We start from the raw sequence: 57,671 nt of genomic DNA, 5'->3' as shown, positions 1-57,671 counted from the left end.
ATTCAACATCGATGCTGATTGGACGCGCATTCTATCTGCGTGCAGGGGGCTGCAGCAAGGCGTTGGTGTCGCCTGATCAGATGTTGTTCTTGCGTTTGTTTCGAACCGGGGCCGGTGTGCATTTAAAAGGTGCGGTTGGCTTGTTACCGGACGCGGCACCGGGACGGTTATCTTCGCAAAAGGGGCGGTCGCGTTATGAGTCGGTTCTTGCCCTTTACACTCTGATGACGGAAGCACCGGGAATTTCCAAACGTCATCAGGCAGAGGCATATCGACGGGCGACAGCGCGGGCCTATCGGTTTGATCGTCGTAATCATGGCAAGGCCGTTTCAGGTCATCTTTGGCGCTATCTTGAAAGCAAGGTTATGGTTCCAGCCAAACCGGAAACACGCGTGTATGCCGCACTTGGTGCCTTTACCGAGGATGGCAGTACCGAGCGTCCAGAGAACTGGAAACCTGCGGCCATTCGCAAAATGTCGTAACACTAAATAGTTTGTCTCAAACACAATAAAAAACGCAGCATTGGTTGGAGCCGATGCTGCGTTTTTTGCAAATAAGGTGCCTTAGATTAATCGTTGTTTTTACTGCTGAGCTGTTTGGTGGTTTGGTCGAGACGGTCAGCCAGAACACGGATCAACTGGATGGCAACCGCCTGATCCTGTCTGACCAGGCCAAGGAATTCAGCCTTGTCGAGTTTCAGAACGGTCATGTCCTCGACCGCACGAATGGTTGCGGACCGGGGGGCATCGACCAGAAGGGCGATTTCGCCGATCACTTCCTTGGGGTTCACATCGCGCAGTTTTACGGTCTGCATTTCGTCGGTGGTCAGCCAGATTTCACCACGGCCGGAAATGACGATATAGGCGGCATCACCGGGATCACCCTGTTTGACCAGAACCTCACCATGTTTGAAGGTCAGGCGCGGGCTGGTAAAGGCGAGGAGTTTGACCACGCTTGCATCAAGCCCGGCAAACAGCGGAATGGTGCGAAGCAGGCGGACTTCCTGATCAATGTCACCATCGGCGACAGTCGTTTCTTCGTCGGATTCGGTGATGTCAGGCGTTTGATCGTCTGAGGACTGACCCCGGCGCTTAACCAGTTTTCCGTTCGACATATGCAGTAAAGCATCGAACTTTTCATTGTCGTTATCATCGCCATCCACCCACAGAAGACTGGTGTTGTCATTCTGTCCGGTGAGATAGGCGATGACGTTTTCGCGGGTTTCACGGTCGAGCGCAGACAGGCCTTCGTCAACCACCAGCAGATCAGGATTTTTGATCAGGGCGCGGACAAGGGCGATTTTCTGACGCAGGGTTTGTGAGACGCGGCTGCCGCCAACGCCGACCTGACTTTCAAGGCCAAGAGCAACAAGTTCTTCGTAAAGACCGCCTTCATGGGCGATTTCAAACAGGACTTCGCCAACGCGTTCTTCGGAATTTGCACGGCCATAGGCAAAGCGACCAAACAGCAAGTTATCGAGGATCGGGGCGGCCGGGGTGTAGCCATCACCATCGAAGAAATCGATGAATTTCGCCAGTGAATCTGGCAGGTTTTCGTGGAATTTCGGACGTGCAGATAGCACCAGTTGACGGAAATCGTCATCAATCACCCGAAGACGGTGACGGGCCGGTGTCAACTGCATGGCGACATCGAGAAGATGCAATTGATCTTCTTTGCGGATGTCGTCAAAGGCAACGCCTTCGGTCCGTTTGAGGATGTTTTTAACTTCGGGAATTTCATCGGCCGAAACGAAACTGTAGCGGTCAAAGAACTCATGTCCTGCGGGCAGGCCGGTAAACAGTTCGATCATCAGATCAAGTGTTTCGCGGCCCATTCTGACCATGCGTTCATAAAGACCGGTGTCGCGCAGGGTTTGCTGCATGAACGGATGAGACAGGAACTCAAACCGTTCAAAGTGGGTTTGCGACGGTGTGCCAAACACAAGGTTCACGCCCACCGGTGCGTTGTCGTTGTATTTTTCAATGTCATAGGGTTCGACAAGATCGGACAATTGCCGTTGATCAAGAATTTCCTTTAGGCGTGGTCGGACAGTCAGGACCGATGCAACCAGTTCCGGATGTTCGGCCGGATCAACGCGGCGTTGCAAACCAATGCGATAGATGTCGCGGTCCAGACCGACAACCTCAAGCAGACGCATCAGTTCACCGTGCAGTTCTTCGCGCGATGAGAAGCCCGGTCCGACATAGTCAATCCAGTTCGCCGACGGGTCATAGGGAATGTTGCCCGAACGCTGGACCTCGTCATACATCTCGCGGGTGAATTGCCATGGCAGGGCTGCCGGGTCTGAAATGTCAATCTGATCGACAAAGTTCGGCAACGGGAACTCAACCAGGTCATTGTATGCTTTGGACTTGCTGGCAACGGTTTTGTCTTTTTCGTCAGCACGTGTAACAGCATTATCATTGTCACCCGTTTTGGGGGCTTCTTCGCTGGTGGCGGCTGTCTGATCAACAATGATCGGGCGATGTTTCAGGCCATACAGCAGGTTATCTGAAATGCTGCCGTTAAACAGATAAGCATCACTCCCGATATAGGCCAGACGTTGGCCGATGATGGCGGCCGGAAGATTGGTGGCATCTATATCGTTGAACTGGATACGACCACTTGTAGGGTCGAGAATCCGTGCCAGCAATCGGGCGACCTGTGATTTGCCGCTGTCGGCAGAGCCGGTCAGAAGGGCAGTACCCGGAAGGGGCATGTTAAACGACACATTTTCAACAACGCGGGTTCCGTCATCGTCAATCCATGACAGCGCCGTCACATCAAGCGGGCCATTCAGGCGCGGTGACAGCGGCACGGTCAGTTGATGTTCAGATGACAGATCGGGCAGTTCGAACTGTTCGTGGAGCTGGTCATATTTAATCCGCGCGTCGGCAAGGCGCTGATAATAGGCCAGAAGTTCCTTCCAGGGGGCGGACATATCCTTGTAGGCGGCAAGGGCTGCGACCAGTGCGCCGAAACTCAGGTCGCCGATAATCACCAGATAGCCGCCAATCGAATAGAAGAAGAACGGGGTGATCTGGGCGATGAAGTTATTGAGAAATTTGATAAAGAATTTACGGAAATAGATTTCCTTGCGGATTTCAAAAATCCGGCCCAAACGCTGGGTAAAGTGGGTGAGTTCAAACCCGTGGGTTTCGTTGGCACGAATGTCGGTGGCACCGCCAACGGCCTCGCCAATATGTTCGGACATCCGGCGGACATTCTGTACCCGCTGCTTACCCAGCAGATTGACGCGTTTTTGCAATTTCGGGATCAAATATCCCTGCAATGGATAAAACGCGATGGACGCCAGACCCATCAACGGGTCCTGAATAAAGATAAAGGCCGAAATCGTGACCAGAATACCGCCCTGATACAGGGGGAGCGAAAATGCCTCGCCAAAGAAACCGCCAAGCGGTTCGGCCTCGGCCGTAATCATCGAGACGATTTCGCCCTGACTGGTTTTGCGAAAATGCGGCAACGGGAACCGCAACACCCGTTCAAACAGGTTATAACGCAACCGGCGCAACAGTCTTTCGGACATCACGCCGACATAGACGTTGATGAAATATTTGAACCCGCCATTGACGAAAACAAGGGCGAGGAAAATTCCCGACAGGGCAAACAGATATTCGATCTGATCGAGTTCGACCCCGAGAACGTCATAGGGCGATCCCGCGCCGCCGATCGCTTCGTTGACGATCAGTTTGGGCAGGTCGAGGGAATAATACAGAAACGGAAATGAAAACAGCGTCACCAAAGTCAGGATGATCTGTTGCAGGCGGCTATATCGCCAGATATAGGCAAAAACCGATTTTGGCATTCGCGCGTCCCGTTTTGTTGGTCAGGAACAAATTGTTCCGATTGCTCGCTGTTTATTGTTATCGCGCAGATTACCAACCAGACGTGGAATTAGCCAAGGTCGAAACTTTGTTCCGGGCTGATAAATCCGCAAAAACCGTCTGCTTTGGCATCGGGCTTATCATATGCCTGATAATGATACAGCCACATCTTTGCCTTTACATCGGCAGGGAGCGTGACAAGTTGATCATAATGGGCGTGTACACCTGAACGACGTGGGCCTAATTCGCAATCCTGAAAAATGATATCTGCCTTTTTGTAGAAGGGCATATGTGCATCAGGATCGAATATCGCATCTGTTGTCAGGAAAAAGCTTTTGTCTTTTGCGTGCCCGAACAGCGCGAAGGAAAACATGGTTTTTTCCTCGGTCACGACATGGGCCACCGGGATGACATCAAACTTCAGACCCTGCCATTCAAACCCGTCTTCGGGTTCAAGAGCGATAACATCGAAATAGGAGGACAGCGTGCTGTTGCCGTGGTCGCTGGTTTCCAGACCACCGCGAAGCGAATGTTCCCATAGCGGTTCGATAAGCTCGCGTGCGGTGATCAGACCGACACGGTGCCCGTCAAAGATGAAATAGTTGGCAAGCGCCATCCATTCCAGACCACCAATGTGATCTGAATGCAGGTGGCTGATATAGACGGCCTCAAAGTCATTTGGCATACAGCCAAGTTTACGCAGCGAATGACGTGCATCTGAACCGCAGTCAATCAGCAGGCGTTTTGGCTGTTCGTCACCCGACGGGGTGGTTTCCAGAACCATGTTGCTCTGAAAGTTGTCGGCTGCCATACAAAATGCCGACCCTGTCCCCGCAAAAGTAAGCTTCATTTTCCCCATTCTCCCGACCTTTTGACGAAAGACTAGAGCAACATTCCAGAAAGATGAATTAATTTGTTTGGAAAATGCCATGGCGTCGCACAAAGCAGCCAGTATCAGACGCGCAATCGCCCGTGATCACGTGATGCAAAAAATCAGATATCTGGCACCATCACCGACCGGACCGGGGGCTGCATGGCAGAAATTTTCAAGTTCAGTGCAATGACCAAAACCGCAGGATAGCTGAAACACGCGCTTTATCAGAAAAGCCTGAAGTTTTTCGGCAGCGGAAAGGCTGACCCGATGTCGGTTAAGGTGGGGGCCGGGACCGTTATTTTATCTCGGGTGCCTTTTCGTCACGTTCCACGCGGGCGTTGAGTTTGGCGAGTTCCTGACGCAGTTCGCGAAGTTCATTCATGATTTCACCGTGATCACTTTCGATCTCGTCGCGAGTCTGGGACCCTTCAACATCGACATGGGTCGACATGGCATCAACCACAATCGCGATAAACAGGTTCAAAACCGCAAACGTTGTCACCAGAATGAATGGCACAAAGAACATCCATGCATGCGGATAGGATTCCATCACCGGACGGACAATGCCCATCGACCAGCTTTCAAGGGTCATGATCTGGAACAGGGAATACAGCGACGCCCCGATGGACCCGAACCATTCAGGGAAGCCTGCGCCAAACAGTTTGGTCGCCATGACGGCAGAAACATAAAACACCAGCGACAATAGGGTCAGAACCGAAATCATGCCGGGAATGGCCCGCATCAGGGCTTCGACCACTTTGCGCATGGAGGGAACCGTCGATATCAGGCGGAATGCGCGCAAAATACGCAAGGCGCGTAGTACCGAAAGCCCCTGTCCGGCGGGCAGGAGCGTAATGGCAACGATGGTGAAATCGAAAACATTCCAGGACCGCTTAAAGAACGAAAGGCGGTAAACAAAAAGCTTCATCGCCAATTCGACGACAAAAATTGCGACCGCGATCTGATCAAGTGCATGCAGGAACGGCCCCGCCACATCCATGATTGTTGAGGATGTCTCAAGCCCGAGAATGATGGCGTTAAGGGCAATAACAGCCGTAATGAAGTTCTGAAAACGGCTGGATTCAATAAACCGGCGCAACATGGTCTGGTGCCTCCCGACAGGGTCGGAAATTGGCGCGGGCTTGCCGGATATCACCGACGGCAGACAACGCCGGATGAAATGACAACAGGACGCAGTCACCTGATGGTGGTCTGCGTCCTGAATGAAAAAATCAGTTCAGGCCTTTACGGCCCATTTCAAGAAACTTGTCGCGACGGCGGGCTTTAAGAACGCCGCCTTCGACGTCATCCATGCTTTCAAGGGCCTTGATGATGGCAGCACCAACACGTTTGCATGCCTCGGCCGGTGAACGCTGTGCGCCGCCAAGCGGTTCCGGGATGATGTCATCAATCACGCCAAGCTGAAGCAAATCCTGTGCGGTAAGGCGCAGGGCCTCGGCAGCGGTTTTGGCCTCGTCGCCTGAACGCCACAGGATCGATGCACAGCCTTCTGGTGAGATCACCGAATAGATCGAGTTTTCAAGCATCAAAACGGTGTTTGCGACAGCAAGTGCAATGGCACCACCCGATCCACCTTCGCCGATGACGATCGAAATCAATGGCACCTTGATATCAAGGCAGGTTTCGATGGACCGTGCGATGGCTTCTGACTGACCGCGTGCTTCGGCATCCGCACCGGGGAAGGCGCCGGCGGTATCGACCAGTGTGACCACCGGGATGTTAAACCGTTCTGCCATGCGCATCAGGCGAACCGCCTTGCGGTAGCCTTCCGGGCGGGCCGAGCCGAAATTGTGTTTTACACGGGTTTCGGTGTCGTGACCTTTTTCGTGGCCAATCACCATCACGCTGCGGCCCTGAAGACGGGCAAGACCACCGATGATGGCCTCGTCTTCACCAAACAGGCGGTCACCGGAAAGCGGGGTGAAATCTTCGAAAAGATGACCAATATAGTCGGTGAAATGCGGCCGATCAGGATGGCGTGCAACTTGCGTCTTTTGCCACGGGGTCAGCTTTCCATAGGTGCCTTGCAGCAGTTTGGTCAGCTTATCCTGCAGGCGTGCGACCTCATCTGCGATATTGACTTCGTCATTACCGGTAAGATGACGGAGTTCTTCGATCTTGCCTTCAAGTTCGGCGATCGGTTTTTCAAAATCGAGGAAGTTATGCATCAGGGCATCATATCCGACTGGGAAACAATGGGCCGGAACATAGTGTATCGGCCCGCTACGTCAAGCGTTGAGGGAGCCGTTACACATATTTTCCGTTTACGTAAGAATTATGGCGTATGTTCCACAAAACATAATGACAGTTTGCACACGGTTGCCCCATGACGTCCAGTATTCAGATTATTCATTCCATAAAGCGCTAAGAAGTCGCGTTTTTGCGACGGTCAGGCATGGGCGGTTTGGGGCTGCTCTTTTTTGTCGTGCGCGTAATAGGGCACATGGGTTTCGCCCCATGCCTTAAGGGCGAGAATGATCTGGCGGAGGGTGTCGCCCTTTGCCGTCAGGCTGTATTCAACCCGGGGCGGAACTTCGGCATAGACTTCGCGATGTACCAGTCCGTCTGCCTCAAGCTCACGCAGCTGACGGGTGAGCATCCGCTGGGTGACACCCGGCATCATACGGTGCAGTTCGTTAAAGCGTTTGGTGCCATCAAGCAGATGGTACATCACAACGCCTTTCCACTTGCCGCCAATGACATCAAGTGCGCCTTCCACCGGGCAGCCGGGGCTGCGATTGGGTGCGCAACGGTCCATATTTAATCTCCTGATGCTCTGAAATCCGCAGTAAAGTCCATTAGTATACAAAATGACACTATTGGTCGAAATTGTGCGTACTTCTTATTGAGGGCATTGTGAGGTATCGTCGGCGCATTCACAAATCAAACGTGCGTTACAAGGAATACAAATATGAAATCCATTGGTATTAACAAACCTGCCCCGGTCGAGACGCCGGGCCTTTTTACCCAGATTGAAACCGACACGCCGACCGCCGAAGGTCGCGATATTCTGGTGCGGGTAAAGGGTGTCGCGGTGAACCCGGTTGATTTTAAAGTACGTAAGGGTCGGGCCAAGGAAGGTGAATTTACCGTGCTTGGCTGGGATGCGGCCGGCGTGGTTGAGGCCGTTGGCGAAGACGTCACCCTGTTTCGTCCGGGCGATGAGGTTTGGTATGCGGGCGATGTAACCCGTTCCGGGTCAAACAGCGAATTTCAGCTTGTCGATGAACGCATTGTTGCGCCAAAGCCCAAATCGCTTGATTTCGCAGCGGCGGCGGCCTTGCCGTTGACGACGATCACCGCCTGGGAGGCGATGTTTGACCGACTGTTGATTGATCGTACTGCAACCGATGCCAATGCAGGCAAAACCATCCTGATCATTGGTGGTGCGGGGGGCGTTGGCTCCATCGCGATCCAGCTTGCCAAGCTGGCCGGGTTGAACGTGATTGCCACCGCATCGCGCGATGAGACCACCAACTGGGTCAAAAAACTGGGTGCGGATCAGGTGATCAATCATCGCCGTCCGCTTAAGGATGAATTGGTCGCCCTTGATGTTGCTGCGGTTGATTACATTTTCTGCACATCTGAAACCGATCAGTATTTTGACGTGATGACCGAAATCATTGCCCCGCAGGGACGGATCGTGACGATTACCGAAGCATCGAAAGAGCATAATGTGGATTTGCTCAAGGCGAAATCCGCCAGCTTTTCCTATGAATTCATGTTTACCCGGTCGATGTTTGAAACGCCCGATATGATCGAACAACATAAATTGTTGGCCACCGTCGCCCAACTGGTTGACGACGGTGTGATCAAAAATACGGCCTCTGAAAACTTTGGTCCGCTGACGCCGGAAAGCCTGAGAAAGGCGCATGCGCTGCTTGAAAGCGGCAAGGCGATTGGCAAGATCACCTTTGAGGCCATTCCGGAGTAGTCGGAAACTTCGCGGTGTGACAGCCGGACCTGATGCAAGACATCACAAAGGGGCGCCAGACAATGGCGCCCCTTTGAGTTTAACGGGCGTTATGGCGGGCGATTTGGTCGTCAGCTTTCGTTAAGTGCCGCAATGACGTCTGCTTGCCTGACCATGACTTCGGCCTGTTTGATGGATGCGATATCAATCAGGCGACCATCGAGTGCAACGGCACCGGCGCCTTCGACCTGAGCCTTTGCCATGGCTTCAAGAATGCGTTTGGCCTTGGTGACTTCGGCGTCTGACGGGGAGTAGACTTCGTTGGCAAGCGTGATCTGGCTGGGGTGGATGGCCCATTTGCCTTCGCAGCCCAGCACCATGGCGCGCGCGGCCTGTGCGCGGTACCCATCCGGATCGGAAAAGTCCCCAAACGGGCCATCAATCGGGCGCAGGCCATTGGCACGGGCGGCAACCACCATCCGGGCAATGGCGTAATGCCACATGTCACCCCAATGGTAATCGCGTGGTTTGTCGCCGTCCTTATCGGTCAAAACGCCATAATGCGGGTTCGGGCCTCCAATGCCGGTTGTCATGGCCTTGGTCGAGGCGGCGTAATCAGCCACCCCGAAATGCAGGCTTTCATTGCGCGGTGAGGCGGCGGCGACTTCGTGGATGTTTTGCATGCCAAGGGCGGTTTCAATGATCAGTTCAAACCCGATGCGTTTTTTGCGCCCTTTTGCGGTTTCGATCTGGGTCGCCATCATATCAAGGGCATAGACATCCGCGGCCGTTCCAACCTTGGGGATCATGATCAGATCAAGCCGGTCGCCTGCCTGTTCAAGAACGTCGACAACATCGCGGTACATATAATGTGTATCAAGCCCGTTGATGCGCACCGACAGCACCTTGTTGCCCCAATCAATGTCATTGATCGCAGCGATGATGTTTTTGCGCGCCTGTTCCTTGTCACTGGGCGCAACCGCGTCTTCGAGATCAAGGAAAATGGCGTCGGCTTTTGATTTGGCGGCCTTTTCAAACAGTTCGATGCGGCTGCCGGGAACGGCAAGCTCGGACCGGTTCAGGCGCGCGGGGGCCGGGGTCGGTGTTGTGAAGCTCATGATAACGTTTCTCCAAAACCTGTCATTTCAAGACGGCAACGCGTCGGCAAGATTGCCGTGCGATGCCTTTGTCGTATTCTTGTGGCGTGTTATTGCGTCCCGTTTTCGGGATCGTACCGTGGCCGCCGTGACAGTCTGCTTTTCTGCGATCATTGTGCGTCGCAGTAGGCTGGGTTTCAATTTATGGTGCAGATGCGAATGCTGGCAAGCTTAAAAACACCGGGTCGTATTGTGCTTTGGGTGCAGACCGATGCTGAATAAGAAAAACTGCAACTACGAAGGACAAAGCAATAGCCCCTTAACCCAACAGCCGTTAGATTACCGCCGATATCATGGTTCGGGATCGTTTCCCAACACGCGTTGCCCCATCTGCAGGTAGTATCAAACGACCCATGCGTCGCGCTTATTCCACCCTTGTTTCCGTCGGACTGGCCCCATTGTTGATCATGGGGGCCTGTTTGGTGCTGGCGATATCACCGAGCCTTGTGCCGGCTGAACTTTCCGGGCTGGTGCGGTATGGCCCGTTTCTTCTGGCTGGGCTGGGCGGGGCCATCGCATGGTGGTTCAACCGTGGGCGCGCGGTTTTTGTCATGCTGCTTTTGTTGGTGTGTTACTGGCTTTTGGTGGGTAATGGGGCGGGTTTTTCGCCCGATGGGATGGCCTTTTTACGCATTGCGACCCTGTATGTGATCCCGGCCAACTTGTTGATCCTTGGTTTTACGGCGGAGCGTGGTGTTTTAAACCCGCGTGGCATTGCACGGATGCTGGTGCTGGGGTTGCAGATTTTTGTCATGTTGATGCTGGCAGGGCAGCCTGATGTTGGCTTGGCACTTTATCGCATACTCGATACCCGGTTCATAAATGATGGCGGGTTTCTGTCGGTCATGCCGCATCCGGCCATGATCCTTTCCGTGGTTGCGGTGGTCTTGTTGTTGATCCGTCATAAGCCGCTTGAGACAAGCTTTGCTGCGGCAATCATTGCCATCACGGTGGCAACGGTGATGGGACCGGGGGCGATACAATATGGCTATCTGGCGGCGACTGCCGTGGTACTGGCCGGATTGGCGCAGGAAGTGTGGCGGATGGCGTTTGTTGATGATTTGACCGGACTTTCCGGACGGCGTGCCCTTGGCCATGCCATGGCGGAACTTGGTAGCCAGTATGCGATCGCCATGCTTGATGTTGATCATTTCAAAAAGTTCAATGACACCTATGGGCATGACGTTGGCGATATTGTCCTGAAAAAGGTCGCGCGTGAGTTGGCCCGTGTTGGCGGGGGCGGCAAGGCGTTCCGATACGGCGGGGAAGAATTCACGGTTGTCTTTGCCGGGCGCACGGCAGAAAAAGTCCATGAACCGCTTGAGGCTCTGCGCAAACGGATTGCCGAGAATAAAATCACCGTGCCCGAGAAGAACAAAACCGTATCGGTGACGATTTCAGTCGGTCTTTCGGAAATTGACGAGGATGTAAAAGACCCTTGGGCGGTTTTGAAGCGCGCCGATCAGAAGCTTTACGAGGCCAAGCAAGCTGGACGCAATCGAATTTCCATCTGAATATAAGAAAATGTTCAGTATTTGAATGATATTTAGAAGAATATTAATTCAAATTTGAAGTAAAAATACACAATTATTGGTTCAATATATTTATTGTTATTATCGTTTTACGATTAGTTTTGTGGTGTTAGTCTTTTGGAGTCTTTTCATTATTTATGGAGGATTCCAATGGCGCGCATCATCGGTACAAATCAAGACGACGTGATTCGGAACGAATGGACCAGTGACACTGTTTACGGACTAGAAGGCGATGACACCATCTATGTCGGCGGTGGAGACACGGTTATCGGTGGTGCCGGGGCGGATACGTTTATTACCCTGCATAATGAGGATTATACGCTTTCCTATGAGCTATCAGACGACCCCGTTCATATCGAGTTTTATAATAACTATAATGATGATCGCGAGACCCGCGATATCGAGCTTACCGGACATGGCGGGGATGCCGAGGGCGATACGTTAGAGCTTTACAACGACAATTATTACTCCCAGCAAGAGTTCAACATCACCGGTTCCGATCATGATGACCATATTCAAGGCGAACTTTATTCCGTTGATGGCGGGGGTGGTGCCGACACGATCGTTTTTGATTATCGCGACATCAAACAGTTCTATCCTTATGAGCCAACAGTCACATATGTCAGGTCACCAGAAGGTGTCATTTTCGATCAGGACAGTATGACCGGTGTTGGTGGCGATGCGAACGGCGATCAGATTTCGATTCTTGATGAGACTGAAGAAACCCCCGATCTTAATGTGCGTGGATCCAATCATGACGACACCTTGATTGCCGGTGAGGTGCGCGGCGGGATCCTCAAAGGTGCTGGTGGGGACGATTTCCTTGTCGGGAGCGGGCGTTCCAATGAACTTTGGGGTGAGTGGGGCAATGATACACTGCTGGGCCATGGCGGTGATGACACATTGAATGGCGGGTCGGGGGCCGATTTCATCAATGGCGGTGCCGGTCAGGATGAGGTCACATTCATTCATTCCAACGAAGGTGTTCATGTCGAGTTGACGGATGGTGCGGCGATTGTCAGTGGCGGCCATGCCGAAGGTGACGTTATTACCGATGTCGAAAACATTTTTGGGTCGCGCCATTCGGACGTTTTGATCGGCAATGACGGCGACAACGTCATCGACGGCTTTTACGGATATGATTCGATCTATGGCGGGGAGGGCAACGACACCCTTTCGGGCACATTTGTCTATGGCGAGGCGGGGGATGACATCTTGCATGGCCAGCAGCACGGCATGGGTGGCCGCGATACGCTTGATGGTGGGGATGGCGACGATACCCTGTATGGCAATGATGGTGGGGACCACCTTTATGGTGGGGAAGGCAATGATACGCTGATCGCCAATAACATTTATTACGATGATTTCTTTGAGCCGGACCCGACCTCTATCTGGGGTGGGAATGGTGATGACGTGATCAAGGGCGATGTCGCCGATGACGCTCTGTTTGGCGGTAACGGTGATGACGTTATGAACGGCGGGTTCGGCGATGATTACATCTCGGGCGGTGCTGGCCGGGATGTGATCAATGGCGGCACGGGCGATGACCATGTTTTTGGCGGTGACGGGCATGACGTTCTTAATGGTGGGCATGGTCAAGACGAATGGGTCGAAGGGGGCGATGGCAATGACCTTCTAACCGGCGGGACGTTCGTTTGGCGTGTGTTTGAAGGCGGGGCTGAACGCGACCGCATCACCGATTTCAATCCCGATGCCGGGGAATACAGCAATCATTTGATGTTTGGGAAAACGTTTCAGGAAAAAAGCGGCATCGAGGACTTCGATGATTTCCTTGAACACGCCAGCGATAATGAAGACGGCGTCTATATCGATTTTGCCAATGGGCGGCATTACGACTATGGGGTGCAAATCGATGACATGACAGTCGACGAATTGACGCCCGACAATGTCATTTTCGCCGATTATCTTGGATAGCTGCGCGTAAGACGACGGCATTGATTCAGATCGAAATTCCAATCCAATCCCTGTTTGCGAACCTTTGACGGAGGACATGATGGTGCCGCTTATTGGAACAGATGGTGACGACGTTCTGTATGAAACCACGGCAAACAGTACGCTGTATGGCATGGATGGCGATGACACGCTGATTGGCAATGATGGCATCAGTTCCCTGTTTGGTGGAAACGGGGACGATACACTGGTTGGCGGGGGCGGAAATGACCGGCTGACCGGCGGGGCCGGGGCGGATGTGTTGGACGGTGGCTCGGGCATCCGGGATGCCGTCTTTTATGAGGGTGAAAATGCCGCGGATGCGGTCCACGTCAATCTTGCAACCGGCACAGGTGTTGGCGGTGAGGCCGAGGGGGATGTGCTGCGCAACATTGAAGTCGTCTATGGCACCGAATTTGACGACACCCTGATTGGCAGTGATCAAAGCGATGTTCTTTGGGGGCGGGGCGGTAGTGACCTTCTGATCGGGGGGGACGGTGACGATTTTCTATATGGTGATTATCTTGGCGATACGTCCGGTGACGACATCGTCCTTGGCGGAGATGGCAATGACACCCTGACCGGGCGGGACGGCAATGACATTCTGATTGGCGGCGATGGGAATGATCGCCTTAGCGGTGGCGATGACGAGGACATCCTGTCGGGTGGGGCCGGGGTGGATACCCTTGATTACAATGATAACGGTACCGAAGGGGTGACGATTAACCTTGCGACCGGGACCGCATCGGGTGGCACCGCCGATGGGGATGTGTTTGACGGGTTTGAAAATGTGCGTGGTTCGGGTGTCGCCGATGTGATTGTCGGCGATGACGGGCGCAACCATCTGGACGGATTTTACGGTGACGATCATGTGCGCGGTGGTGATTTCCACGATGTCCTGACGGGCGGTGGCGGCAATGACACCCTTGAAGGCGGGGATGGCAATGATCTTCTGACCGGTGATGGTCGGGATGCCTATGGCGCGCCCGGATCAGATACATTTTTATGGACGGTTTTTGAAGGTGGTGCTGAACGCGACCGCATTACCGATTTTGACACCGGTGAACAGGGCGACAGTTTTGTTTTTGGCAAAACGTTTCAGGAAAAAAGCGGGATTGAGAGTTTCGATGATTTTCTGGACCACGCCAGCGAAAATGAAACAGGTGTGTATGTCGATTTTGCCGATGGCCGTCACTATGGCTATGGCCTTCAGATTGACGGGGTCACGCTTGATGAACTGACATCCGGGCATGTCGTTTTTGATGATGACGATGATGGCCTGCTGCCGATTGACGATCTGTAATCGGTGCGGTGTTAAGCCCGATCAACCCAGAGGAGGACACCTTGGCCAAGATCATCGGAACGAATGCGAATGACAGCCTGACCGGGACTGCCGACGTTGACCAGATATACGGGCTTGGGGGCGATGATCGCCTTGAGGCGGTTGGTGTTGGCGATACCCTGATCGGTGGGCCGGGATCGGATACGTTTGTTCTGACCGAAGACTGGCAGGATGTGACGCTTGATTACGCTGCTTCTGATGTGGCGATTGAACGCGCATATCTGTATCGGGATGGCACAACCTATGTTCGTGACGGTGCGGGTGATATTGATCGGAGCGATGTTCAGGCCGATTTTGCCAACATCAGCATCACGGGAACCAAATATGACGACGCGTTTAGTGGTCATTGGAAACTGGTGGAAGGCGGGGCTGGTGCAGATCAGTTTGATCTGACGTCGGGGGCGGTGACATATGCGCATTCGCCCCAAGCTGTCCATCTTGATTTCGATGCCGGCCATTTTGACGGCGGGGATGCCGACGGCGACGTATTTTTAAGTGTGCGTGGCCTTACCGTTCATGGTTCGAGTTATGACGATCATTTGGTGGGGGCAAGTGGCCTTTATAATGACGTTTACCTGCATGGCGGGGGCGGGGATGACCTGCTTGAGGCGCGCGGTGACGGTGGTGCGCTATATGGGGATGCCGGGAATGACACGATGCTGGGCACCAGCGGGAATGATTATTTCAATGGCGGGCCGGGCCGGGACGTTATGGTCGGCGGTGACGGGCAGGACCGGATCGACTATCGTGACGCGTCTTCGGGGGTTTACCTCAATCTTGCGACATCGCAAGTCAGTGGTGCTGAGGCGGACGGGGATGTATTTTCAAGCATTGAAGATGTCTATGGATCGTCGTTCAAAGACGTTTTGATTGGCAGCGACACGAACAACGATATTGATGGCTATGCCGGTGATGATTTGATCATTGGTGGCGATGGTAATGATCAACTGGCCGGTGACGGCTACTACGGACCTGCCCCGGTAAGTGTCACCATCAGTGACGATACCATCCTTGGCGGTGACGGAAAGGATGTGCTTAACGGCGGTGCCGGAAATGACATTTTGCTTGGCGGGGCGGATGACGACTGGATCGAAGGTGGTGTCGGTGCGGATGTTCTTGATGGTGGAGATGGCGAAAACTGGCTGGTGTATCAAAAGACCCTGAGCACGGGTTCAGAGGGCGTCTATGCCAATATCGAAACCGATGTTGTTTATGGCGGGGATGCGCAAGGGGATGTCATTTCCAATTTCACCCACATCATCGGATCCGCAGAAGACGATTTCCTGATTGGAAATCAGGACCGCAACGAAATATATGGCGGGTTTGGCGACGATGTCATTTCTGGCGGTGGCGGACATGACTTTCTGATCGGGGCTTATGGCGCGGATACCATCGAAGGTGGTGACGGGAATGACTATCTTCTGGGCGGAACCGAAGGACGTCACGATGGCGGCGGAGCCAATACATTCGTTTGGAATGAGTACGAAGACGGGCCTGAGCGCGACCGGATAGGTGATTTTCAGGTTGGGCGCTATGGGGACCGTATCGCACTTGGTTCTGAGTTTCAGGACAAAAGCGGCATTCACGATATTAGTGACGTGCTGGCGCATGCCGAGCAGACCGAGGATGGGGTCTATATCGATTTTAGCAATGGTCGCGGACACACTTATGGTGTGGTGCTTGACGGCGTTGAAAAATCAGATTTGGACAGCAGCAATTTCTATTTTGCAGATGACGATGTTCTTGGCTGAGCCGGGGCGTGCCCCTTAAAGCTCGTCAAACTTAAATACCAACCGCATCGATCCGGCTGTATTGGCCAGCGTTGCCAGACAGTTGCTGGCCCGTTCCGGGGCGATGGCAACGGCAAAGCGGGTGGTGTAGATGCGTGCGTCCTTTTCATCGGTGCTTGAGGCGGCAAGGCGCACGATGTTGGCGTTATATTCAATAAATATTTCCGAAAGCCGGGCGATTAGGCCGGGTTGGTCAATGCCGGAACATTCGATCATGTGGGTTGCGCCAGGGGCGGTGGTGAGTTCCGGGATGGCAACGATTTCTTCCACCTTGATATCCGCATTTTCCAGTGACAGCGCGTTCAGTGCGGTTGCGCATTCGCTCACCGGGCAGCTGTCTGGCAACTCACAGCTGGTTTCGAATTTTGCCATGCCATCCTCAAGGGCAAAATATGTCGGTCCCAGATTGGCGCCGATGTCAAAAATACGGCCAGAGATGTCGGACACAAGACCGACCCGGTCATTGCAGGAAATGGTGATCCGCGCATTGGCATTCATTTGAGAATCTCCGTCATATTCAAGGTCGCTTGAGGCGATGGCGAAGCTTGAGCATATCATCGCAGTCGCCCGACATGCAGTGATAATTATACCCGCGATCGCAAGGCCGCAGATACGGTCCGATGGCACAAACGGATTACCGGCAGATGATCACAATCATATGAATGAACTGATCGTCATGACGGCGCCGTAAGCATCCCGACAGCGTAATTTCGAACAGCAATGTTCAACATAACAAACTTACAGGAGTTTGAGAGATGCGTGCGTTCAAAAAAAACGTTCTTGCAGTTGTTGCCGGTGCGACTTTGACCTTTGGCGCAATGTCGGCCAAGGCCGCAGACATTGTCGATACGGCGGTATCTGCCGGATCGTTCACGACACTGGTTGCCGCAGTGAAGGCCGCAGGTTTGGTCGATACCTTAAAGGGTGAAGGTCCGTTCACGGTATTTGCACCAACCGATGAGGCCTTTGCCAAATTGCCCGCCGGTACGGTCGAGGATCTGCTCAAGCCGGAGAACAAAGACAAGCTTGTGGCCGTTCTGACTTATCACGTTGTGCCGGGCAAAGTGATGTCAGGGGATATCGCAGGCAAGGAAATGATGGTCAAAAGCGTTCAGGGCGACACCATTGATGTGAATGCCATGAACGGCGTGATGGTTGACGGTGCAACCGTTACCTCGGCCGATATCGAGGCCGATAACGGTGTGATCCACGTCATTGATGCCGTGATCATGCCGGGCATGTAAGTCGCAGGCCATTTAAGCAAAGCAGCCCCGCACGTGTTCGTGCGGGGCTGCTTTTTTTCAAATGATGCACGTAATCGGTTTGAGTGCCTTGGGCATGTCAGAAAAGGTTCAAAGCGTTGGAATGCTTCCGGATTGGGCCATTACGGGTTGGGCTGCTTTAAAGCAAAAGGGCTTAGCTGGCCGGTGTGGTTTCAAGCATATTTTGACGGACGCTGATGGCCTGATGATCAAGGTGCCGGCGTAAATCCATTGCAAGGTCGAGGCAGTCACCAAGGCGTTCAAGGTAGCGTTCTTCCTCTGGATCATCCGGGTCGATTGCCAGACAGGACGCAAGATAGATTTCTGCGGCCTGTTCCTGAGTACGTGCCAGCTTGGCGGTCTGCATCGGGTCGGAATCAGCGGAAAAAGCATCAAACAGGAATGCCTTTTCGTTTGGGCCGAGGTTAAGGGCCTCAATCTGTTTGGCGATGCGTTTATGTTCCGTCTGATCAATATGTCCGTCGGATTTGGCTGCTGCGATCATTGCGCGGATCAAGGTCAGGCGAAAATCGGCGTTGTCGCGGCTGCGTTCGAGTTCGGGGGAAAAGCCGCTGTCGGCAGGGACGTGGTCAAGATCGCTGTCCTGGCTGTGATCCTTGGGCGATGCGTTGTTTTTGTAATCGCGCCATGCCTTGTAAGCCAGACCGGCAACAAGGGCTGTGCCGCCATAGGCCAGCACTTTACCGCCCATTTTGCGGCCTTTTTTGGAGCCCAGGACGGCCGACATCAAGCCGCCGCTGATCGCACCACCCACCAATCCGCGACCAACACCATTGCCCAGGCTATTCCCAACCATGTTGGCCAAGCCGCCAGATTTGCCGCCAGTGTCGCCACTGGTGTTGCCGCCTTTGTTGGCGAGGCTGTCTGCGATGCCGCCCAGTTTTCCGGACATTGTCGAACGCCCGCCACCCGCATTTCCCAAAACATCGCTTAGAAGTTTTCCGATATCCATGAACATCTCCTGCATTTTTTTGCTTTGCCCAATGCTCGATATGTTTAGGGGGTGGCAAACGGCAAGACCGATATGGGCAAAGTCGTGCTTTGAGGCCCTTTTTGCGGGCAACGCAGTGAAATGGGTCACATTCTTACAGGGAAAGTCAGGGCGTTTGGGGAGAGTGGTGCGCAAGACTGTCAGGGCAAATGACAAAGGCCCGACGCGGGAACGTCGAGCCTTTCAATGGTGCGCCCGGAAGGATTCGAACCTCCGGCCCTCTGATTCGTAGTCAGATACTCTATCCAGCTGAGCTACGGGCGCATTTTATGTTCTACGCTAAATGGCGAAGGCTCGACGCGTGAACGTCGAGCCTTCCGATGGTGCGCCCGGAAGGATTCGAACCTCCGGCCCTCTGATTCGTAGTCAGATACTCTATCCAGCTGAGCTACGGGCGCTTTGTCTAGCGTTTCCGCCGGTTTGCTCTGTACGAACTCCCCGTCGGCGGAGCGGAACTTATGCAAACGAGCGGGTCATTGCAAGCAGTAAATTTCAAAAAACCGTATTTTTCCCGTGAGGGCCATTTTCCGCCTTGCTAGGGCGTTGTTTTGCCCGGCTTTGTCCCGTTTGTCGGCATTATGGAGAGGACTCGGCAAAAAAGGGGCAAATGCGTCTTGTTCCACAAGTGGTCGTAGACTAAGATGCATTCAATCCCGGGGGAACAGGGGCTTGTTTCTTCTCATAAAAAGCGGGCCCAGGGAGATTCGCATATTTCTACTTAGGTAATAGATCGAAATGGCCGTTCGTAAAACCTACCTTGCCTTGATTGGCGCCGCCCTGATGCTGGGGGGATGTTCTTTTTCTTCTGAGGCCCTTTGGCCGACACTTGCCGGATCAGACTCCGATACGGAAAATTCCGCTGTCGCTGCTTCTGAACCGATGGGGAGTGATGCCGCAACCAGTTACGATGCGGCGCAAAGCACGCAGCCGTTGACCGGTGTGTCACAGACCGGAACCTTTGTTGGTTCGCGGGTTGAAAACATGCAGCAGGAGCTGAACCGTCTTAAGTCGGCTCTGAACCAACACAATAATGAATTACAGCAGTTGCGCGGACAGACCGTATCGCATTCGCAGGCCTATCATGGCACTGTGGCGGCGATCAGTGCGCGCCTGCAGGTTGGCACCACGCCGGGTAACCCGGTTCTGGTCCAGCAGTGGAACACCGCACAGTCTGAACTTGACCGTGTGAACGACGATATCGCCGCGTTGAACTCATTGGCCAACAAGGTTGCAGCAGATTCGACCCTGTCGACCTTCTTGCTTGAGTCCGTTCGTTCGGCCTATCAGGTTTCCGGTGCTGTTGACGAAGACCATCGTCAGTTGGCACTGCTTGAAGACGAAACCAACCGCACCACGGTGCTGATTGATCGTCTTCTGAACGAAATCAGCGAAAGCCTTTCGCGCCAGACGTCTTATGTCAGTACCGAGCGTGCGAACCTTAATGCGCTTGCACTGGCTGTTAAGAATGGCGAGATTTTCGGAGACTCACTTTCCAAGCGTGTCTTCCAGTCGCAGGCCGCACCAGCGCCCAGCAGCCAGCGCATGGCATCAACCAGTGATCGTCCGCTTGTGGTGATCCGGTTTGATAGTGCCAGCGTGAAATACGAGCAGGCCCTTTATAACGCGGTTAACCGCGTTCTGGAGCGTCGCCCGCAGGCAAGCTTTGATGTTGTTGCGGTGACACCGAACCGGGGCACCCCGGCACAGGTTGCGCTGAATTCCAATAAATCCAAGCGCAACGCGCAGGCAGTTCTTCGGTCGTTGGCCGATATGGGCATGCCAGGTTCGCGCGTGCGTGCTTCTGATGCGACCAGCGCATCTGTTTCTGCCAATGAGGTCCACGTCTTCGTGCGCTAAGTCGGCAGACAGAACGGATTTTAAGAACGGCTATGGCGGGTGCCTCGATATTTCGGGGTGCCCGCTTGTTTTTTGGGGCTTGTGCAAACACATTATAGTCTGATCATGCCAACTGTTGGTGTGACCGAATGATGTGTGACGGACAAGAAGCAAGGTGCTATGGGCGACCTCGTTAATCTGCGGCAGGAACGTAAGCGCAAGCAACGCGATCAGAAGGCCAAAAAGGCCGATGCCAATCGTGCCTTGCATGGACGGTCACGCCAAGAACGCCGATTGACGGATGCAGAACATCAAAAGGCAGACAAGCATCTTGATGGGCATCGTTTGATGGCGGATGCGTCTGAGCCGGTTTCCGATGCTGGCGCACATGCCGATCAGATCAATTCCGGACTGAATTGCGGACCGGTGGTTTCGGATGGTCCTGAAACCAAGGACGGCGATGCCGCCCCTGTCAAAGATGACCAAACCAACGTCATTTCAATGTTCTCACCCAATATCCCCGACCGCCAATAGGGGCGCCGAATATGATGCCGTTTCTCAAAGCGCTATGACGAACGTGTTCTGTCGTCGGGTTTTGAGGAGGCTGTCGCTGTGCGTAAGGGGAAGGGTATCTTTGCCCGGATCTGATGCGCTGTGACAGGTATTTGATGCCAGCAGCGAGATCACGCGGACAGGAAGCAGGCCGATCAAAAGCAGATGCTTGGCGGCCATACCGGCGGGTGTTGCCGGGAATTCAAATCACACTACCGATGATGCGATGCGGGATTAATGTAGCTGAACGCAGCACACATATTCCCACGCAAGTCGGTAGTGGTCACATATCTTCTTTTTACATTCCAAGATCAAAACGCGGCGCTAGTTCAGAAGCGTTTCTGCTTCGCGTTTGCTTTGATCAAGTGCCTCATCCCAGCCCATAAGCCAGTCTTCATGGTCGCGAGAGTCTGATGGATAAGGGTTTTCAGTCAGTCTATGTGCATCGAGCCCAGCGGAAAATCCAGAGCCAAGGGCCGAATTTGGCAGATAGCGCTGGCGGACCACCGGTGCGTTGGTTTCATACATCTGGTTGCGGAAAGCAGGAAGAGAGCACAAAACGCCGTCATCAATACCAAGCGGGTAAGCCATCATCATGGCCGTGCCAAGTGAGGTGATGGAAAGTTCCGCCCCGGCTGTCTGGCAAATCAGACCCGCCATTTCAAGATGGGTAACCGCATTTTCGATGCGACGCTGCAGGTCAGCGTTGTCTTCAATGGCAACCTGATTGCCATCATCGTCAGTACAGAAAAGGGACAACACACGCCCCAAAAGCATACTGCGATCAAGGTTTTCACCGGCACTGCGCAGAACCGTCAGCATCAAGGCAGGGTCGCCAGGCGCAAAATTCATAGAACTTGTCATTCATGGGCCTCCGTTCAGATCGAAACGAATTCCCTCCCAAGCGTGCAGCTATTCTGTGGTGGGCAAAGCCCTGCTGCTTTTTATTATTATAGTTTGCAGATATGTTTCTAACTTGTGAAGACAAGATTGCGCTTTGGTTGAAATTTTTATCTTGCTGTGTGGTTTTGGCCCATCAAACGGCTAATAAACTGAAAAAGCGTGTGGTTTTGCGTTGCCCGCGTGCCGAAAGATTTTTGATATTTTTGATCAATTTATCGGCATCAACCTGACGACGCCGGTTTGATCAGAATGTGACGCATCCCATCAAGCGTTGTTTTGCCGGTTGAAGTTTAGGGTGCATATCGTTGCGGCTTTGTCGGGAAGGTGCGAGCAGATGCGCTATTTTTTGTGCTTTTCAGCGGGCTTTTTATCGTCCGGATTACGCCAGACACGGACCCGGTTGCGCCCGCCTTGCTTAGCGGCATATAGCGCCTGATCGGCCTTTTCGATGATTTGTTCGACGCTGCGTCCCTTGGTCATCGGGGCCGCACCAATCGATGCGGTTACCGGCAAGGTGGTTGTCTCGGTGATGGGGACGGGGGATGCTTCGACCACGCGGCGTAACCGTTCAAGCACACGGGCGCATTGTGTCATGTCGGCGTTGGGCAAGCAGATCAGGAATTCTTCGCCGCCATAGCGATACACCTTATCAAACGGGCGTACATGCGATTGCAGGATGCCGGCAATCGATTGCAGCACAAGGTCTCCGGCCTGATGGCCATGGGTGTCATTGACGGCCTTGAAGTGATCAAGGTCGACCAGAGCAACGGCGGTTGGGACTTCGGTCCGGATTGCGCGTTCGCGTTCGGCGTTCAGGTCGCCCAGCATGGTTTGCCGGTTATAGGTGCCCGTGAGCGGATCGACATCGGATCGGGCAGTCCTAAAGGCGCGTTCAAGGCGGCGCAGTTGGGAAAAAAAGGATTCGGCCCGTAAGGCCATCATGTCGAATTCAGCCGGATCGACTTCGCCGTCAAGCTCACGTCCTTCGATAAGGCGTTTGGCCGACTCGTGAAGTTGCTGATGCGTTGTTGCCAGTGCATGCATTGCAGGTTGGTCAATCAACCGGTTATGGCGATTGATCGCGTACCATGCCCCGAAATCGCAATCATGGTGATGGGTCGCGTCATGGTCATGGTCGTTGCCATCGACGTCCGATGGCAACGGAGAATCGGGCAGCACCAGTATCCTGTTCCAGCGCAGCAGCAAGGCAACATGTTCGCCAAGGGCCTTGTCGAGCTCGGCCAGAATGTCGCGTTCGGCATCCGCCATTCCGCCGTCAGCAACACTTCCAGGCATTTTATGGCCTTTGGCGGGGCTTTTGGCAGCGGCTTTATCTGGGGCCGATTGCGACCTGTCACTCATGCAGATGTTCCGGGAAAGATTTCCGTAAAGGTTTGTTTTAACAGGCGGTCGAGTTCTTCCATAGAAATATCGACGCCAAGGTCAGCCAAACTTGTGACGCCGTGCTCGGCAATGCCACAGGGAACAATGCCGCCAAAATGCGACAGGTCGGGCGATACGTTGATCGCGATGCCATGAAAGGTCACCCAACGACGCACCCGCACCCCGATGGCGGAAATCTTGTCTTCGCGGCCGTCATCGCGCACCACCCAGATGCCAACACGTCCATCGCGGCGTTCGCCGGTCACACCGAGCAGGGAGAGGGTGCGAATCACCCATTCTTCAAGGTTATGAACATAGGCGCGCACGTCACGGCCGCGTGTTTTAAGGTCCAGCATCAGGTACGCGATGCGTTGGCCCGGTCCATGATAGGTATATTGTCCGCCGCGTCCGGCGTTATAAACAGGAAAGCGATCCGGATCGACAAGGTCCTCGATATGCGCACTGGTTCCCGATGTATAAAGCGGGGGATGTTCCAAAAACCATATGAGTTCCCTTGCTTTTCCCGCATGTATGGCGTCAGCGCGGGCTTCCATTTCGGCCAGTGCTTCGGGGTATGAAACCAACCCGGAGGCGGTGCGCCAGTCGGGGATTTGCGCGGTTGGGGCGATGCTTTGCATTTTTCCTGTCAAATAAGTGAAATGAGCCCTTGATCAGGGGTAATCAATTTGCTATCTCCCTTTTCGCAGCAAGGCAAGCCTACAAACTTACCTCAGTAGCCTTGTTGTTACGACATATGCGGTCGTGGCGGAATTGGTAGACGCGCAGCGTTGAGGTCGCTGTGGGCTAACCCCCGTGGAAGTTCGAGTCTTCTCGACCGCACCAAAAACGCCTCCTCTTTTTAAGAGGGGGCTTTTTTGATTCTGGCCCTTGGCTCAGACCATAAGATATCATGAAAAAGACCCCGCCAGAAATGGCGGGTTTTTTCGTTTTTGGTTTGCTGATATATGCCCTACAATGCGTTTGGAACTGCAAGGATCAGACAGGATGCTTGGCAAAGGGCCGTGCCGGTGCAAGTGATTGATTTATTGTGCAGTGCCGCGTTGAAAATTACGCAATGCAGCCCTTTGGCAGAACGACACACTGAATGCTTCAAACGTATGGGAAACTGCTTTAGTCTGTATGTCCCACTAAAATGAATTATCAGGATTTAACCACTTGATGGTTAATTAATGTAAATACCTGAGATTAAAAGGTATTATGATGGCAAATCGAAATGACAAGCTGCGCGAAGCAGCTTTGGACTATCACCGGTATCCCACCCCGGGGAAATTGTCCGTAACGGCAACCACGACCCTTGCGAACCAGCGCGATCTTGCGCTGGCCTATTCGCCGGGGGTGGCATTCGCCTGTGAGGAAATCGTCAAAGACCCGGAAACCGCAGCGGAATATACCGCGCGTGCCAATCTGGTCGGCGTGATTTCCAACGGGACGGCTGTTCTTGGTCTTGGGCCGATTGGTCCGTTGGCCTCCAAGCCGGTCATGGAAGGCAAGGCGGTTCTGTTTAAGAAGTTCGCCAATATTGACGTCTTTGACCTTGAAGTTGACGAGACCGATCCGCAGAAGTTCATTGATATTGTGGCCGCACTGGAACCGACTTTCGGGGGGGTTAACCTCGAAGACATTAAGGCGCCGGAATGCTTCATCATTGAGAAAGCCCTGCGCGAACGCTGCAATATCCCGATTTTCCATGATGATCAGCATGGCACGGCGATCTGCGTTGCCGCCGCCGTGCTCAATGGTTTGCGTGTTACCGGCAAGGATATCAACAAGGTTCGCCTTGTGACGTCGGGTGCCGGTGCGGCCGCCTTGGCGTGTTTGAACTTGCTGGTGTCCATGGGGCTTCCCAAACACAACATCACGGTCACCGACCGTTTCGGTGTGGTGTACAAGGGCCGTAAAGATGAAATGGACCCGTGGAAAGACGAATATGCCATTGAAACCAATGCGCGTACGCTAAGCGATGTGATCGAAGGGGCTGATATTTTCCTTGGTCTTTCGGCACCAAACGTCATGGGTGAGGAAGAGCTTCGCAAGATGGGCGAAGGCCCGATTATCATGGCGCTGGCAAATCCGACCCCGGAAGTTTCGCCTGAACTGGTCAAGGAAATCCGCCCCGATGCGGTGATGGCCACCGGACGGACCGATTATCCCAATCAGGTGAACAACGTTCTGTGTTTCCCGTTCCTGTTCCGTGGCGCACTTGATGTTGGTGCGACCGAGATCAACGAGGAAATGAAGATCGCTGCGGTGCACGCCATTGCCGATTTGGCAAAGGCCGAGGTATCGGACATTGTCGCAACCGCCTATGGCGGCATGGAACTTAAATTCGGGCCGGAATATTTGATTCCCAAACCGTTTGATCCGCGTTTGATGATCGAAATTCCGCCGCGTGTTGCCAAGGCAGCGATGGACAGTGGTGTTGCCAAACGTCCGATCAAGGATTTTGACGCCTATCGTCAGCAGCTTGAAGGCTTTGTCTTCCGGTCTGGTCTGGTGATGAAGCCGGTCTTTGATATGGCGCGTGCGCATAAAAAACGCGTTGTCTATCCCGAGGGCGAATCGCGCCGTGTTCTTCAGGCCTGTCAGGTTCTGGTGGATGACGGCATTTGCCATCCAGTGCTTATTGGACGTCGCAGTGTCATTCTTGAACGGATTACCGAGCTTGGCCTGCGCATCGTGCCAGATGAGCAGATCGAAATTCACGATCCGGACGACAATGCGCATTTCGAACAGGATTGGCAGGACTTCCACAACATCATGGGCCGTCGCGGGATCAACCCGGAATATGCCCGTGCGATTGTCCGGACACGTCCAACCGTGATCGCATCCCTGATGCTGCGCCGTGGCGAAGTTGATGCGATGCTGTGTGGCTGTCAGGGCGGCTTCCTGCGTCATTTGCGCTATGTCCGCAACCTTGTGGGTTTGCGCAAAGGTGTGACCGATTTTTCCACGGTCAACATGATGATCATGAAGCAGGGGACGTTCTTCCTGACCGATACGTATGTGTCGGTTGATCCGACCCCTGAACATGTTGCGGAAACCGCGATTATGGCCGCCGACGTGGTCAAACGGTTCGGGATTACGCCAAAGGCAGCGTTGATTTCGCATTCCAACTTTGGCAGCCACGAAAACAAGTCAGCCTGCAAGATGCGCGACGCGCTGCGTTTGATCCGAACTCAGGCACCCGATCTTGAGATTGAGGGTGAAATGCATGCGGATGCTGCGATTTCGCAGCCGATCCGTGACCGCATTTTCCCCCATTCGATGCTTAAGGGATCGGCCAACCTTCTGGTGATGCCGACGCTTGATGCGGCCAACATTTCCTACAACATGGTCAAAATGTTGGGCGATGGTTTGCCCGTCGGCCCGATTTTGGTCGGTGCGGCCAAATCCGCCCACGTTGTCAGCCCGTCGATTACGGTGCGCGGCATTGTCAACATGACCGCCATTGCCGTGGTTGATGCGGTTACCCGCAGTCAAGAAGGCGCATAAAATCTATCTGCAATTGTGCCCCTTGACCGGGGCCATGTGATAGCGCAGAAACAGCCGTGTCGGGAGATCGATCAATCGATCCCCGGCACGGCATTTTTAGGGTCTGAACCCAATCAGGTTGCAGGACGTAAAACCAGCACGCACATCAGGAGGGGCAGATGACAAGTGACGTCGAAGAACTCGACCGTCCGGCGGATGGCACATCCAGCAGCGACGACTATGTTGATCTGACACCTGAATATGGGCGTGAAGTCCTTGATGCGCTTGGCGAAGATGATCATTCGCGTGCGTCCGAACTTATTTCCGAACTTCACTTTGCCGATATTGCCGACCTTTTGGGGTGGGCAAGCAGCAATCAGCGTGAACAGCTTGTTGATCTGATCCGGCCGGACTTTGACCCCGAACTTCTGACCGAACTTGATGACGAACTGCGTGAAGAGGTCATCAGCCGTCTTGGCACGGATGTTGTTGCCGAGGCGATTTCGGAACTTGATTCCGATGACGTGGTCGAAGTCATTGAGGATTTCGATAAGGAAGAGCAACGTGAACTTCTCGGTGCGCTTTCTGATATTGAACGCGCGCGTGTCGAAGAGGCGCTGTCGTATCCGGAATATACCGCCGGTCGTATCATGCAGCGCGAGCTCGTGGCGATCCCGGATTATTGGTCGGTTGGGCAAACGATTGATTTCCTACGCTCGGCAAAGAACCTGCCGGAAGATTTTTACGACATCATCATTGTTGACCCGCGCTATAGCCCGGTCGGGATTGTGCCGTTATCACGCGTGATCCGCACCAACCGTCCGGTTCTGGTGCGTGATGTCATGGAATCGGATGAAATGCGCACGGTCGTCGTGACCGAAGAACAGGAAAACGTCGCCCATCTGTTCCGTCAACGTGACCTTATTTCTGCACCGGTTGTCGATGACAGCGGGCGTCTTGTCGGTGTGATCACGGTCGATGACGTGGTCGACGTTATTGACGAAGAATATGAAGAAGACATGATGCGCCTTGCCGGTGTTGGCGAGGAAGATGACCTTTCAAGTGCGATCCTTGATACCACCCGGTCGCGTTTTACGTGGCTTTTGATCAATCTGGGCACGGCGATCATGGCGTCCATGGTCATCAGTGCGTTTGAAGATACGATTGAAAGACTGGTTGCGCTTGCGGTTCTGATGCCAATCGTGGCCTCAATGGGCGGGAATGCAGGCACACAGACCCTTACGGTTGCCGTGCGCGCGATTGCTACGCGTGAGCTTACCAGTACCAACGCATGGCGTGTGATCCGCAAGGAAGTCGCGGTATGTGGTCTTAACGGCTTGGCGTTTGCGTTTCTGGCCGGCGGGGTGACGTGGTTCTGGTTTGAGGATGGCTTGCTGGGATCGGTCATTGGCGTTGCCATGATCATTAACCTGCTGTTTGCCGGTTTGTTTGGTGCCTTGATCCCGCTTGGTCTGGAACGTGCCGGGATTGACCCGGCGGTATCCTCATCGGTCTTTTTGACTACGATTACCGATGTGGTTGGGTTCTTTGCCTTTCTTGGCTTGGCCGCGCTGTTCCTCCTTTAGAAAATCCATCCCGAACCAAAAAACACCTGTCAGGCGGATGCCGACAGGTGTTTTTTATGGTGGTCTTTGTGTTTGAAAATCAGCTTTTGGCGGTTGGCGACGGATCGGCGTTGCTTAACCGGGGCAGAAGGCCAGTGGTTTTCGAGGCATCTACCGGCCTGGACAACAGGAAACCCTGGATCTCGTCACAGTCGGCTGATTTCAGCATGGCCAGTTGTTCTTCGGTTTCGACGCCGACGGCGACAACTTTGCGGTTCAGGCTTTTGCACAGCCGGATTGCGGGCTGCAAAATGCTGTTTTCAGGTTGCTCATCTAGTGCGAAGTCAAACAGCGATTTTGACAGTTTGATGCGCTGGATCGGGAACCGTTTGAGATACCGAAGGGATGTATTGCCCGCGGCAAAATGATCAAGGGTCAAGCCAATCCCGGCCTCGGCAAAGCGATAGAACTGTCCAAGGGCGCGTTCGGGATCGCGCATGGCGATGTCTTCGGATACCTCAACTTCGATGATTCCCGGATCAATTTCGTATTCGGCTGTCAGGTCGAGGATGTTTTTGATCAGATCGGCCTGAATGAATTGACGGCTGGACACATTCAGTGCAATCGGAACCGGCGCATAACCGGCATCGCGCCATTCGGCGATCTGTTTGCAAACGGTTTCAATGATCCAGTGACCAAGCGGCGACAAAAGCCCGGTACGGTCGGCGACCGCGATGAAATCAGGCGGCAGGCGACGCTTGCCACTATCATCGATCCAGCGCAGCAGGGCTTCAAACCCGGTCAGATTTTGATCCGATGTGCGATAGCGCGGTTGATATTCCAGAACAAAGCGTTTTTCATCAACCGCACGGCGTAGCTGCGTTTCCATCGACAGGCGTGCGTGCATCACATTGTTCATCGTCTCGACAAAGAAGCAATAAGACGATTCGGCTGATTTTTGCGCACGGTACATGGCCGCATCTGCATTGGCGAGCAATTGGGACGGTGCGCGGGCATCATTGGGATAAAGCGCAACACCGACACTGACATGCAGACGGATTTCCTCGTTCCCGCCGGTTTGGATAGGTTGGGATATGGCTTCGACAACGCGTTCAGCGACGAGGGCGGCACCTTCGGCCTCGGAAAGGTCGGTGGCGATGATGGCGAACATGTCGCCCGAGAACCGAGCACAGCTGTCTTTTTCGCGCACAGTGGCGCGCAAGCGGCCCGATATGGTCCGCAATGTTTCATCACCGACATCGGCACCAAACCGGTCATTGACGGCGCGGAAATTGTCGATATCGACCACCAGTACGGACAACAGCTTTTCATAGCGTTTTGCATGCGCAACCGCCTGATTAAGCCGGTCATCAAACAGCGCATGATTGGGAAGCCCGGTTAGCGGGTCATGTGTTGCAAGATACCGCAGACGGTTGACCGACGCATTTGCCGCCGGGTTGTGGTGCAGGGTGATGTCAACACAATCAGGATTGGCCGTTGATGGTTTCATCGCGAGATTACAGACGACGTGAACGCCTTCGGAACTGCGTACAATCCATTCGCGGCGCACTTCGTCGTCGCCACGGTTGATGGCGAGGAGCATTTTTTCCTGCGATCTGCGCGATGAACTGCCGTCTGACTGGAATTCGGGGGCCAGATTGTAAAACCGGATGAAGCCGTAATCTTCTTCACGCAGGTCAAAAAACTCAGCTGTTTCCGGCGACATCGATTTCAAATGACCATCAAGCTTGGTAATCGACAACGCCAGATCATTAATGTCATCACCGGCATTGATATGATGCATGGTTCGGCGCGCTGCGGCCTGTTGGCGATTTGCCAGAATAAAGATCGCAATCGTAAACAGGATGGTTGCAAGAACCCCCAGGATCAAAATCAGCTGCGGGTTTGTCGTACCAGCACTTGCCAGTTTCGGATCGGCAATGACGTCGATATGCCATTGGCGACCGACAATGTCGGCTGCGGCAGTATGTTGAAGGGTTTCGTCATCACCTTCGCCGCGGATTTCAAACAAAACAGTATCGTTTTCACGCACGCGCACGGTGTAATCATTGACCTGTTCGGTATTGATGACAGATGCGAGCATGGACCGAATGCGAAAGGCCCCGTTGATGACGCCGATGATTTGTCCATCGCGTCCCAGAACCGGGCTATAGGCGGCAAATCCGCGTCCACCTTGAAGAAGTTCAAGTGTTGGTGTGATTTGGGTGCGCCGTTGATCCAGTGCGATGTCCAAAACCGGACCGGCGACAGGGTGGCGTTTCAGGTCAGCGCCCATGGCCGGAACGTTGCCCTTGATCGGGGCGACGTACAGAATGATGTAATTTGGCGAGATCCAGTTAATTGCCTGAAGGGCGCTGAAACGGGCCTGTAACGGGGTTGCAACCGAAAGATAGGCGCGTTCGTCCTCGGGCGGGCCGTCTTGCCAAATGTCGGCAAAACTTTCCAGAACACCAAGATTGGCCTCGACAATCTGTTTGACCTGCTGGGCAATCGCGGTGGCGGTGATATTTGCGGCGGATGCCAAAATTGCCCGACGGTTCTCGATTGCGGCTGTCCAGAAGAAGAATGTTGCTGATGCGAAGAAAGCGGCGGTCAGAAAAGCCGCCAACAGCGCGTGCCTTTTGACGCGCGATTGTTGTATCGCAGCTTTATCTTCGGTCTGTCTGTTTTCAGTTTCCATGTCTTCCCCAAGAACGACATCTCATTCAGGCGCCCCCGTCCTGAATATGTCAAATGCGCAATAACCGCCCGAACATTAAGGTGTTCTGTATCTTGGCAACTTTACGCAAACGACGAAGGTTTTACGCTGTTGTGCGGGTCATTGTTGTAAATTCAATGATCAGCGTTCTACCCTGCGTTAAGCACTTACATGTGTTTTATGGGGGTATTCTTACACGATTTTAAGGGGTTGGTCGCGTTCAATTGCGCATTAATTTTTAGATCAAAGGTTACGTGCAGGGCGATTTGTCAGGGGTGTCATGCAAATCGGGGCGTATATTTAACCAGACGGCCCTGTTCTGAGCGGCCCATCTGGTGTATCTCAGGCGTGCGTCAGGATCCCGTCGAGATTATTCCTGACCAAAAGTGGCGAAGATCACCTCCGAGAGAGAGTTTATGAAACATCATCAGCGCAACCCCCGTGCACGCGGTGGACGCAAACGTCAATCAGCCCGGCGCGATCCATTGATCGGATTTGAAGCCCCGGTCACGATTGAACAAGTTGGCGCACGCGGCGACGGCATTGCGCATGTCAGCGCACCAGACGGCAGATCGGTTCTGGTGTATGTCGATTGCGTTTTGCCCGGCGATGAAGTCCGTGTGGCATTACGGTCAAAGCGCGGTGATGGATATGGTGCGGAAGTGGTCGCGGAAATCGCGCGCACGGCGCTTTTCAGTGAGCCACGGTGTTCGCATTTCAAGGAATGCGGCGGCTGCGCGCTTCAGCATATGGATGACGACCAGTATCGCGACTGGAAACGTCAAAAGGCCAAGGTCGCGGTTCAGCGCGCCGGTCTTGACGCCGATGAAGCCGAACGGCTTGTCGCGCCAGTCGAAGTTTCCCCGGCACAAAGTCGCCGGCGCGCAGGATTTTCTGTGCATGTGGGGGCAACCGGGGTGCATGTTGGTTTCCATGGCCGATTTAGCCACACGGTCTTGAATGTTCCTGATTGTGCCGTTTTACGTCCCGAGTTGATGGCCTTTCGTGCGGCGTTTGTAACGTTCCTTGAGGCCTGCCCGCCCGATCATGCGCGTGATATCAAGGAAGTCTTCGTCACACTGGCCGATAACGGGCTGGATGTTGTTATTCATGCGGCCAAGGACCCGGATCTTGATATGCGTCAGGATCTGGCCGAGTTTGCCGATGACAATGACCTTGCGCGCCTGAGCTGGAAAACTGGTGATGAACCCGATGAGCCTGTCGCGGCCCGACGTATACCTGTGGTCAGGTTTCAGGGTGTCGATGTTGCGGTGCCACCGGGCGGCTTTTTGCAGGCAACCCGCGAAGGGGAGCACGCCCTTGTCGCGGCGGTGACATCGGCACTTGAAAAAGCACAGCCGCGTCAGGTCGCCGATCTGTTTTGTGGTATCGGAAGCTTTACCTTTGCGTTGGCACTTGCAGGCAAACGCCGGTCAACTTTAGCGGTTGAAAGTGATCCCCGTGCGGTGGAGTTGTTGCAATATGCGGTGGGCCAGTCTGGTAGCCCGATACAGGTCATCAAACGTGATTTGTTCCGCCAGCCGTTAACCGGCGATGAACTGAGCAACCTTGATCTGGTGTTGTTTGATCCCCCGCGGGCGGGTGCCCTTTCGCAGGCAGAACAATTGGCGGCAACCGGACCGGAATGGGTCATTGCGGTGTCGTGTAATCCGGCAACCTTTACCCGCGACATACGCGTTTTGCGCAATGGCGGGTATGAGCTTGAGCAGGTTGTGCCGATTGATCAGTTCCTGTGGTCGTCGCATCTTGAAATGTTTGCATTATTGCATCGCGCTTAATCGCGTGCTCGCCAAAATGCGGCACATGAACAGACCAGTTTGACCCAATGATGCCCATCTTATGTGACGGGCATGTGTGCCTATGCATTTTGGCTTAATTTTTCTCTGCTAATACACTATACTATCGGTTGATGTTTCCGCCGGACACCAGGATGGTCAGGTTTATAAGGGTTTTTGAATTTCGTCAGAACCCTTGTTTGCGCAACATGTAGTTGTCTTGCCGGCTTGTTTGTGCGGAAAAGCAATGGAACCGCTGGGTAGTCAACTTCCGATCTATACCAACACTGCGCGTGCGATCGCACCGCAGAACAGGTTAATCGACTCTGACGCCATCCAGCCCAGTCAAAGTTCTTTGCGTTCTGACCGCAATGCAGATTTCCTGCGCAATGCCAATTACGCCTTTGAAAATTTGCGCGGCTCGCTTGGCGGTGCCAGTGAGTTGCTGTCGCAGGCATCAACAGATTTGTCGCGCATCGGTGATGCGCTTGATGAAATTGATGCACTGGTCGAATTTGCCGAAGAAAACAATGACCTTTCCAAGCAGCAACGCGCCCAGTTAACCGCCCAGATCGAAGATTATCTTGCTGATATTGACGGTATTGCCGCCAACAGCAGTTTCAAAGACAAAAACCTTCTGGCTGAAGACCAGACCATCACCTTGCAGGTCGGTTCTGGCACGTCATCGGATAACCAGATTGACGTCGAACTTTTTGCTTCGGCATCCGAGGACCTTGCGACCGGCCTTTCGTCAATTGATCTGTCAGACGATACTGCCGTTGCCAATACACGGACCCTGGTGGACGAAGCGCAGGAAGCCCTGCGGGACCGGGAAATTTCACTCAATTCTGATCGCGGTAGTCTGGCCGTGGCACAGGATCAAAACCGGATTTCACAGGTTGCCGGTGATACTGTTCTGCAGGCGCAGATCGCGGCATCGCAAAGTGATCCCGCCGCAGAAACGCAGGCGCGTATTTCTGAAAACCTGCAGGCTTATCTTGGGAATATTTCAGCCCAGCTTGAAAATCAGACAGTGACCGTTGGTGGCTTTGGCCTGCCAGAACCGAAATCTGATCCGCTCCCAGAACGGGTGGAAGATCCTTATGCCTTTGATCCGTTTGCGCCAAACACTGAAAATCAGGATCAGCAGTTTGGATTTACCCAACAGCCAGCAGGCGAAAGAACCGCACCGCAAAGCCGCAGTCAGCCAGCGTTCACCGGGCCAGTGTTTAGCGGATATGACAGCGGTGGCAATGGGACATCCGCGCACAGCGGATCATCTTCGGGTGGATCAAGCAATCGGGTTTCGGTTGACGCCTGATCACTGAGCATTCGCCGCATGTGTGTTTAAGCATCCGTATTGCGGCGTCAATGTTTCCGGCACCATAATAATTATGCCAGCGAAGGGCGTTTATCCTTCGACCTGCTCGTCCTCATAAAGGCCCCAGAAACCTTGGCGCGGTGCCCAGCCTTCAAAATCACCAAACCGCAATTGGCACCAGTTCATGCTTGCCGGGCAGTCTTCGACTTTGCCAATGACATTGGCAGAAACCAGCGCGATCTTGCGTGCATTTTCGTCGGCGGCGGAATACAGCGTGATGGTGTCATCAGTGACAATCACATGGCGTGACCCAACCAGAAGGCTTTGATGCACCCAGCCTTCGCTGCCTTCCCAATCACGGACTTTGCGCCATGTATCAAATTCGGACACAACTTCCATCGGCATGTTGCGACGCTGATATATCCAGACCTTGGGATATCGCAGACCCGGCCCGGACCGCAAAAATACCTTGTCTGACCGCAGTGCGACAAAGCGCGGAATGGGTAAACCGGATTCTTGTGCGCTTGCCACGATGGGTGTCGCGAGGCTTGCGAAAATCGCCAAAGCCATCAAACGATACAAAAAAGTGCGAAAAATTCGCGGCATGTTGCTGGTATTCCCTGCTTTTTTCGGCATGTCGCGTCAGTATTTGGAAAAACGCACGCGAAATAAAATTACAAAAATGACGTCAAAATCCTTGCTTTTGTACCTTTTGGCATGCCATCACTGCAATGCGGCAAGGTGCAAAACCCCGACGTAGACCATTTTGCCAGCAAAAGAGTTAAAAGACCGCATAGGAACGGCGCATGACCAAGAAAAAACCGCTCGTTGTCGTAACCCGCAAGCTGCCGGAAGCGATTGAAACCCGCATGATGGAACTGTTTGACGCCCGTCTTAATATAGATGACGCGATCATGAGCAAACAGGAACTGATTGATGCGGTCAAACAGGCAGATGTTCTTGTCCCGACCGTCACTGACAAGATTGACGCGGCTGTTCTTGCTCATGCGGGGCCGAACCTGCGTTTGATTGCCAATTTCGGGACGGGTGTTGACCACGTCGATCTGCAAACTGCACGGTCGCGCGGCATTACGGTGACCAACACACCCGATGTCCTGACCGAAGATACGGCTGACATGACCATGGCGCTGATCCTGTCGGTTTCGCGCCGTTTGGCCGAGGGCGAACGCGTGATCCGTAAAGGGGATTGGGCCGGGTGGGGGCCGACATTGATGTTGGGTCACCGCATCTGGGGCAAGCGTCTTGGTATTGTTGGTATGGGCCGTATTGGCCGTGCGCTGGCGCGTCGGGCAAAGGGGTTCGGGTTGTCGGTGCATTACCACAACCGTCGCCGTGTGCATCCTGATACCGAAGAAGAACTTGATGCGACCTATTGGGAAAGCCTGGATCAGATGCTAGCACATGTTGACATTGTTTCGGTCAACTGCCCGCATACACCGGCAACCTATCATTTGCTGTCGGCACGTCGTCTGAAATTGATGCAGCCGCATGCCATTTTGGTCAATACCGCGCGTGGTGAAATCGTTGATGAGCCGGCCTTAACACGGATGTTGTCGGACGGCGAAATCGCTGGTGCGGGTTTGGATGTGTTTGAACATGAACCGGCCGTAAGCCCGAAATTGCTGGAGCTGCAAAATGCGGTTCTGCTGCCCCATATGGGGTCGGCAACCATCGAGGGCCGGGTTGATATGGGCGAAAAGGTCCTGATCAATATCAAGACCTTCGTTGATGGGCACACCCCGCCAGACCGTGTGATCGAGGGACTGTTGTAGGTCAATGAAGAACGCTGTTTTCATTTAATACATAGGTATAATTACGCACTATACGGTTGCCTCCTCATTTGGGGATATTGATGTGTTCAATCTTGCTGCAAAAGTTGTTTGCAGAACACAGATATATCCTCATATGGGAGCCGTGATATGGGATGTCAGCAGACAAGAACTGAACGTGATTTAATGATTGGCTCGTTTGACGAAGAGTCAGCACGAGGTAATCTCAACTCGGTATCCTCGGCCATCAATTCCTCCGAAGCCCTTATGGGACTGTTGGGCGAAACTCGGGTTGTCAACGGCCCGTGGCGGATCCAAGAAATCAGAGACATTCATGCTGATAAGGTTGTTGTGGTTCTGTCTGGCCGCTTGCATGTCTTGGTTGGCAAGGATCAGCAAACTTTAAGTAGCGGTGAAACAGTCGTGATCCCGCAGGGTGTTGCTGCTTCCTACCGTGTTGCAGCTGTAAACAAGGCAAAGATTCTTGTACTGACGGTCCCCGCGGTATTGTGACGGCGGGGTGACATTGCATTCTTGGCCTTTATTAAAAACAATCCTTTGAACCAAGCTTTGAGAATATTGCTCGGTTTGCTGATGTGGCAGGCCGCCTTTACTGGTTCCTGACAGGAATTGGCAGGAGATGTTCTGTTTTTATTTCCCTTGGGGGTGGTCGGGGATTTCCTTTTGCCCGTGGCTTAGCTATCAGTATGGCAAAGATATCCTGATCAAAGGAGGCCACCATGGATTTGATTTTTCCTGCTGCCGAACCAACCACCATTCCAATTGCAAATTCCGATCAACTGTTTGCAGTAAACCGCATTTTCTGCATTGGTAAAAACTATGCTGATCACGTGCGCGAAATGGGATCCGATCCGTCTGATACCCCGCCTTGTATATTCATGAAACCGACCGATTGCCTGGTTGTCGGCAATGGTGATTTGCCATATCCGTCCGCGACAGAAGATTTGCACTATGAGGGTGAACTTGTGGTGGCCTTGTCACGCGGGGGCAAGGACCTTGACCGTGTGGCCGTCGAAGACGCGATTTTCGGATATGCCGCCGGGCTTGATATGACCCGACGCGATGTACAGGCCGACCTCAAAGAACGCCGTTTGCCATGGGATATGGCGAAATCGTTTGATGGTTGTGCGGTTGTTTCAGCGATCAGGCCAAAGTCCGATGCGGGCAATCCGCATGCTACCAATTTGAAACTGTCTGTTAACGGGACGGTCCGCCAAGATGACACGACAGCAAAAATGATCTGGCCGGTGGTCGATGCGCTTGTGCATTTGTCGACCCTGATTGAACTGAAACCCGGCGATCTTTTGTTTACTGGAACGCCCGAGGGTGTTGGTCAGGTTGTTCGGGGGGATCGCATGGATTTGGTCATTGCCGATGTGGCCGAACTTTCCGTGACGCTGACGTAGTTCTTTGTGTTTTGGGATTTCGGGTCAGAAGCCGATTCCATCCCACACCATCCCGAGAAAGATAAAACGGAGCCCGTTTTGAAAATTGTAAGCTGGAATATCAATTCCGTTCGTCTGCGCATTGAGCAGGTGGTTAAGTTTCTTGAGGACCAGCAGCCAGATGCGCTGTGTTTGCAGGAACTGAAATGCCCCGATGAGCATTTCCCGCATGACGCATTCGAGGCCGCCGGATATGTCCATCGCCATAATCACGGCATGAAAAGCTATAACGGTGTGGCCATCGTATCGCGTTTGCCGTTCGTTGAAACCGACATCAAACATTTCTGTGGCAAGGAAGACCGCCGTCATTGCATGGCGAAGTTTGAGAACGGGGTTGAACTGCATAACTTCTATATCCCGGCAGGTGGCGATGAACCCGATCCGGCGATTAATGTGAAGTTCGCCCACAAACTGTCGTTTCTTGAAGAAATGACCAGTTGGTGGGCGGATCGCCGCGCAAGCGACCCAAACCGTCGCGCGATTCTGGTTGGCGATTTCAATATCGCGCCATCGGAAAATGACGTTTGGTCGCATAAGAAACTGCTGCGTGTGGTTAGCCACACGCCGGTCGAAGTTGAAATCCTTGAAAAGTTCCGCCAGTCCGGCGATTTCATTGATGCGGTGCGTGAAGTCGTACCGGAACCCGAAAAGCTGTTTAGCTGGTGGAGCTATCGCGCGCGCGATTGGCGGGCGAGTAACAAGGGGCGGCGCCTTGACCATGTCTGGATGACGCCAAACATGGCGAGAACAGCCCGGACAGCCTCGGTGTATGATCTGGCCCGTGATTGGGAAAAGCCATCGGATCACGCACCTGTCGTGGTTGAATTCAATCTTTGACGTTCAGACGTTAAGTGGCACTGACAGCAGCGGGCAGGGGAAACCTAGCCCGCTGTTTTGTCATGGGAAATAACTTGATTGTCGCGTCGAACGGCGCAACTCTTATGGTTGAACAAGGCTGGAATTGTGCCCATCTTCTGAAGGGCGCACTGTTTCGGTGACAAACAAGGCAGGATACGGGCAATGAAAAAGATACTGATTGGTCTGACGGTGATCGTTTTGATCGTCGTTGCGGGGCTTGTTTATGTGTATGTCAATCTCGACAATATCGTCAAATCCACGATCGAAGAGGCGGGCACACGTGTGACACTGGCCGATGTGTCGGTGGATAGTGTTGCGATTGATACCACACAGGATTCGGCCGCAATCAATGGGTTGATTGTTGGCAACCCGGATGGGTTCAATACCGATTACGCGTTCTCGCTTGGCAATATTTCGGTCCGACTTGATGGATCGACGCTTACCAGCGCCACCATTCGGGTTATCGAAGTTATCATTGCAGCACCCAGCGTGACCTATGAACTTGGCAACAACACGTCAAACATCGCCACCATTCAGCGCAATGTTGAAAGTTTTGTTCAGCGTGTATCAGGGCCGACCGGTGCGGGCGGGGCTGATGGTCCTGAGGATGCTTCTTCGGAAAATGCATCTGGGACAAAGGTTATCATTGATAACGTTTATATCCGTGATGGTGACGTAAGTGTTTCCGCAGGCTTCTTGCAGGGTAAGAAGATGTCGGTTGGCTTGCCGGAAATCCATCTCAAAGATGTTGGCAAGGAAGACAATGGTGCCACCCCGGCCGAGGTGGCCGGTGAAATCCTGACTGCAATCAACACGTCAGTGTTCAAGTCGGTTTCAAGCCTGAATGTTGACGGCTTGATGCAGGGCGTTGGCGACCTTAGCAAAGGTGTGATGGGCGCTGTTGGCGGTGCCGCCAGCGGCAGTGGCGGCAAGATCAAAGATGGCGCAGATGCGCTTGGTGGTGCTGTCAAAGGTCTGTTTGGTGGATCTTCTGACAAGGCCGAATAATTGTCCGTCTCGTAACAAGAGATGATCAGAATAAAGATGGCCCGATACGTAAAATGACGTGTCGGGCCATTTTTTATGGGTAAAAATGGACGGTGTATATCTTGAGTGTCTAATGGTCTGGGCGCTTGGAAATTGCTGGTTGTATCCGGTCAACCTCGGATGTTCGGTGTTATGAGAATGTGAATTTTCTCTATCCCACTGCTTTTTTTCATGAATTCGACTTCTATATATCTCTGAATAGGGATAGTTATATCCAGGAAGCATGTTGTCTTGGGGCGTTTGATCCGGGCGTTTTGCCGGGTCAGAATTCGGGGTCAGATTGGAAATGATCTGATCGACTGCAAGAACGACATCGGAAAAAAACAAAAGGCCAAAATGGCCATCATAGCGGATGTGCAAGGTATCGAAAAAAACAGATGCCACCATATTCGCGATAATGAAATGGGTTTGGGACCTGATTGTCGGTCAGACAAGGAGTAATACCGATGAAAGCTAAACTGCTTGCCGTTGTATCCGCCGCTGCATTTCTTAGCGCGTGCGCGAACATGAATATTCCCGGGGTACGTGACATGGCCGACGAAGGGTCGGCTTTTGACGCAGCCCTTCACCAGAATTACGCCGATCTGGCACAGGCCGAGTATGACGAGGCCGACTGGGCTGACGCGCGGTATTTCACCAGCCGTTCGAAAATGGCCGCTGCCGGACAGGATAGTGGTCCGCAGATGATTGCCGAGCGTACCTTGCCAGAAGGCTCAATGGGCGAAATTGAAGTTGCCCGTGCTGACCTTCTTGCCGCACTTGACGGTGGTGGACGTGACAAGGCAGCATCGCCTGCTGCACGCGCGCAGACGAGCTTCGATTGCTGGATGCAGGAACTCGAAGAAAACATCCAGCAGGAAGACATCGACAATTGCCGTTCTGCCTTCTATCAGGCGCTGGCAATTGTTCAGGCCGAAATTGATACCAGCCCGGTCGCCAAAGCAATGCCAATGGCAATGCCGGTTCCGATGAATGTCTATTTCGGGTTCGACAAATCTGAAATCGACAGCAAAGGTATGTCGGTTGTTGACGGCATTGCAGAAGCCTATGCCAAATACAATCCGGCAATGATCAGTCTGGTTGCCTATGCTGACCGTGCTGGCGATGCAATGTATAACGACATTCTTGCCAAATCGCGTGTTGATGCGGTTGTTAGCGCATTGCGTGCGGCTGGTGTACCGGCAAGCAAGCTTGCCATTAGCATCAGCGGCGAAGCCAATGTTCCGGTATCAACTGCGGACGGTGTTGCCGAACAAGGCAATCGCGTCGTGACTGTTACTTTCGAAGACGGCATGTAACGCCGTCCCACATCAAAGGGGATTTCATCCATGCGTCTTTTGATCGCACTTCTTCTGCCCTGGTTACTGTTCTTTACCATTGGACGGCCTTTTGCCGGGATTATCTGCCTGATTTTGCAGATCACGCTTGTTGGCTGGGTTCCAGCCGCGATCTGGGCTGTCTATGCGCTTAGTCAGTATAACACTGACAAGAAAATCAGCAGCGCCATGGGTGGCGGTCAGGAATAATCGATCCTGACGGCATCGCGTTTTGAATGATGCAGAAATCCAGACATCCAAACGTTAAAGGCAGGCTTTCGAGCCTGCCTTTTTATTGGTGCTGACCCCTAACGCAAATGACGCTGCACACTGCCGACAAAGCGCGCAAGAATGCGCGAAACGATAAATCGGGTCAGGATAAAGGTCATCGCACCTGAAATGGTCGGCCAATACCATGCCTGTATTTCCGGGCGCGTGCTTTGTTCAACAAGGCCGTAAACAATGGCGGCCAAGGCGGCGGCTACAAAGAATGCGGTTCTGCGCCGATAGCGGGCAATAAAAGGACCAAGCAACCACATGGGTCAGTGCTGCCCGCCACCAATGTCGCGCGCAAGCCGGGCGGCAAAATCATCGGTCATGCCCGAGACGTAATCAAGGATCACCAGATAAAGATCGTACAGGGATGCGCCAATCGGCATGGCGTCGGTGCCGATCAATTCGCGCACCCGCCCGGCCCGGTAGGGAATATCGGCGTCAGATGTGGCGTGATGCACATCAAAGGCAGTACGGCAGAAGGTATCAAGCAGGGTTTCAAGGTGGGCGAATGCCCCGACCTCGATCTGAACCTTGCGCCGGTTGAGGATGATTTGCTTTTCAGAAAATGACTTGGCCGTTGTGATCAGCTCGTTATAGGGGCCAGTAGCAGAGGCCAGAAGCTCGCCTTTCCATTCGCCGGCCAGAAGGGCTTCTTCGTTGGCAACGAACGCATCGACCAATGCATCGAGCAACCCGGTTATGATTTTACCGCGCAGGAACGAAATTTTGCGGCTGATGTTGATTTCGCGGCGATATTCGGCCGGAAGGTCTTCGGAAATGCACGGCAAAAGCATGTTTTCGAGAACCGTGAAATCAACCAGTTCAAGTTCAACCCCGTCTTCGATGTCAATCAGGGCGTAGCAAACATCATCGGCGGCCTCGACCAGATAAACAAGCGGGTGGCGGCAAAAGGCTTGCGCGTGCGTACGGATAAGGCCTGTCGCCTCGGCGACTTCTTCGAGCAGGGCGAATTCCTTTTGAAAAGCTCCGAATTTCTTCTTTTGCGGGAAGGGGCTTCCGGCGGCCGACCAAGGGTATTTGATGAAGCTTGCCAGCGTCGCATAGGTCAGTCGCATGCCGCCATCATACAGACCAGTCCGTTTGTTGGTCAGAAGACGAAACCCCTGTGCATTGCCTTCATAGGTGGTTAAGTCGGCAAACTGTTCCGGGCTAAGTGATGATGTATATTCCGGTGCGGCATCTTCAAACCACTGACGAATGGCATATTCACCCGCGTGGCCAAATGGCGGATTTCCGATGTCATGGGCAAGGGCGGCAGCCTGAACAATCGCGGCCATGTGATCGGGTTCGATCGATGCCGGAAGGCTTCCGTTTTCGTGCAATCGATGACCGACCATCAGGCCCAATGATCGCCCGATGCAGGAGACCTCAAGGCTGTGGGTGAGCCTTGTATGAACATTGTCATTTTCGGGCAGCGGATGCACCTGCGTCTTGCGCTGCAGGCGCCGGAACGCTGCGGAAAAGATGATCCGGTCATAATCCTTGTGAAAATCGGACCGGCCAAAGGTCCCGACATTGGAATGATGCGATCCAAGGCGCGCAGGCGAGAGCAGTTTTTGCCAGTTCATCATCGCAGTCATGGTGGTTTGGGCCTTCCCGACGGGTTCTGGTCTGTCTTGTATGTGGGTCTTTATGAACGGTCTTGGTAAATAAGCATTTTAAATTTTGCATAAATCCAAAAGAAAACGGCGCATCTTTTGACGCGCCGTTTTACATGTTCATTGGAAAGCGGGGTGGGTTAGGCGCCCAAACCCTTTTCCATGATCAAATCCAACCGACGTGCAAAATTGACCGGATCAGGAAGCGCCTCGCCCTCGAGAATGCGGGCCTGATCAAGCAGAAGCAGGGCGGCGTCATTCAGGATCGGGGCCTTGGCATCCTTAATCGCAATGTCTGACAGCTTTTTGATCAGGCTGTGCTTGGCATTGATTTCAAGGATACGCGGGCTGATTTGATCCACACGGTTGTGCTGTTTCATCAGACGTTCCATGCGCAAATCCATGCCGGTTTCATCGGCAATCAGGCAGCAGGCCGAACTGGTCAGGCGATCTGATTCCCGAACGTCCTTGATCCCGTCGCCAAGGGCGATCTTGATCGATGCAATCAGCGCATCAAGGGATGCGTCACTTGCGGCATCGTCCTTTTTGTCGTCCTTGGCATCGTCTTTGTCATCGGCCTTAACGTCATTCAGGTCAGCACCGCCACGGGTGACGGATTTGAAGTCTTTTTCGTCAAACTGGCCAACCGATGGCAGCCAGAATTCATCAACGGGATCGGTCAGAAGCAGGACTTCGATGCCCTTGGCGGCAAAGCCTTCAAGCTGTGGGCTGCGTTTAAGGGCCTCGATGTCTTCGCCGCTGATGTAGTAAATCGCCTTCTGGCCATCCTTCATGCGTTCGACATAGTCGGCAAGCGTGGTCCAGCCATCATCCTTGGTCGAGCGGAATTTGGCGATCTTGAGGATACGGTCGCGGTTTGACGGATCCTCATACAGGCCTTCCTTGACGACTGCGCCAAAGTTTTCCCAGAAGGTTTCGAACCCGTCGGCATCTTTTTTCGCCGCTGTTTCAAGTTCGGACAGGATTTTCTTGGTCAGGCCGTTTTTGATTTTGGTCAGAACCGGATTGTGCTGAAGCATCTCACGCGAGACGTTGAGCGGAAGGTCCTGACTGTCAACCACGCCAGACACAAAGCGAAGCCATGGCGGCAGCAGGTCATCGGCACCCTCGGTGATGAACACCTTGCGCACGTAAAGTTTCAGATGGCCTTTGCGCTGTGGCTCATACAGATCGAACGGACGCATGGTTGGCAGATAAAGAAGGCCGGTATACTCAATCGCACCTTCGGCGCGGTAATGGATGGTTTTCCACGGATCATCGAAGGCGTGCGAGTTATGTTTGTAAAACTCTTTGTATTGTTCTTCGGTGATTTCCGATTTTGGACGGGTCCAAAGGGCGGACGCTTCGTTCAGCGTCTCGTCCCCGTCGCCCTTCATCAGAACAACCGGAATGCCGATATGATCGGAATAGGTTTTGACGATGTGTTTCAGGCGGTGTTCGTCGGTGAATTCTTTGTATTCATCGGTCAGATGCAGGGTGATTTGCGTGCCGTGGCCTTCCATTTCGGTCTCGGCGATGGTGTATTCACCTTTGCCGTCTGATGACCATTTCCACGCCTGATCTTCACCGGCTTTTTTGCTGACGACATCGACTTTGCCAGCGACCATGAAGGCCGAATAAAATCCGACCCCAAACTGACCGATTAGATCAACATCTTTTGGCGCGTCGGATTTGGCAACAGCATCGAGGAATTTGGCGGTGCCGGAATTGGCAATGGTGCCGAGGTTGTCAATCAGGTCTTCCTTGTTCATCCCGATCCCGTTGTCGGCAATCGTCAGAACATTACGAACGTCATCGGTCAGCAGGCGGACCTTGAAGTCAGCATCCCCTGCAAGCAGATCCGGATTGGCAATTGCTTCATAGCGCAGCTTGTCACACGCATCGGATGCGTTTGAAATCAGCTCGCGCAGGAAGATGTCCTTGTTGGAATAAAGCGAATGGACAACGATATCGAGCAGTCGGCTAACCTCGGCCTCGAACCGCATTTTTTCTTCCGTCATGACCTCTTTTTTCTCCTGTATTTCAATCATCTACTGACCATCCCCGATATTGGCAGAAGGTTCAGCAACTCAAAGGGTTAAAGCATAAGCCGTGCTTGATATGCGTCAAGGCACCTTGCAGCGCAAGTCCTCTATCCTAAGTATAGTTATAGACGGTTTTTTCCGGGGGCGCGCAAACCACACAATATGCGTTCCCAAATGTCCCGGTGTTGAAAAGCATCCGGGGTGAAACGGTGGGGTGCAATGCCCTGCTACACGTCCAAGGCTGTATAACAGGAGGCCGTATCATGAACGTTCCCGTTCAGATCACCTATCGCGATGTTGATCAGTCAGATGCGCTTGATGAGCGTATTCATTACAAGGTGCAAAAACTCGAAGACACCTTTGATCGCATGACCAGTTGTCATGTCATTGTCGAACGTCCACATGCGTCTCATAAACACGGAAATCGCTTTGCCGTGCATTTCGGCATCCATGTGCCGGGCAAGGAAATCATGGTGAAACGCGACAGTGCCGACCACGCCCATGAGGATGTCTACATCGCACTTAAAAACAGTTTTCAGGCCGCCCGTCGACAGCTCAAGGAATATGCCGATAAGATGCGGAACCATTAAGGTCCCTGTTGGGATTAAATAAAGGACGGGGCGACCGGTTGGTCGCCCCGTTTTGTGTTTCGGAACAGTCCCCATCGGCGGGTGGCGCAAGGGGGCAGGTCCATGGGGGAAGATCCAAGGGATTTCCGAAACGCAATTGCATCGCTTGCACAGGATAATGTGCGTGGGCTTAAACGTTGCCTGACTGGTAAAGGACGGTGAACCGACCGGGGTTCGCCGGTTCAATCATTGGCCGGACACGAAGCATGTGCTCGGCAAACCGGGGGGATGACGTCCAGTTGTTCAGGTCCGCGCGAGATCGAAAACGGGACATGATGACAAGCGTTTTGCCGTCGTCCCCAAGGAACAAACGCCCGCCAAGAAGGCCGTCGATTTCCGGGGCGACGCGGGTTTGAAATGCTGTCTGAAGCGTGACAAAGGCATCATATTGGCCGGGTTTTGGCGTAACCTGACTGATGGTGATGATTTCATCCACCGGTGTTTGATGGGGATCACTCACGCACAAACCTCCAGCACCTTTTGCGGTGCCCGTGATGCTTGTTGTGCATCCGGATAGCGGGCATTTCGAAGGGCTGTTGCCCACCACTTCAAGTCACCGACCATGTGGTTCAGGGCATTTTCGCTGCTGGTGGCGTTGATTGGCTGCCCTTGGGAGTCAAACAGGTCCCAAACATTGGCAAAACTGACCACGTCGCGCATGGTGACAACATGCAGTTCGGCAAAGACAAGGCGCAACTGTTCAACAGCGCGCAAGCCGCCAGACATCCCGCCATAGGATATGAATGCCAGCGGTTTGCGCCGCCATTGCGGTTTAGCGGCATCAATCAGCAACTTAAGCTCGCCGGCAAAGCTGTGATTATATTCCGGGGTGACGACGATGAAGGCGTCAGCCTCGCTCAAGGCCGTGTGCAGTTCCGCAATGCCCGGATGCTGGTCGTCAACATGACGTGACGGGAGGTCAAGAACAGCAGGATCAATCGTTTCAACGGACAGCTCGGGGTCTTTTTTCAGGGTTTCTAGAGTCCAGTTCGCGACCGTGTCACAGAACCGTCCTTCGCGCGCACTGCCGTAAATGACAGCAAGATTGAATGTCTCTTTCACGGGTTTGACTCCTTGATATTTTCGCAACAAGGAGTAATGCTATAAAACCTTAACTATAGTTCAGGTCAAGCAGGAAGATACACATCCTGTTTGTCACAGGCAGGGGAATTGAAAATGGCGGAAGTCGGACCATTACAGCGTTATTTAAGTGTTGGTGATGTTGCACGCCGTTGCGGAATTTCCGTCTCGGCCGTTCATTTTTACGAGCGTAAAGGCCTGATCAGTTCCATCCGGACCGATGGCAATCAACGCCGTTTTCATCGCGGTATCCTGCGGAAGCTTGCGATTATCAAGGTGGCGCAGAAAACGGGTATTCCGCTTGCAGAAATTGGGGCAGCCCTTGATAAATTGCCACGCAATACGGTGCCAACAGCCGAGGACTGGGCAAAGCTGTCATCGCAATGGCGCGATGATCTGAATGAACGGATTGATCAATTGACCCGGCTTCGGGATCAATTGGGGCAATGTATCGGTTGTGGGTGTCTGTCAATTTCCGACTGTCCCTTGCGCAACCCTTATGATGAGTTGGCACAGGCCGGGCCGGGGGCCAGATTGCTTGAGATGGACGAGCCCGACACACCGTAATTCCCCCACAGACTGTTTGGTCCTGCGTCGGACGCATGGGAGGCTGCGGGCTGAATGCTTGACATTCCAGCGGTTCGAGTGTTGAAAGGCCAGATGAATGGGGCGGCCCGGATCATTGGGCAGTCCATTGAAAGAGTTTGATGCAGATTTCAACCCGATCCGGTCCTCGTATCCTTGCCATATTGGGGCCGACCAACACCGGCAAGACTCATCTGGCCATGGAACGGATGTTGGCACATACGACCGGGATGATCGGGTTCCCGCTGCGTCTTTTGGCGCGCGAAAATTATGACCGTGCGGTGGCCAAGGTCGGCAAGGGTGCGGTTGCGCTGATTACCGGCGAAGAACGCATCCTGCCCAAAACAGCCCGTTATTTCATGTGTACGGTCGAGGCCATGCCGGTGGCCAAGCAGGTCGAATTTCTGGGTGTTGATGAAATCCAGATGTGCGCCGATCCTGAACGCGGGCATGTGTTTACCGACCGGCTGTTGCATGCACGTGGACGTTCGGAAACCATGTTTATGGGGGCGGAAACCATCCGTCCGGTGATCCGAAAACTGGTTGACAATGTCGAATTTGATACGCGTGCGCGATTTTCAACCTTGACCTATAACGGGGCCAAGAAAATCCAGCGTCTTCCTGCTCAGTCAGCCATTGTGACGTTTTCGGCACAGGAAGTTTATGCGGTTGCCGAACTGGTGCGCCGTCAAAAAGGCGGGGCGGCGGTCGTCCTTGGTGCGTTGAGCCCGCGGACCCGGAATGCCCAGGTTGAAATGTTCCAGAATGGTGATGTTGAACATCTGATTGCAACGGATGCAATCGGCATGGGGCTTAACCTTGATCTTGACCATGTCGCCTTTGCCGCCATGCACAAGTATGATGGTAAATTCAACCGGTCGCTTTCGGCGGCGGAAACCGCACAGATTGCCGGACGTGCCGGACGCCACATGAATAACGGGTCGTTCGGGGTGACGGGCAACCTTTCGGGGATCGATCCTGACATCATCGAACAAATCGAGTCCCACGAGTTTGAGCCGCTAGCAAAAGTGTTCTGGCGCAATGCGCGACTTGAATTTCGCAGCATCGATGCGCTGCAAAAATCATTGCGTCGACGGTCAGTAGACCCGTCCCTGATTTTGGCGCGCGAGCCGGTCGATGAAATTATGTTGGAGCATCTGGCCCAGAACGAAGACGTTGCACGGATTGCAACAGCACCGGATCGGGTGCAATTGCTGTGGGAAGTCTGCCAGATTCCCGACTTTAGAAATATCCATACCGATACGCATCCAAGGCTGCTAACATCTATCTATCGTTATCTGGCGAAACCCGGAAGCAGACTGCCAATCGACTGGTTGGGCGAACAAGTCTTGCGTCTGGATCGTTATGATGGTGATATCGATCAGTTATCATCACGTTTGGCAGGTATTCGCGTCTGGACATATGTATCGCATAAGCATCACTGGCTCGAAGATGCCAATCATTGGCAGGAACGTACACGTGCCATTGAGGACAAGCTGTCAGATGTGCTACATGAACGCCTGACCCAAAGGTTCGTCGATAGACGAACTTCGGTTTTATTGAAAAGTCTCAAGGACAAGTCTGAACTCATGTCTACCATCACTGCGAATGGTGAAGTACAGGTCGAAGGTGAATTTGTCGGCCGTCTTGAAGGATTCCGTTTCATCGCTGATGAAACCGATGCTGCTTTCGAAGGCAAGGCAATTGCCAGTGCCGCACGTCGCGCGTTGACAGGCGAAATCGCCCAGCGCGTCAAACAACTTGAAACCGATGAAGACGATAAATTCTCGGTGAATGGGCAGCTCGATGTCATTTGGAGCGGTGCGCAGGTTGGCGTGCTGAAAAAAGGTGACACGGTTCTGTCTCCTGAGATCCATGTGATCGACAGCGAGTTCTTTGACGGTCCGACCCGCGAACGTGTGCGAACACGTCTGCAGAATTTCATCAATTCCCATATCGAAACACGGCTTAAAATGCTGACCCGTCTGCGTGACTGTCAGCTTTCCGGGCCTATTCGGGGTCTTTTGTTCCAGCTGAACGAAGGTCTGGGCTGTGTTCCGCGTTCGGAACTTGAAAGCCTGGTCAAGGATTTGTCGGACGAAGACCGTAAGGCGCTTGCCAAGCTTGGCGTACGTTTGGGGGTTGAAACCGTCCATGTGCTTGACGCGCTTAAGCCCGATCCGGTTGAGCTGCGCGGCATTCTTTGGGCCGTTGCGCGCGAACTTGATGCATTGCCAGAGTTGCCGCCTGCTGGCCGCACATCGGTACCCAATGACCGTGCGAACTCCAAGGGGTTCTATCTGGCGGCTGGCTATATGCCGGTGGGGCCGTTGGCCGCACGTGTCGATATGCTCGAACGCTTTGCCGCGTTGCTGCGTCAGAAGGCACGGGAAAACGACGGCAAAGTCCGTCCTGATCCCGATCTTCTGTCACTTCTGGGCTGTACGGTCGAACAGGCTGAAGGCGTGTTTACCGCACTTGGCTGGCGTGCCGAGGTGACCAAGGTCAAGAAATCGACACTTGAAGCCAAAGACGCCGAGAAAAATGCACCAGCACCTGCGAAAGCAGAAAATGCTGATGCAGCCAAGGATGCCGTCAAGGCGGATGCTGCTGAGCCTGCTGCAAATGCAGAAGCACCAGCCGAAGCAGAAGCAGCAGAAGCAGCAGAAGCATCTGTCGAGGCGAAAGCCGAAGAAGTCGCCAAAGAGCCAGAAGCAGCGGCTGAACCTGTTGTTGCCAAGGCTGAGGTGGGTGCTGGTGCTGGTGAAGACGCTGCCGATGTAAAGCCGGTTGAAACCGACGCGGATGGTGATGAACTGGTCGAAGTTAAATTCTTCGTCCGGGTTGATCGTCGCAAGCGCGGCGGTGGTGCTGCTGGTCGTGGTCAGCGCGGTCCGCGTCAGGACGCACGCGGCGGCAAAGGCGCACCAAAAGGTAAGGGTGGTAATCGTCCGAACCGTGGCGGTGGTAACGGTGATCGTTCTGGCAAACCGGGTGGGCGCAATCCTGCACCGGCGAAAGAAAACAAGATCAACGAAGACTCGCCCTTTGCCAAGCTCAAGGAAATGCTTGAAGCCAAAGGCTGATCGCGTAGCATATGAATTTCCAGAACGGCGATCCTTTTGGGTCGCCGTTTTGCGTTTGAAGGCCTGTTGCGTTAAATGTTGTTTGATCAATGATACGGGAACCGAGACGGTCGTGACGGAACTTGCAGAAAAGCTTCGGGTTGATAAATGGTTGTGGCACGCACGGTTTTATAAAACGCGGTCACTTGCCAGCAAAGCCTGCCAGGCGGGCCATATTGTGGTGAACGGTCACTCGGTGTCCAAGTCCAGTGCGACGGTATCGGTGGGCGATCATCTGCAATTCTTTCAGGGGCCGCATCTTCGTGTGGTCGAAGTGGTCGCACTTGGTGAACGTCGCGGACCCGCCCCTGAGGCACAGGCGCTTTATACCGATCATTCCCCGCCGCGCGTGGCAAAAAAGGAAGCTGCGTCTGATATTCGCACGGCCCCTGTAGGCGCGCGTGAAGCAGGTTCCGGACGGCCGACAAAGGCAGAAAGACGTGCGCTTGATCGTTTACGGGGCGATGACGAAGACTCCTAAAATCAGTGAAATTGATGTGATTCTTTCAACCCGTTGTGATCTACGACAGGCTAATACGCGAACATAGTAATGAGAGCGTGTATTATACTGTGTGGTAACCATTAGTATCGGGTTGTACGCAGATCAGGAATTTCTTGCCAGTGAGAAGGGGATCGGCTATTGATCCTATCTAATGGTATAGTTAATCGCCTTTTGGGTGGTATGGATTTTGAGTCACGGAGTATGTCGGCCCTATGACACGTCACGCCAGACGACATCCCGCATTGAATATCGGGACATTGTCGCATTTGCAGACAGGCCGCTTTGCCTTGTTGGTTGCCGCATTGGTGATCAACCTGTTGTCACTGGCGTTGCCGATTACCTTGCTGCAAGTTTATGACCGTGTGTTGCCGCATAACTCGATCCCGACACTGACCTTGCTTATCCTTGGTGTGATGGCTGCGTTGATGATCGAGGCCATTTTGCGTTTGGGACGGGCCTATATCTCTTCGTTGTCCGCAGCAAAGTTTGAACATCGCAGTTCACAGGCCGCTGTTGGGCATCTGCTGTCAGCAAGCTTGACTGATTATGACAAAACCGCCCCCGGGTTACATTTGCAGCGCCTTAATAGCCTGAATATGTTGCGTGATTTCTATTCTGGTCAGGCGATTGGGGCCGTCATCGACTTGCCGTTCATTGTTCTGTTCCTGGGCCTGATTGCGGTGATCGGTGGGGTGCTTGTTGCGGTTCCGCTGGGCATTCTGATTGCGTTTTTTATCACGGCACTCGTGCTGGGACGGCAATTGCGCAAGGCGCTTGATCAGCGTAGCCAGTCTGATGAGCGGCGCTATAATTTCATTATCGAAACCCTTACCGGGGTACATACGATCAAGTCGATGGCGATGGAAAACTTGATGATCCGTCGTCATGAGCAGCTTCAGGTTCAGTGCGCCGAGGACGACCTTGTCGCGGCACGTTCCGCCCACGCGGCCGTCAATGCCAGTGCGACATTTTCAATGATGACCATGGTTCTGGTTGCCGCGGTTGGCAGTGTTCTGGTGATTGATGCGGATCTGACGGTTGGGGGGCTTGCGGCCTGCACCATGCTGGCCGGGCGATCTATTCAGCCCCTTCAGCGCGCCATGAGCCTTTGGACCCAGTTTCAGAATATCCGGGTGGCGCGGCAGCGCTGTCAGGAACTATTTGAAATAGAACCAGAAGACGATGATGGCTCGCCCGAGATGCCGTTGCTTGATGGCAAGATTGAGCTGCTCAATGTGTCCTTTGCGCACGGCGATGGCAAAAAGGTGTTTGATGGTCTTGATCTGGTGATTGAGCCGGGTGAATCTGTTGCCATTACCGGTGACAACGGGACCGGTAAAACCACGTTGCTGTGGATGTTGATGGGGGCGTTGCGTCCGGATCATGGGGAAATCCTGCTTGATGGCAGGGAAATCGGTAACTACAGTTCTGAATCCATTCGTCGCCAGATTGCCTATCTGCCGCAACATGGCGTGATGTTCAAAGGGACGATCATTGAAAACATCACCGGTTTTCGCAAGGACATCGGCGTTGAACGTGTGGTCGAAATTGCCCGCCGCCTTGGGCTTGATGATATCGTCATGCGCATGCCGCACGGCTATGACACCGAAGTGGGCGGGCAGGCATCGGAAACCCTGCCGCGCGGGGTGAAACAGCGGATCGCCGTTGCCCGTGCGTTGATTGATTATCCCCGTATTGTGCTGTTTGACGAAGCCAATAGCTCGCTTGATATCGCGGGTGACAACATCATGACCAGTCTGATGCTGGAATTGAAGAAACATTGCACGCTTGTGATGGTGTCACACCGACCGTCATTGATTGCGCTGGCCAACAAGCAATACCGCCTGGTTGATCAACGTCTTGTACCGGTTCTTAAGCGGACCAACCAACGGGTCGCAAAGGTGGGCTCAAAAGGCACTGTCTCTGTTAAGGCGGGGGCGCCGTCATGAATATCGACAACATGGAATTTGCCCAAAACTACCGCATGGGCCTTGCCAGCACAGATTCGCAGTCGGACTTTGATGCCTGTCTTTGGCCGTTGCTTCAGGCCTTGGGATGGCGCGGCTTGCCCCGTCAGGTTGCCGAAGCTTTGCCACATATGGATCAGGCGCTTGATCTGACTGATTTTCGCAATGTTCTGGCACATTTGAATTATCAGTCACGCGAAATCGATGTGGTGTTTAGCCAGATTGATGACCGTCTGATGCCGTGTCTGTTTGTGCCAGATAATGGCACCGCACTGGTTGTCATTCGTCCGGAAGCAAACGGCATTCGGGTGTATGACGGCGGCACCGACCGTGAGATAGTGATCAAGGCATCGTCCTTGCCCGGCAGGCTCTATCAGTTCAGCAGCGCAAACCGTCGCGAACGTTATTTTGAAGATGACAAGCGCGGCTGGTTTGGCGGTATTGCGACGCGGTTTTCACAGCTTGGGTATCAGTTGTTACTGATTACCTTTGTGCTCAACATCATGGCATTGGCGACGCCGATCTTCGTGATGGGCATTTATGATCGCGTGATTGGGACGCGGTCGATTTCAATGTTGATCCAGTTTTCAATTGGTATTGGCATCATCCTGATCATGACGTGGGTGCTGCGCACATTGCGCAGCCAGATCGTCAGCCATTTTGGGGCGCGACTGGATACCTTGGTCAGTGGGGCGATCTTTGAACGGTTGCTAGCACTGCCGCCGGCATTCACCGAACGCGCACCAGTTGGGGTCCAGATTTCGCGTATCCGTGATTTTGAAAGTGTGCGCGAGTTTTTCACCGGTCCGATGGCCATGGTGATGCTTGAAATGCCGTTTGTGCCGATCTTTTTGATTGTGATGTTCTATCTCGGCGGCTGGCTTGCCATGGTCCCGATTGCGCTGATTGGCGTTTTTGTCCTGATTGGCCTTATATCCTTCCCCATCGTTTCTCGTCGGGTGTCGGAGCTTGGGCGCAATGGTGCCAACCGTCAGGAATTTCTGGTCGAAACGGTCGGAAAGATGTCGGCCCTGAAATATACCGCGTCAGAAAAACGCTGGTTGTCGCGGTTTCGCGAAATTTCTGCCGATACGGCATATGCCGGTTTCCGGGTTTCGATGGTCAATAACGTGATCAATACGCTGGCCCAGATTCTTATGATTTCATCTGGCGCGCTGGTGTTGGCCTTCGGGGCCTATCAGGTGATGAATGCCCAAATGAGTGTCGGTGCCCTTGTGGCATCGATGATGTTGGCTTGGCGTGTTCTTGGCCCGATCAATCAGGCCTTTATCGGTATGCCGCGGTTGGCGCAATTGCGCGGCAGTGTGCGCCAGATTAACCGGCTTATGACGATTGCGCCCGAAGGTGACTTGGTGCCGCGTTCCGTTGATCAGCGTCGTTTTGCCGGGGCTGTCAGTTTTTCACGCGTCAGTTTCCGCTATAGCCCGGAGTCAGACCCGGCACTTGTCGGGGTTAATTTTGATATTAAACCGGGACAGGTCATTGCCGTTGTCGGGGCAAATGGTGCAGGTAAGTCATCGCTGATCAAGCTGGTGGCGGGGATGTATCAACCCCAGGCTGGTGCGGTTTTGATTGATGGGGCCGATATTCGCCAGATGGATCCGCAAAACCTGCGTCAGGCGATTTCATATGTGCCGCAGGATATCGAATTTTTCCGCGGCTCCATTGCGCAAAACCTGCGTTTGGCGAACCCGGTAGCATCACAGGATGATTTGCGGATGGCCTGTATGTCGGCTGGTGTTTTGCAGGATGTCGAAAATCTGCCCAAGGGTTTCTCGACACGTGTCGGTGATCAGCATTCTTCGCGCTTTTCCGCAAGCTTCCTGCAGCGCCTTGCCTTGGCGCGTGCATTTGTTCGCGAAGCCCCGGTCATTTTGTTTGATGAGCCGACCAATGGTCTGGACCAAAAAGCAGATCGGGCGTTTCAGCATACGATCAATCGTTTGCGGGGCGGTTCGACCATCTTCCTAATTACCCATCGGCCAAGCCATCTTGATCTGGCCGATCGCATACTTGTACTTGAGGCCGGACAGTTGCGCGGCGATGCGCCGCCCGAACGGATCAAGCAGCAAGTGATAGACGGAGGCTACCTATGAGTGACGTGGCAGTTCAGAATACTGCGATCGAGCGGTTCCGTCGTTCACGACGTATGGCGCGCTATTTGTCGCATGCGGTATTGCTTGAAGAAGGTGGGATTTCGATCTTTGTGCGGTCCGCTCTGATTATGCTTTCGGTCGGTTTTCTGGCCCTGATTGCATGGGCAGCGACAACGCAAATCAAGGAAACCGCCATCACATTTGGTCAGGTCATGCCAACCGGTGCGGTCAATAAAATCCAGCATCTTGAAGGCGGAATCATTGATCAAATCATGATCCGCGATGGTGATCTGGTTGAAAAAGGGCAGGTTTTAATCCGCCTTAAGCCCGAATCAGCACAGGCGGAGCTTTCGCAAACCGAAACCAAACTTGGCAACTTACGTCTGGAAGCTGAACGCTATCGCGCACTGGCCGAAGGCCGCGTGCCTGATTTTTCGACAATGCTGGGGCAGTATCCTGAATTGGCGCTCAATCAGCAGGAAATCTATAATATCCAGACTGAACTTGATGCCAATCAGACCGAAATTCTTCAGGTTCAGATCAAGGAACGCAATGCGGAGTTGGCACAACTGAGCGAGCAGGAAGCCACCCTTCGCAAATCGCTTGGCCTGCTAAATCAGGAAGTTACCATGCGTCGGTCGCTTTATGAGCAGGGGCTGAACTCCAAGGTGCTTTTCCTCAATATTCAGCGTGAACTGAACGAGGCACAGGGCAGCCTTTCGGGGGTGATTGCCGAAAAGGCACGTGCACGCGAAACCATCGCCGAAGCAAACTTGCGGCTTAATGAGTTGGAAAAAAGTCAACGCGAAGAAGCGATTACAGAGCTTGGTCGTCTTGGCGGTGAGATTGCACAGGCCAGCGAAACCTTGCGGAAATTACGTGATCGTGTCGCGCGACTTGAAATCGTGGCGCCTGCGCGTGGCTATATCAAGGGGCTTCAATTCTCAACCATTGGCGGGGTGATTGCGCCGGCACAGGTGGTGATGGAACTGGTCCCGGCGGATGATGTGCTGATTGCGGAAACCCGCATTTCGACCGAGGATATCGGACATGTGCATTTGGGTCAGCCGGTCACGGTCAAAGTCAGTGCCTTCGACTTTATACGATATGGTGGTATCAAGGGTGAATTGGTATCGATATCGGCCTCTACTTTTGTAGACGAAGATGGACAACCGTATTATAAAGGTAAAGTTGCTCTTAACGCTGACTCTGTCGGTGAGGGGGCTTCTGCTCAAAAGATCATACCCGGGATGACCGTTCAGGCGGATATTCAGACCGGGGAGAGGACCCTTCTGCAGTATCTGCTGAAACCGGTTTATGTCTCGCTTGATCAGGCGTTCTCTGAACGATGAGCATTTAATTGGTCCCGCTGGAAATGAAATGCTCATTTCTACTGCCCGGCCGCACATTTCTCTGGTTTAAATCAGGGAATCTATACTAATGTATAGAATGTGTGGGGTGGGTGTATCCATCTCGCACTTTACGGAGAGTGGGTGAATGGCGGACGATCCTCGCGAAACTGAAAACGCACGTGACAGTGGCAACGGTGACTTCAATCAAGAAGATGCACCGAATGATTTGTTGCGCGGTGATGATCAGGGTGACGAAAGCGAAGAGCTGGTTGAGCTGCATGATGATCAGGCCAATGCCCCCAGCGTGCCCGATCAGGAATTAGGATCTGTCCACTACGGCAATCAGGTCTTTAACCCACAGGGCGAGCAACAGCAAACCTTCCGTCGGCGCAACGCATCCAGTCAGCGTCAGGAACGTAGTCAGGCTGCTGAAGCCACCGAAAAGCAAACCATAGCTCAGGCTGAGCAGGCCGAGTTTGATCGCAACGTCGACACGGGTGCAGGCACAGCTGATTCCAGTGCCGGTGCGGCGGGTGCGGATGATGTATCGCTCAAATCCGATCCCAGCACGGTTGACCTGCCCGAAAGCAACCTCTCAACCAACGATACAACAGATTTGCGCGGTGAACGGGACGTTCCCGGCCGTGAAGGCCGTGAAAGCCTTAACCCGAATGTCGTGCCGACCGAAGAGCAGGCTGCTGAGGTCGACGCGGAGGCTGAGGAGCAAGCTCTCGACGAGACCGCGGACACGCAAGACGATATAGTTGACGACATCGTCGAAGATGTTGTCGAAGCTGCCAAAGTTGCCGATGCGCCTGACCTTGTGGCCGGTGATGTCAGTGGCTCGGAAGACAGCGCGATTTCACTTAATGTTTCTGCGGCCCTGAATGATCTTGATGGCGGCAATGAGACGCTCACAATCGTTATTTCCGGTGTTCCAGATGGCGCAACCCTGTCGGCGGGTACCGATAATGGCGATGGAACCTGGTCGCTTTCAGCTGGCCAGCTTGCGGGGCTTACCATCACGCCAGCCGACGATTTCAGCGGCAGTTTCGACCTTAGCGTGACGGCGACCAGCCGCGAAAGCAACGGGACAACGGCATCAAGCAGCTCGATCATGACGGTTGATGTTGCCGGTGTTGCCGATGGCGCGACCCTTGATGTCTCAAATGCCAGCGGTTCTGAAGACAGCGCCATCGCGCTTAGTATTGATACCGAGCTTCTTGACGACAGTGAAAGTCTGGCCATCACGATTTCGGGTGTCCCTGACGGGGCGAGCTTGTCGGCTGGTACCGATAACGGGGACGGCACATGGTCGCTCACGCCTGAACAGCTCGAAGGTTTGACGATCACGCCTGCGGATGACTTCAGCGGCGAAATCAACCTGACCGTTCTGGTATCGACCACCGACGGCGATGACACCGCCGTCGTGATGGAAGAACTTACCGTCGATGTTGGCGGTACGGCGGATGCTCCGACTTTGGATGTTGCGGACGCCAGCGGTTCTGAAGATTCAGCCATCGCGCTCGATATCGACGCCGGGCTAACAGATTCCAGCGAGACGCTGACGGTCACGATCTCCGGTGTTCCGGATGGCGCGACCCTCTCGGCCGGTACGGATAATGGGGATGG

At 53.5% G+C, this 57,671-nt stretch carries 46 protein-coding genes and 3 tRNA genes (1 of these 49 running past the window's edge); 29 read left to right on the top strand and 20 right to left on the bottom strand.

From position 1 onward, the window contains the following. Nucleotides 1-482 carry the 3' portion of a glycosyltransferase gene (locus tag AMM48_RS11660; RefSeq protein ID WP_102784182.1) on the top strand. It extends 478 nt beyond the left edge of the window, so only the last 482 of its 960 coding nucleotides appear in the window; the start codon falls outside the window, past its left edge; its stop codon occupies nt 480-482. Between the two features lie 86 nt (nt 483-568). Here AMM48_RS11660 and AMM48_RS11655 read toward each other — a convergent pair whose 3' ends face one another. The 5 genes from AMM48_RS11655 to AMM48_RS11635 all read right to left on the bottom strand — a co-directional run bounded on the left by AMM48_RS11655 (nt 569) and on the right by AMM48_RS11635 (nt 7,498). Then, the gene (locus AMM48_RS11655; RefSeq protein WP_102784181.1) at nt 569-3,826 is read right to left on the bottom strand and encodes an ABC transporter transmembrane domain-containing protein; all 3,258 of its coding nucleotides are present in this window, start codon (nt 3,824-3,826) and stop codon (nt 569-571) included. Between the two features lie 89 nt (nt 3,827-3,915). Beyond that, nucleotides 3,916-4,695 (bottom strand): MBL fold metallo-hydrolase, encoded by a 780-nt coding sequence (locus AMM48_RS11650; protein ID WP_244271208.1) that lies wholly within the window; start codon nt 4,693-4,695, stop codon nt 3,916-3,918. 319 nt (nt 4,696-5,014) lie between these two features. Further along, nucleotides 5,015-5,821, bottom strand: coding sequence for an ion transporter (locus tag AMM48_RS11645; protein ID WP_102784180.1), 807 nt, complete (start codon nt 5,819-5,821; stop codon nt 5,015-5,017). Between the two features lie 130 nt (nt 5,822-5,951). After that, the gene (locus AMM48_RS11640; RefSeq protein ID WP_101302645.1) at nt 5,952-6,908 is read right to left on the bottom strand and encodes an acetyl-CoA carboxylase carboxyltransferase subunit alpha; all 957 of its coding nucleotides are present in this window, start codon (nt 6,906-6,908) and stop codon (nt 5,952-5,954) included. A gap of 221 nt (nt 6,909-7,129) precedes the next feature. Next, entirely contained in the window at nt 7,130-7,498 is a 369-nt protein-coding gene (locus AMM48_RS11635) for a helix-turn-helix domain-containing protein (protein ID WP_022734374.1), read from the bottom strand. A gap of 153 nt (nt 7,499-7,651) precedes the next feature. Between AMM48_RS11635 and AMM48_RS11630 the strand changes: the two genes are divergently transcribed. Continuing rightward, entirely contained in the window at nt 7,652-8,674 is a 1,023-nt protein-coding gene (locus AMM48_RS11630) for a zinc-binding alcohol dehydrogenase family protein (protein WP_102784179.1), read from the top strand. A 110-nt stretch (nt 8,675-8,784) separates the two neighbouring features. Here the strand turns inward: AMM48_RS11630 and AMM48_RS11625 are convergent, their stop codons facing one another. Continuing rightward, the gene (locus tag AMM48_RS11625; RefSeq protein WP_102784178.1) at nt 8,785-9,771 is read right to left on the bottom strand and encodes a CoA ester lyase; all 987 of its coding nucleotides are present in this window, start codon (nt 9,769-9,771) and stop codon (nt 8,785-8,787) included. Between the two features lie 392 nt (nt 9,772-10,163). Between AMM48_RS11625 and AMM48_RS11620 the strand changes: the two genes are divergently transcribed. From AMM48_RS11620 to AMM48_RS11605, 4 genes are all read left to right on the top strand, one after another. Continuing rightward, entirely contained in the window at nt 10,164-11,324 is a 1,161-nt protein-coding gene (locus AMM48_RS11620; protein ID WP_102784177.1) for a GGDEF domain-containing protein, read from the top strand. 168 nt (nt 11,325-11,492) lie between these two features. Continuing rightward, nucleotides 11,493-13,277 (top strand): calcium-binding protein, encoded by a 1,785-nt coding sequence (locus AMM48_RS22500; protein WP_102784176.1) that lies wholly within the window; start codon nt 11,493-11,495, stop codon nt 13,275-13,277. 79 nt (nt 13,278-13,356) lie between these two features. After that, a complete protein-coding gene (locus AMM48_RS11610; protein WP_102784175.1) occupies nt 13,357-14,595 on the top strand; it encodes a calcium-binding protein in 1,239 nt (412 codons plus the stop codon). Between the two features lie 41 nt (nt 14,596-14,636). Next, entirely contained in the window at nt 14,637-16,385 is a 1,749-nt protein-coding gene (locus AMM48_RS11605) for a calcium-binding protein (protein ID WP_102784174.1), read from the top strand. A gap of 15 nt (nt 16,386-16,400) precedes the next feature. Here AMM48_RS11605 and AMM48_RS11600 read toward each other — a convergent pair whose 3' ends face one another. Beyond that, nucleotides 16,401-16,922, bottom strand: a complete 522-nt coding sequence (locus AMM48_RS11600; protein WP_102784173.1) for an ACT domain-containing protein — start codon at nt 16,920-16,922, stop codon at nt 16,401-16,403. A 257-nt stretch (nt 16,923-17,179) separates the two neighbouring features. On the opposite strand from AMM48_RS11600, the gene AMM48_RS11595 reads away from it, so the two are divergent. Next, nucleotides 17,180-17,668 (top strand): fasciclin domain-containing protein, encoded by a 489-nt coding sequence (locus AMM48_RS11595; protein WP_102784172.1) that lies wholly within the window; start codon nt 17,180-17,182, stop codon nt 17,666-17,668. A 172-nt stretch (nt 17,669-17,840) separates the two neighbouring features. On the opposite strand, the gene AMM48_RS11590 is transcribed toward AMM48_RS11595, so the two are convergent. The 3 genes from AMM48_RS11590 to AMM48_RS11580 form a co-directional block, all read right to left on the bottom strand. Next, the gene (locus AMM48_RS11590; RefSeq protein WP_244271207.1) at nt 17,841-18,659 is read right to left on the bottom strand and encodes a tellurite resistance TerB family protein; all 819 of its coding nucleotides are present in this window, start codon (nt 18,657-18,659) and stop codon (nt 17,841-17,843) included. Nucleotides 18,660-18,885: 226 nt separating this feature from the next. Next, nucleotides 18,886-18,962, bottom strand: a tRNA-Arg gene (locus AMM48_RS11585). A gap of 57 nt (nt 18,963-19,019) precedes the next feature. Further along, a tRNA-Arg gene (locus tag AMM48_RS11580) sits at nt 19,020-19,096 on the bottom strand. A gap of 337 nt (nt 19,097-19,433) precedes the next feature. Here AMM48_RS11580 and AMM48_RS11575 point away from each other — a divergent pair. Next, nucleotides 19,434-20,555: a hypothetical protein gene (locus AMM48_RS11575; protein WP_022734363.1), complete on the top strand. Its 1,122-nt coding sequence runs from the start codon at nt 19,434-19,436 to the stop codon at nt 20,553-20,555. A gap of 159 nt (nt 20,556-20,714) precedes the next feature. Then, nucleotides 20,715-21,068 (top strand): DUF4169 family protein, encoded by a 354-nt coding sequence (locus tag AMM48_RS11570; RefSeq protein ID WP_102784171.1) that lies wholly within the window; start codon nt 20,715-20,717, stop codon nt 21,066-21,068. A 342-nt stretch (nt 21,069-21,410) separates the two neighbouring features. On the opposite strand, the gene AMM48_RS11565 is transcribed toward AMM48_RS11570, so the two are convergent. From AMM48_RS11565 to lipB, 3 genes are all read right to left on the bottom strand, one after another. Beyond that, complete coding sequence (locus AMM48_RS11565) at nt 21,411-21,950, bottom strand: hypothetical protein (protein ID WP_028791874.1); 540 nt, start codon at nt 21,948-21,950, stop codon at nt 21,411-21,413. A 378-nt stretch (nt 21,951-22,328) separates the two neighbouring features. Further along, a complete protein-coding gene (locus AMM48_RS11560) occupies nt 22,329-23,351 on the bottom strand; it encodes a diguanylate cyclase (protein WP_102784170.1) in 1,023 nt (340 codons plus the stop codon). After that, complete coding sequence (lipB, locus tag AMM48_RS11555) at nt 23,348-24,010, bottom strand: lipoyl(octanoyl) transferase LipB (protein ID WP_102784169.1); 663 nt, start codon at nt 24,008-24,010, stop codon at nt 23,348-23,350. Before lipB ends, AMM48_RS11560 begins: the two co-directional genes overlap by 4 nt. A gap of 118 nt (nt 24,011-24,128) precedes the next feature. Here lipB and AMM48_RS11550 point away from each other — a divergent pair. The 3 genes from AMM48_RS11550 (at nt 24,129) to mgtE (ending at nt 28,450) form a co-directional block, all read left to right on the top strand. Then, nucleotides 24,129-24,215: transfer RNA gene (locus tag AMM48_RS11550), tRNA-Leu, on the top strand. A gap of 378 nt (nt 24,216-24,593) precedes the next feature. After that, entirely contained in the window at nt 24,594-26,885 is a 2,292-nt protein-coding gene (locus AMM48_RS11545; protein ID WP_102784168.1) for an NADP-dependent malic enzyme, read from the top strand. A 158-nt stretch (nt 26,886-27,043) separates the two neighbouring features. After that, the gene (gene mgtE, locus AMM48_RS11540; RefSeq protein WP_102784167.1) at nt 27,044-28,450 is read left to right on the top strand and encodes a magnesium transporter; all 1,407 of its coding nucleotides are present in this window, start codon (nt 27,044-27,046) and stop codon (nt 28,448-28,450) included. Between the two features lie 79 nt (nt 28,451-28,529). Here the strand turns inward: mgtE and AMM48_RS11535 are convergent, their stop codons facing one another. Continuing rightward, entirely contained in the window at nt 28,530-31,130 is a 2,601-nt protein-coding gene (locus AMM48_RS11535) for an EAL domain-containing protein (RefSeq protein WP_102784166.1), read from the bottom strand. Nucleotides 31,131-31,564: 434 nt separating this feature from the next. Between AMM48_RS11535 and AMM48_RS11530 the strand changes: the two genes are divergently transcribed. After that, on the top strand, nt 31,565-32,947 hold the full coding sequence (locus AMM48_RS11530) for a methyltransferase (protein ID WP_102784165.1): 1,383 nt from the start codon (nt 31,565-31,567) through the stop codon (nt 32,945-32,947). A gap of 244 nt (nt 32,948-33,191) precedes the next feature. Further along, a complete protein-coding gene (locus tag AMM48_RS11525) occupies nt 33,192-34,265 on the top strand; it encodes a hypothetical protein (RefSeq protein ID WP_102784164.1) in 1,074 nt (357 codons plus the stop codon). Between the two features lie 90 nt (nt 34,266-34,355). Here the strand turns inward: AMM48_RS11525 and AMM48_RS11520 are convergent, their stop codons facing one another. Then, nucleotides 34,356-34,871: an SH3 domain-containing protein gene (locus AMM48_RS11520; protein ID WP_022734352.1), complete on the bottom strand. Its 516-nt coding sequence runs from the start codon at nt 34,869-34,871 to the stop codon at nt 34,356-34,358. Between the two features lie 200 nt (nt 34,872-35,071). Here AMM48_RS11520 and AMM48_RS11515 point away from each other — a divergent pair, with 200 nt between their 5' ends. The 7 genes from AMM48_RS11515 (at nt 35,072) to AMM48_RS11480 (ending at nt 40,952) form a co-directional block, all read left to right on the top strand. After that, complete coding sequence (locus AMM48_RS11515; protein WP_102784163.1) at nt 35,072-36,058, top strand: D-glycerate dehydrogenase; 987 nt, start codon at nt 35,072-35,074, stop codon at nt 36,056-36,058. 147 nt (nt 36,059-36,205) lie between these two features. Beyond that, nucleotides 36,206-36,568 carry a hypothetical protein gene (locus tag AMM48_RS11510; protein ID WP_102784162.1) on the top strand — a complete coding sequence of 121 codons (363 nt, stop codon included), beginning with the start codon at nt 36,206-36,208 and terminating at the stop codon, nt 36,566-36,568. Between the two features lie 227 nt (nt 36,569-36,795). Continuing rightward, complete coding sequence (locus AMM48_RS11505) at nt 36,796-37,482, top strand: fumarylacetoacetate hydrolase family protein (protein ID WP_102784161.1); 687 nt, start codon at nt 36,796-36,798, stop codon at nt 37,480-37,482. 78 nt (nt 37,483-37,560) lie between these two features. Then, a complete protein-coding gene (gene xth, locus AMM48_RS11500; RefSeq protein WP_102784160.1) occupies nt 37,561-38,358 on the top strand; it encodes an exodeoxyribonuclease III in 798 nt (265 codons plus the stop codon). 183 nt (nt 38,359-38,541) lie between these two features. Next, on the top strand, nt 38,542-39,387 hold the full coding sequence (locus AMM48_RS11495) for a hypothetical protein (RefSeq protein ID WP_102784159.1): 846 nt from the start codon (nt 38,542-38,544) through the stop codon (nt 39,385-39,387). 485 nt (nt 39,388-39,872) lie between these two features. Continuing rightward, nucleotides 39,873-40,724 carry an OmpA family protein gene (locus AMM48_RS11485; protein ID WP_102784157.1) on the top strand — a complete coding sequence of 284 codons (852 nt, stop codon included), beginning with the start codon at nt 39,873-39,875 and terminating at the stop codon, nt 40,722-40,724. Nucleotides 40,725-40,754: 30 nt separating this feature from the next. Then, complete coding sequence (locus AMM48_RS11480) at nt 40,755-40,952, top strand: YqaE/Pmp3 family membrane protein (RefSeq protein WP_102784156.1); 198 nt, start codon at nt 40,755-40,757, stop codon at nt 40,950-40,952. A 98-nt stretch (nt 40,953-41,050) separates the two neighbouring features. Here the strand turns inward: AMM48_RS11480 and AMM48_RS11475 are convergent, their stop codons facing one another. From AMM48_RS11475 to htpG, 3 genes are all read right to left on the bottom strand, one after another. Then, a complete protein-coding gene (locus tag AMM48_RS11475; protein ID WP_102784155.1) occupies nt 41,051-41,281 on the bottom strand; it encodes a hypothetical protein in 231 nt (76 codons plus the stop codon). A 3-nt stretch (nt 41,282-41,284) separates the two neighbouring features. Continuing rightward, nucleotides 41,285-42,619 (bottom strand): deoxyguanosinetriphosphate triphosphohydrolase, encoded by a 1,335-nt coding sequence (locus AMM48_RS11470; RefSeq protein WP_244271206.1) that lies wholly within the window; start codon nt 42,617-42,619, stop codon nt 41,285-41,287. A gap of 158 nt (nt 42,620-42,777) precedes the next feature. After that, entirely contained in the window at nt 42,778-44,658 is a 1,881-nt protein-coding gene (gene htpG, locus AMM48_RS11465; RefSeq protein WP_102784493.1) for a molecular chaperone HtpG, read from the bottom strand. Between the two features lie 287 nt (nt 44,659-44,945). Here htpG and AMM48_RS11460 point away from each other — a divergent pair, with 287 nt between their 5' ends. Continuing rightward, the gene (locus tag AMM48_RS11460; RefSeq protein WP_102784154.1) at nt 44,946-45,272 is read left to right on the top strand and encodes an HPF/RaiA family ribosome-associated protein; all 327 of its coding nucleotides are present in this window, start codon (nt 44,946-44,948) and stop codon (nt 45,270-45,272) included. Nucleotides 45,273-45,441: 169 nt separating this feature from the next. Here AMM48_RS11460 and AMM48_RS11455 read toward each other — a convergent pair whose 3' ends face one another. Both AMM48_RS11455 and AMM48_RS11450 read right to left on the bottom strand, forming a co-directional pair. Beyond that, nucleotides 45,442-45,771, bottom strand: a complete 330-nt coding sequence (locus AMM48_RS11455; protein WP_158246464.1) for an antibiotic biosynthesis monooxygenase — start codon at nt 45,769-45,771, stop codon at nt 45,442-45,444. Next, nucleotides 45,768-46,373: an NAD(P)H-dependent oxidoreductase gene (locus AMM48_RS11450; RefSeq protein ID WP_102784152.1), complete on the bottom strand. Its 606-nt coding sequence runs from the start codon at nt 46,371-46,373 to the stop codon at nt 45,768-45,770. The genes AMM48_RS11455 and AMM48_RS11450 overlap by 4 nt, the downstream gene beginning before the upstream one ends. 114 nt (nt 46,374-46,487) lie before the next feature. On the opposite strand from AMM48_RS11450, the gene soxR reads away from it, so the two are divergent. The 7 genes from soxR to AMM48_RS11415 form a co-directional block, all read left to right on the top strand. Further along, nucleotides 46,488-46,958, top strand: a complete 471-nt coding sequence (gene soxR / locus AMM48_RS11445) for a redox-sensitive transcriptional activator SoxR (RefSeq protein WP_101304909.1) — start codon at nt 46,488-46,490, stop codon at nt 46,956-46,958. A 140-nt stretch (nt 46,959-47,098) separates the two neighbouring features. Beyond that, entirely contained in the window at nt 47,099-50,062 is a 2,964-nt protein-coding gene (locus tag AMM48_RS11440; RefSeq protein WP_102784151.1) for a helicase-related protein, read from the top strand. Nucleotides 50,063-50,174: 112 nt separating this feature from the next. Continuing rightward, complete coding sequence (locus AMM48_RS11435) at nt 50,175-50,582, top strand: RNA-binding S4 domain-containing protein (protein WP_102784492.1); 408 nt, start codon at nt 50,175-50,177, stop codon at nt 50,580-50,582. A 233-nt stretch (nt 50,583-50,815) separates the two neighbouring features. Beyond that, nucleotides 50,816-52,552, top strand: coding sequence for a peptidase domain-containing ABC transporter (locus AMM48_RS11430; RefSeq protein ID WP_244271205.1), 1,737 nt, complete (start codon nt 50,816-50,818; stop codon nt 52,550-52,552). Beyond that, the gene (locus AMM48_RS11425; RefSeq protein WP_102784150.1) at nt 52,549-54,687 is read left to right on the top strand and encodes a peptidase domain-containing ABC transporter; all 2,139 of its coding nucleotides are present in this window, start codon (nt 52,549-52,551) and stop codon (nt 54,685-54,687) included. The genes AMM48_RS11430 and AMM48_RS11425 overlap by 4 nt, the downstream gene beginning before the upstream one ends. After that, the gene (locus AMM48_RS11420) at nt 54,684-56,039 is read left to right on the top strand and encodes an HlyD family type I secretion periplasmic adaptor subunit (RefSeq protein ID WP_102784149.1); all 1,356 of its coding nucleotides are present in this window, start codon (nt 54,684-54,686) and stop codon (nt 56,037-56,039) included. Before AMM48_RS11425 ends, AMM48_RS11420 begins: the two co-directional genes overlap by 4 nt. Nucleotides 56,040-56,184: 145 nt before the next feature. Continuing rightward, the coding region (locus tag AMM48_RS11415; protein WP_198413528.1) for a hypothetical protein at nt 56,185-57,671 on the top strand (1,487 nt) is incomplete at its 3' end.

The organism is Thalassospira sp. GB04J01 (assembly GCF_000751115.1).
Classification (GTDB): Bacteria; Pseudomonadota; Alphaproteobacteria; order Rhodospirillales; family Thalassospiraceae; genus Thalassospira; species Thalassospira lucentensis.
Note: the sequence above shows the minus strand (reverse complement) of the source record. Positions and strands in the feature narration are given on the sequence as shown.

Coding starts and splice junctions, on each gene's coding strand:
- AMM48_RS11545 (WP_102784168.1), top strand. CDS start 24,594: ATGGCAAATCGAAATGACAAGCTGCGCGAAGCAGCTTTGGACTATCAC.
- AMM48_RS11590 (WP_244271207.1), bottom strand. CDS start 18,659: ATGGATATCGGAAAACTTCTAAGCGATGTTTTGGGAAATGCGGGTGGC.
- lipB (WP_102784169.1), bottom strand. CDS start 24,010: ATGCAAAGCATCGCCCCAACCGCGCAAATCCCCGACTGGCGCACCGCC.
- AMM48_RS11515 (WP_102784163.1), top strand. CDS start 35,072: ATGACCAAGAAAAAACCGCTCGTTGTCGTAACCCGCAAGCTGCCGGAA.
- AMM48_RS11520 (WP_022734352.1), bottom strand. CDS start 34,871: ATGCCGCGAATTTTTCGCACTTTTTTGTATCGTTTGATGGCTTTGGCG.
- AMM48_RS11650 (WP_244271208.1), bottom strand. CDS start 4,695: ATGAAGCTTACTTTTGCGGGGACAGGGTCGGCATTTTGTATGGCAGCC.
- AMM48_RS11640 (WP_101302645.1), bottom strand. CDS start 6,908: ATGCATAACTTCCTCGATTTTGAAAAACCGATCGCCGAACTTGAAGGC.
- AMM48_RS11485 (WP_102784157.1), top strand. CDS start 39,873: ATGAAAGCTAAACTGCTTGCCGTTGTATCCGCCGCTGCATTTCTTAGC.
- AMM48_RS11475 (WP_102784155.1), bottom strand. CDS start 41,281: ATGTGGTTGCTTGGTCCTTTTATTGCCCGCTATCGGCGCAGAACCGCA.
- AMM48_RS11460 (WP_102784154.1), top strand. CDS start 44,946: ATGAACGTTCCCGTTCAGATCACCTATCGCGATGTTGATCAGTCAGAT.
- AMM48_RS11525 (WP_102784164.1), top strand. CDS start 33,192: ATGGAACCGCTGGGTAGTCAACTTCCGATCTATACCAACACTGCGCGT.
- AMM48_RS11495 (WP_102784159.1), top strand. CDS start 38,542: ATGAAAAAGATACTGATTGGTCTGACGGTGATCGTTTTGATCGTCGTT.
- AMM48_RS11440 (WP_102784151.1), top strand. CDS start 47,099: ATGCAGATTTCAACCCGATCCGGTCCTCGTATCCTTGCCATATTGGGG.
- AMM48_RS11630 (WP_102784179.1), top strand. CDS start 7,652: ATGAAATCCATTGGTATTAACAAACCTGCCCCGGTCGAGACGCCGGGC.
- AMM48_RS11620 (WP_102784177.1), top strand. CDS start 10,164: ATGCGTCGCGCTTATTCCACCCTTGTTTCCGTCGGACTGGCCCCATTG.
- AMM48_RS11575 (WP_022734363.1), top strand. CDS start 19,434: ATGGCCGTTCGTAAAACCTACCTTGCCTTGATTGGCGCCGCCCTGATG.
- AMM48_RS11655 (WP_102784181.1), bottom strand. CDS start 3,826: ATGCCAAAATCGGTTTTTGCCTATATCTGGCGATATAGCCGCCTGCAA.
- AMM48_RS11535 (WP_102784166.1), bottom strand. CDS start 31,130: ATGGAAACTGAAAACAGACAGACCGAAGATAAAGCTGCGATACAACAA.
- AMM48_RS11625 (WP_102784178.1), bottom strand. CDS start 9,771: ATGAGCTTCACAACACCGACCCCGGCCCCCGCGCGCCTGAACCGGTCC.
- AMM48_RS11425 (WP_102784150.1), top strand. CDS start 52,549: ATGAATATCGACAACATGGAATTTGCCCAAAACTACCGCATGGGCCTT.
- AMM48_RS11645 (WP_102784180.1), bottom strand. CDS start 5,821: ATGTTGCGCCGGTTTATTGAATCCAGCCGTTTTCAGAACTTCATTACG.
- AMM48_RS11510 (WP_102784162.1), top strand. CDS start 36,206: ATGGGATGTCAGCAGACAAGAACTGAACGTGATTTAATGATTGGCTCG.
- htpG (WP_102784493.1), bottom strand. CDS start 44,658: ATGACGGAAGAAAAAATGCGGTTCGAGGCCGAGGTTAGCCGACTGCTC.
- AMM48_RS22500 (WP_102784176.1), top strand. CDS start 11,493: ATGGCGCGCATCATCGGTACAAATCAAGACGACGTGATTCGGAACGAA.
- AMM48_RS11530 (WP_102784165.1), top strand. CDS start 31,565: ATGAAACATCATCAGCGCAACCCCCGTGCACGCGGTGGACGCAAACGT.
- AMM48_RS11600 (WP_102784173.1), bottom strand. CDS start 16,922: ATGAATGCCAATGCGCGGATCACCATTTCCTGCAATGACCGGGTCGGT.
- AMM48_RS11505 (WP_102784161.1), top strand. CDS start 36,796: ATGGATTTGATTTTTCCTGCTGCCGAACCAACCACCATTCCAATTGCA.
- AMM48_RS11635 (WP_022734374.1), bottom strand. CDS start 7,498: ATGGACCGTTGCGCACCCAATCGCAGCCCCGGCTGCCCGGTGGAAGGC.
- soxR (WP_101304909.1), top strand. CDS start 46,488: ATGGCGGAAGTCGGACCATTACAGCGTTATTTAAGTGTTGGTGATGTT.
- AMM48_RS11420 (WP_102784149.1), top strand. CDS start 54,684: ATGAGTGACGTGGCAGTTCAGAATACTGCGATCGAGCGGTTCCGTCGT.
- AMM48_RS11470 (WP_244271206.1), bottom strand. CDS start 42,619: ATGACTGCGATGATGAACTGGCAAAAACTGCTCTCGCCTGCGCGCCTT.
- AMM48_RS11610 (WP_102784175.1), top strand. CDS start 13,357: ATGGTGCCGCTTATTGGAACAGATGGTGACGACGTTCTGTATGAAACC.
- AMM48_RS11595 (WP_102784172.1), top strand. CDS start 17,180: ATGCGTGCGTTCAAAAAAAACGTTCTTGCAGTTGTTGCCGGTGCGACT.
- mgtE (WP_102784167.1), top strand. CDS start 27,044: ATGACAAGTGACGTCGAAGAACTCGACCGTCCGGCGGATGGCACATCC.
- AMM48_RS11560 (WP_102784170.1), bottom strand. CDS start 23,351: ATGAGTGACAGGTCGCAATCGGCCCCAGATAAAGCCGCTGCCAAAAGC.
- AMM48_RS11480 (WP_102784156.1), top strand. CDS start 40,755: ATGCGTCTTTTGATCGCACTTCTTCTGCCCTGGTTACTGTTCTTTACC.
- AMM48_RS11570 (WP_102784171.1), top strand. CDS start 20,715: ATGGGCGACCTCGTTAATCTGCGGCAGGAACGTAAGCGCAAGCAACGC.
- AMM48_RS11430 (WP_244271205.1), top strand. CDS start 50,816: ATGACACGTCACGCCAGACGACATCCCGCATTGAATATCGGGACATTG.
- AMM48_RS11565 (WP_028791874.1), bottom strand. CDS start 21,950: ATGACAAGTTCTATGAATTTTGCGCCTGGCGACCCTGCCTTGATGCTG.